The organism is Edaphobacter sp. (assembly GCF_035763405.1).
Lineage (GTDB): Bacteria > Acidobacteriota > Terriglobia > Terriglobales > Acidobacteriaceae > Edaphobacter.
This window is the reverse complement of the sequence record NZ_DASUBE010000111.1, coordinates 1-57,671: the sequence shown is the minus strand read 5'-3', so window position 1 is coordinate 57,671 and position 57,671 is coordinate 1. Positions and strand designations below refer to the sequence as shown.

General features: G+C 62.1%; 44 protein-coding genes and 1 pseudogene (1 of these 45 running past the window's edge). 28 read left to right on the top strand and 17 right to left on the bottom strand.

Annotated elements, in window-relative coordinates; all coding sequences use genetic code 11:
• Window positions 1-446 carry the final stretch of a KpsF/GutQ family sugar-phosphate isomerase gene (locus VFU66_RS11465; RefSeq protein ID WP_326446391.1) on the top strand. Its footprint begins 556 nt before the window's first position, so the window shows 446 of its 1,002 coding nt (coding positions 557-1,002); its start codon lies beyond the left edge, outside the window; the stop codon is at window positions 444-446.
• 16 nt (window positions 447-462) lie between these two features.
• On the opposite strand, the gene VFU66_RS11460 is transcribed toward VFU66_RS11465, so the two are convergent.
• Complete coding sequence (locus VFU66_RS11460) at window positions 463-1,794, bottom strand: diguanylate cyclase domain-containing protein (RefSeq protein ID WP_326446390.1); 1,332 nt, start codon at window positions 1,792-1,794, stop codon at window positions 463-465.
• A gap of 184 nt (window positions 1,795-1,978) precedes the next feature.
• Between VFU66_RS11460 and VFU66_RS11455 the strand changes: the two genes are divergently transcribed.
• Window positions 1,979-3,781 (top strand): proline--tRNA ligase, encoded by a 1,803-nt coding sequence (locus VFU66_RS11455; protein WP_326446389.1) that lies wholly within the window; start codon window positions 1,979-1,981, stop codon window positions 3,779-3,781.
• Window positions 3,782-3,802: 21 nt separating this feature from the next.
• Window positions 3,803-6,394, top strand: coding sequence for a transglycosylase domain-containing protein (locus tag VFU66_RS11450; protein WP_326446388.1), 2,592 nt, complete (start codon window positions 3,803-3,805; stop codon window positions 6,392-6,394).
• Window positions 6,395-6,402: 8 nt separating this feature from the next.
• On the opposite strand, the gene VFU66_RS11445 is transcribed toward VFU66_RS11450, so the two are convergent.
• The 6 genes from VFU66_RS11445 to VFU66_RS11420 all read right to left on the bottom strand — a co-directional run bounded on the left by VFU66_RS11445 (window position 6,403) and on the right by VFU66_RS11420 (window position 16,238).
• On the bottom strand, window positions 6,403-11,037 hold the full coding sequence (locus VFU66_RS11445; RefSeq protein ID WP_326446387.1) for an Lhr family helicase: 4,635 nt from the start codon (window positions 11,035-11,037) through the stop codon (window positions 6,403-6,405).
• A gap of 100 nt (window positions 11,038-11,137) precedes the next feature.
• A complete protein-coding gene (locus VFU66_RS11440) occupies window positions 11,138-11,965 on the bottom strand; it encodes a CheR family methyltransferase (RefSeq protein ID WP_326446386.1) in 828 nt (275 codons plus the stop codon).
• Window positions 11,955-13,163: a chemotaxis-specific protein-glutamate methyltransferase CheB gene (cheB, locus tag VFU66_RS11435; protein WP_326446385.1), complete on the bottom strand. Its 1,209-nt coding sequence runs from the start codon at window positions 13,161-13,163 to the stop codon at window positions 11,955-11,957. The genes VFU66_RS11440 and cheB overlap by 11 nt, the downstream gene beginning before the upstream one ends.
• Window positions 13,164-13,189: 26 nt before the next feature.
• Window positions 13,190-13,564 carry a response regulator gene (locus VFU66_RS11430; RefSeq protein ID WP_326446384.1) on the bottom strand — a complete coding sequence of 125 codons (375 nt, stop codon included), beginning with the start codon at window positions 13,562-13,564 and terminating at the stop codon, window positions 13,190-13,192.
• Window positions 13,561-14,079: a chemotaxis protein CheW gene (locus tag VFU66_RS11425; RefSeq protein WP_326446383.1), complete on the bottom strand. Its 519-nt coding sequence runs from the start codon at window positions 14,077-14,079 to the stop codon at window positions 13,561-13,563. The genes VFU66_RS11430 and VFU66_RS11425 overlap by 4 nt, the downstream gene beginning before the upstream one ends.
• Window positions 14,076-16,238, bottom strand: coding sequence for a chemotaxis protein CheA (locus VFU66_RS11420; protein ID WP_326446382.1), 2,163 nt, complete (start codon window positions 16,236-16,238; stop codon window positions 14,076-14,078). The genes VFU66_RS11425 and VFU66_RS11420 overlap by 4 nt, the downstream gene beginning before the upstream one ends.
• 86 nt (window positions 16,239-16,324) lie before the next feature.
• On the opposite strand from VFU66_RS11420, the gene cdd reads away from it, so the two are divergent.
• From cdd to VFU66_RS11375, 9 genes and pseudogenes are all read left to right on the top strand, one after another.
• On the top strand, window positions 16,325-16,750 hold the full coding sequence (gene cdd / locus VFU66_RS11415; RefSeq protein ID WP_326446381.1) for a cytidine deaminase: 426 nt from the start codon (window positions 16,325-16,327) through the stop codon (window positions 16,748-16,750).
• Window positions 16,747-18,129, top strand: a complete 1,383-nt coding sequence (locus VFU66_RS11410) for a thymidine phosphorylase (RefSeq protein ID WP_326446380.1) — start codon at window positions 16,747-16,749, stop codon at window positions 18,127-18,129. Before cdd ends, VFU66_RS11410 begins: the two co-directional genes overlap by 4 nt.
• A 150-nt stretch (window positions 18,130-18,279) precedes the next feature.
• Window positions 18,280-18,423, top strand: a complete 144-nt coding sequence (locus VFU66_RS11405) for a hypothetical protein (RefSeq protein ID WP_326446379.1) — start codon at window positions 18,280-18,282, stop codon at window positions 18,421-18,423.
• A gap of 129 nt (window positions 18,424-18,552) precedes the next feature.
• Window positions 18,553-19,446, top strand: a complete 894-nt coding sequence (locus VFU66_RS11400) for a CPBP family intramembrane glutamic endopeptidase (protein WP_326446378.1) — start codon at window positions 18,553-18,555, stop codon at window positions 19,444-19,446.
• A 370-nt stretch (window positions 19,447-19,816) separates the two neighbouring features.
• Window positions 19,817-20,974, top strand: a pseudogene (locus VFU66_RS11395) (NupC/NupG family nucleoside CNT transporter); the annotation flags it as partial.
• 186 nt (window positions 20,975-21,160) lie between these two features.
• Complete coding sequence (locus tag VFU66_RS11390; RefSeq protein WP_326446376.1) at window positions 21,161-21,763, top strand: hypothetical protein; 603 nt, start codon at window positions 21,161-21,163, stop codon at window positions 21,761-21,763.
• Window positions 21,756-22,058: a winged helix-turn-helix domain-containing protein gene (locus VFU66_RS11385; protein WP_326446375.1), complete on the top strand. Its 303-nt coding sequence runs from the start codon at window positions 21,756-21,758 to the stop codon at window positions 22,056-22,058. Before VFU66_RS11390 ends, VFU66_RS11385 begins: the two co-directional genes overlap by 8 nt.
• A gap of 79 nt (window positions 22,059-22,137) precedes the next feature.
• Window positions 22,138-22,287 (top strand): hypothetical protein, encoded by a 150-nt coding sequence (locus VFU66_RS11380; protein ID WP_326446374.1) that lies wholly within the window; start codon window positions 22,138-22,140, stop codon window positions 22,285-22,287.
• A gap of 11 nt (window positions 22,288-22,298) precedes the next feature.
• A complete protein-coding gene (locus VFU66_RS11375) occupies window positions 22,299-23,138 on the top strand; it encodes a purine-nucleoside phosphorylase (protein WP_326446373.1) in 840 nt (279 codons plus the stop codon).
• A gap of 146 nt (window positions 23,139-23,284) precedes the next feature.
• Here VFU66_RS11375 and VFU66_RS11370 read toward each other — a convergent pair whose 3' ends face one another.
• Window positions 23,285-24,088 carry a lysophospholipid acyltransferase family protein gene (locus VFU66_RS11370; RefSeq protein ID WP_326446372.1) on the bottom strand — a complete coding sequence of 268 codons (804 nt, stop codon included), beginning with the start codon at window positions 24,086-24,088 and terminating at the stop codon, window positions 23,285-23,287.
• Window positions 24,089-24,149: 61 nt separating this feature from the next.
• Here VFU66_RS11370 and VFU66_RS11365 point away from each other — a divergent pair, with 61 nt between their 5' ends.
• A complete protein-coding gene (locus VFU66_RS11365) occupies window positions 24,150-24,701 on the top strand; it encodes a DUF2062 domain-containing protein (RefSeq protein ID WP_326446371.1) in 552 nt (183 codons plus the stop codon).
• Between the two features lie 53 nt (window positions 24,702-24,754).
• On the opposite strand, the gene VFU66_RS11360 is transcribed toward VFU66_RS11365, so the two are convergent.
• The 4 genes from VFU66_RS11360 to VFU66_RS11345 form a co-directional block, all read right to left on the bottom strand.
• On the bottom strand, window positions 24,755-25,723 hold the full coding sequence (locus tag VFU66_RS11360) for a S1/P1 nuclease (protein WP_326446370.1): 969 nt from the start codon (window positions 25,721-25,723) through the stop codon (window positions 24,755-24,757).
• 218 nt (window positions 25,724-25,941) lie between these two features.
• Window positions 25,942-27,246 carry a nicotinate phosphoribosyltransferase gene (gene pncB, locus VFU66_RS11355; RefSeq protein ID WP_326446369.1) on the bottom strand — a complete coding sequence of 435 codons (1,305 nt, stop codon included), beginning with the start codon at window positions 27,244-27,246 and terminating at the stop codon, window positions 25,942-25,944.
• Window positions 27,247-27,422: 176 nt separating this feature from the next.
• Entirely contained in the window at window positions 27,423-28,112 is a 690-nt protein-coding gene (locus VFU66_RS11350; RefSeq protein WP_326446368.1) for an RES family NAD+ phosphorylase, read from the bottom strand.
• An 8-nt stretch (window positions 28,113-28,120) separates the two neighbouring features.
• Window positions 28,121-28,564 carry an MbcA/ParS/Xre antitoxin family protein gene (locus VFU66_RS11345; protein ID WP_326446367.1) on the bottom strand — a complete coding sequence of 148 codons (444 nt, stop codon included), beginning with the start codon at window positions 28,562-28,564 and terminating at the stop codon, window positions 28,121-28,123.
• Window positions 28,565-28,970: 406 nt separating this feature from the next.
• On the opposite strand from VFU66_RS11345, the gene VFU66_RS11340 reads away from it, so the two are divergent.
• From VFU66_RS11340 to VFU66_RS11320, 5 genes are all read left to right on the top strand, one after another.
• Entirely contained in the window at window positions 28,971-30,044 is a 1,074-nt protein-coding gene (locus VFU66_RS11340) for a 1,9-bis(guanidino)-5-aza-nonane synthase (RefSeq protein WP_326446366.1), read from the top strand.
• Between the two features lie 392 nt (window positions 30,045-30,436).
• A complete protein-coding gene (locus tag VFU66_RS11335) occupies window positions 30,437-32,131 on the top strand; it encodes an ATP-binding response regulator (protein WP_326446365.1) in 1,695 nt (564 codons plus the stop codon).
• A gap of 71 nt (window positions 32,132-32,202) precedes the next feature.
• Complete coding sequence (locus VFU66_RS11330; protein WP_326446364.1) at window positions 32,203-32,613, top strand: response regulator; 411 nt, start codon at window positions 32,203-32,205, stop codon at window positions 32,611-32,613.
• A 15-nt stretch (window positions 32,614-32,628) separates the two neighbouring features.
• Window positions 32,629-32,952, top strand: coding sequence for an Hpt domain-containing protein (locus VFU66_RS11325; protein ID WP_326446363.1), 324 nt, complete (start codon window positions 32,629-32,631; stop codon window positions 32,950-32,952).
• A 186-nt stretch (window positions 32,953-33,138) separates the two neighbouring features.
• Complete coding sequence (locus VFU66_RS11320) at window positions 33,139-34,461, top strand: Gfo/Idh/MocA family protein (RefSeq protein WP_326446362.1); 1,323 nt, start codon at window positions 33,139-33,141, stop codon at window positions 34,459-34,461.
• Between the two features lie 133 nt (window positions 34,462-34,594).
• Here the strand turns inward: VFU66_RS11320 and glyS are convergent, their stop codons facing one another.
• The 3 genes from glyS to VFU66_RS11305 all read right to left on the bottom strand — a co-directional run bounded on the left by glyS (window position 34,595) and on the right by VFU66_RS11305 (window position 38,929).
• Window positions 34,595-36,688 carry a glycine--tRNA ligase subunit beta gene (glyS, locus tag VFU66_RS11315; protein ID WP_326446361.1) on the bottom strand — a complete coding sequence of 698 codons (2,094 nt, stop codon included), beginning with the start codon at window positions 36,686-36,688 and terminating at the stop codon, window positions 34,595-34,597.
• Window positions 36,689-36,779: 91 nt separating this feature from the next.
• The gene (locus VFU66_RS11310; RefSeq protein WP_326446360.1) at window positions 36,780-37,745 is read right to left on the bottom strand and encodes a glycine--tRNA ligase subunit alpha; all 966 of its coding nucleotides are present in this window, start codon (window positions 37,743-37,745) and stop codon (window positions 36,780-36,782) included.
• Between the two features lie 104 nt (window positions 37,746-37,849).
• Window positions 37,850-38,929, bottom strand: a complete 1,080-nt coding sequence (locus tag VFU66_RS11305) for a vWA domain-containing protein (RefSeq protein WP_326446359.1) — start codon at window positions 38,927-38,929, stop codon at window positions 37,850-37,852.
• 128 nt (window positions 38,930-39,057) lie between these two features.
• Here VFU66_RS11305 and VFU66_RS11300 point away from each other — a divergent pair, with 128 nt between their 5' ends.
• From VFU66_RS11300 to VFU66_RS11290, 3 genes are read left to right on the top strand one after another with little or no spacing between them, the layout of a single operon-like run.
• Window positions 39,058-39,426 (top strand): hypothetical protein, encoded by a 369-nt coding sequence (locus VFU66_RS11300; RefSeq protein WP_326446358.1) that lies wholly within the window; start codon window positions 39,058-39,060, stop codon window positions 39,424-39,426.
• A gap of 59 nt (window positions 39,427-39,485) precedes the next feature.
• Complete coding sequence (locus tag VFU66_RS11295) at window positions 39,486-40,253, top strand: SDR family oxidoreductase (protein ID WP_326446357.1); 768 nt, start codon at window positions 39,486-39,488, stop codon at window positions 40,251-40,253.
• Window positions 40,254-40,280: 27 nt separating this feature from the next.
• Window positions 40,281-40,718, top strand: coding sequence for a universal stress protein (locus VFU66_RS11290; protein WP_326446356.1), 438 nt, complete (start codon window positions 40,281-40,283; stop codon window positions 40,716-40,718).
• A gap of 17 nt (window positions 40,719-40,735) precedes the next feature.
• Here the strand turns inward: VFU66_RS11290 and VFU66_RS11285 are convergent, their stop codons facing one another.
• Window positions 40,736-42,295: a hypothetical protein gene (locus VFU66_RS11285; RefSeq protein WP_326446355.1), complete on the bottom strand. Its 1,560-nt coding sequence runs from the start codon at window positions 42,293-42,295 to the stop codon at window positions 40,736-40,738.
• A 251-nt stretch (window positions 42,296-42,546) separates the two neighbouring features.
• Here VFU66_RS11285 and tssK point away from each other — a divergent pair, with 251 nt between their 5' ends.
• The 6 genes from tssK to VFU66_RS11255 all read left to right on the top strand — a co-directional run bounded on the left by tssK (window position 42,547) and on the right by VFU66_RS11255 (window position 55,672).
• Window positions 42,547-43,899, top strand: a complete 1,353-nt coding sequence (tssK, locus tag VFU66_RS11280; RefSeq protein ID WP_326446354.1) for a type VI secretion system baseplate subunit TssK — start codon at window positions 42,547-42,549, stop codon at window positions 43,897-43,899.
• Entirely contained in the window at window positions 43,899-44,591 is a 693-nt protein-coding gene (locus VFU66_RS11275; protein WP_326446353.1) for a DotU family type IV/VI secretion system protein, read from the top strand. Before tssK ends, VFU66_RS11275 begins: the two co-directional genes overlap by 1 nt.
• Before the next feature lie 12 nt (window positions 44,592-44,603).
• The gene (locus tag VFU66_RS11270; RefSeq protein ID WP_326446352.1) at window positions 44,604-48,044 is read left to right on the top strand and encodes an ImcF-related family protein; all 3,441 of its coding nucleotides are present in this window, start codon (window positions 44,604-44,606) and stop codon (window positions 48,042-48,044) included.
• Window positions 48,045-48,140: 96 nt separating this feature from the next.
• Window positions 48,141-48,989 (top strand): DoxX family protein, encoded by an 849-nt coding sequence (locus tag VFU66_RS11265; protein ID WP_326446351.1) that lies wholly within the window; start codon window positions 48,141-48,143, stop codon window positions 48,987-48,989.
• A 34-nt stretch (window positions 48,990-49,023) separates the two neighbouring features.
• Entirely contained in the window at window positions 49,024-49,692 is a 669-nt protein-coding gene (locus VFU66_RS11260; protein WP_326446350.1) for an HAD family hydrolase, read from the top strand.
• A gap of 139 nt (window positions 49,693-49,831) precedes the next feature.
• Window positions 49,832-55,672, top strand: coding sequence for a choice-of-anchor D domain-containing protein (locus VFU66_RS11255; protein ID WP_326446349.1), 5,841 nt, complete (start codon window positions 49,832-49,834; stop codon window positions 55,670-55,672).
• A 30-nt stretch (window positions 55,673-55,702) separates the two neighbouring features.
• Here VFU66_RS11255 and thiD read toward each other — a convergent pair whose 3' ends face one another.
• Window positions 55,703-56,503: a bifunctional hydroxymethylpyrimidine kinase/phosphomethylpyrimidine kinase gene (gene thiD, locus VFU66_RS11250; protein WP_326446348.1), complete on the bottom strand. Its 801-nt coding sequence runs from the start codon at window positions 56,501-56,503 to the stop codon at window positions 55,703-55,705.
• A 449-nt stretch (window positions 56,504-56,952) separates the two neighbouring features.
• On the opposite strand from thiD, the gene VFU66_RS11245 reads away from it, so the two are divergent.
• Window positions 56,953-57,671: carboxypeptidase-like regulatory domain-containing protein (locus tag VFU66_RS11245; RefSeq protein WP_326446347.1), on the top strand; the 719-nt coding region annotated here is incomplete at its 3' end.

Below are 57,671 nucleotides of genomic sequence, written 5' to 3'. Positions count from 1 at the left end.
GTCGTGGATGGCGGGCCGAAGACTTCGCTGACCTGCATCCCGGCGGGCGGCTCGGCAAACAGCTTGCCCGCGTCCGCGACCTCATGCACTCGGGCGACGCGCTGCCGCAGGTCTCGCCTGCCACGCCCATGCCTGAGGTTATCTACGAGATGTCGCGCAAGAAACTCGGCATGACGACGGTGCTCGACAGCGGCGGGCTGGCGGGCATGGTTTCCGACGGCGACCTTCGCCGCCTGCTCGAACGGGACGGGCCGCACGCGCTCGAACGCACGGCGGGCGAGATCATGAATCCGCACCCCATCACCATCGATGGCGCAGCCTTTGCCTCGTCGGCGCTGGCGCTGATGGAAGAGCGCAAGATCACCTCGCTGGTTGTCGTCTCACCCGAGGGACGGGCTGAGGGCGTCATCCATCTGCACGATCTCTGGACGCTTCAGCTTATATAGGCAACGAGCGGCGCCACTAAGCGGGAGGAGTCTCAACCAAGCCGGGTTCCATCTCGATTCTCGCCCTCGTCGCGCGGTGTTTGAGCCGGTACATCCGCTGGTCCGCGATCCTCAGCAGCCGCGAAGCATCCACAGCATCGTCCGGATAGATCGCAAAGCCGAGCGAGGCCGTCATCACGATAGGCCGCCCATCCAGCACGATGGGACGCTCCACCGCGCGTTGGATCATGTCCTCGAAGAAATGCACCGAGCGGCCCGGCGTCAGGTCACAGGCGACCATGGTGAACTCGTCTCCGCCCAGCCTCGCCACGCTGTCGAAGAAGTGCGAGCACTCGCGCAGATTGTTCGACATCTCGCGCAATACATGGTCCCCAGCCTGGTGCCCATTCTCGTCGTTAATCTCTTTGAAGCCGTTCAGGTCCAACAGAAAGACGGCCAGCCTTCCCTCTTCGCGCCGCGAACGCTCCATCGCTCCGGCCAGCCGCTCTGTGAACTGGCGTCGGTTGGGCAGGCCGGTCAGTTCGTCGTGCAGCGCCAGCCACTGATTGTTCCTGACCTGCTCCTCCAGCATGACCAGAATCATCCCAATCGAGATCAGCGATTTTTGCATGTTCCACACGTGCGAGGCCAGGTCGGCGTATCCGCGATGCATCACAATCCACGGATGCAACAAGAAGCACAGCGACCAGATGGTGAAGCCGGTCAGGATCGCCAGCCTGCCGGTACTGTTCCGTGGCAGCCGCTTGCGAAAGTTCAACGCCGCAATCGAGTAGACGCAGCAGATGCTCCAGTACACCGCGTGGCGGATATATCCGTGATGCACCAGCAGCCCCACGGCCAGCCAGCCCGCGGCATACAGCACCGCGTAGATCCAGCTTCGCCGCAGGTAGGCCGACGACACCACGCCGATAACCAGCCCTGCCGCAATGGCGGGAAAATACGGTCCGGCCACGCGGATGTTGAGGCCATAGGTCGTGGTCACGGCCAGCAGCGGAACTGCGTTCAGGCCGACGTACAGGAGTTGCGTCCGCCGCGAGCGTCCCTCTTCGCCTGCGCCCCAGTTGAAGATGAGACCCGCCAGCGCGTAGCAATCGAGCACGATGACGTGCAGCGCGGCTTCCGGAATCCTGCCCGGAGCATAGAACGTGTGCGCCGTCGCCTCCACCAGCGTAAAAAACAGGCCCAGCAGCCAGATGTCCGCCTGCTTGTGCGGATGCCGCCGGTGCAGCAGAAAAAGGATGACGACAAGAATCGTCAGCGCAGACAGATCGGGCAGAAAGGCATAGTTCATCAGGGCATCATGCTTCTTCGTTCCGGAGATCTCTGCGTGGGTTCGGCCTCGAAGCACGCCTCAACAGGCTTGCGATATTGCATTATCCTGCATCTTTGCAGAAACCATCCATAAAAATCCTTCGGCCTCTGGAAAGAATCCGAGGCCGGCATCGGCTCCCGGGCTTCCGGTTAGAATGAACTATCATCCCCCAAAAGCCTGCGCGAAGTACCGCAGCCGGCCGGAAAGTGTTTGTTTGCCCATGCATCGCTGGTCCCAGCTTTTTATCCCGACCCTTCGTGAAGCCCCTGCTGACGCTGAAGTTGCCAGCCACAAACTCCTGCTGCGCGCAGGCTACGTTCGCCAGCTTGGAGCGGGTATCTACAGCTATCTCTTCCTCGGCAACCGCTCCGTCAACAAGATCATCGCCATCGTGCGCGAAGAGATGGACCGCATCGGACAGGAGTTTCTGCTGCCAGCCCTGAACCCCAAAGAGGTCTGGGAGGCCAGCGGCCGCTGGACCGGCATGGGCGACAACATGTTTCGCCTGAAGGACCGCAAGGGCGCCGAGCTTTGCCTGGCCATGACCCATGAAGAGATCATGACCGACATCGCCCGCAAAGAGTTGCGCAGCTATAAACAGCTCCCGCAGATCTGGTACCAGATCCAGACCAAGTTCCGCGACGAGCCGCGCCCCAAGTCCGGCCTGCTCCGCGTGCGCCAGTTCATCATGAAGGATGCCTACTCCTTCGACATCGACGAAGCCGGGCTTGACGAGAGCTACAAGAAGCACGACCAGGCTTACCGCCGCATCTTCACCCGCTGTGGCCTGCAATTTGTTGCGGTTGAAGCCGACTCCGGCGCGATGGGCGGCTCCGCCTCGCAGGAGTTCATGGTCTACACCGACGCGGGCGAAGACCTCATCGCCTCCAGCGCCTCCGGCTACGCTGCCAACCTCGAAAAGGCCACCTCGCAACTGCCGCCCGTCACCGAGATGGAACCCACAGGCGACGGCCTGCCCGAGCTGGTCCACACCCCCGGCAAGGCCGCCATCGCCGACGTGGCCGAGTTCTTCAAAATCTCCCCGGCATCCGACATCAAGACCGTCGCCTATATGGGCCGGAACACGTCCTCCGACGACAAGACCGTCGAGGTGCCCGTCATCGCGTTTCTGCGCGGCGACCACTTCGTCAACGAGACCAAGCTCTGCGCCGTAGCGGGCGTCTCCGAACTGCGCCCCATGGTCGCCGAAGAACTCGCTCTTTACTTTGAAGGTCCAGCAGGCTACCTCGGCCCCATCGGCCTCAAAGTCCTGCCTGCGGCCAAAGGCGACCCGCGCGCCACGACGGTCATTCTCGACAAGGGACTCGAAGGACGCAAGAACATGGTCGGCGGGGCGAACAAGCTCGACTATCACTTCCGCAACATCACCCCCGGCCGCGACTTCACCTGGACCCAGGCAGCCGACATTCGCAACGTCAACGAGGGCGAGCCTTGCCCCATTAGCGGCCAGCCGCTAAAGGTCGCTAAAGCAGTTGAGATCGGCCATATCTTCAAGTTGGGCTATAAGTATTCCAGGTCCATGGGCGCAAGCGTACTGAACCGCGACGGCAAGGAAGTCACGCCCATCATGGGCAGCTATGGCATCGGCATCGAGCGCATCCTGACAGCCGCCATCGAAAGCTCAGCCGCCGCCAGCGGAGGCGCGTCCTATGCACTGCATCCGGCCATCGCCCCGTTCCATGTCGTCGTCACCATCACGAACGTCGGCGATGCCTCGCTGCTCGCTGCCGGAGAGCAGGTCGCCGCTGCTCTCGAAGCCGCCGGGCTGGACGTCCTGCTCGACGACAGGGACGAGCGCGCTGGGGTGAAGTTCAAAGACGCCGACCTCGTCGGCATCCCCTATCGAATCAATATCGGACGAGGGGTAGCTGAGGGTAAGGTTGAATTTGTTAACCGACTGGAGAACCTGACCGAAAACCTGCCCCTGAATGATGTGGCCGCACAGGTCTCCGGCAAGGTAACATCGGCGCTGCACAACTCGCTCGCGGCGGCAGCACTCTAACCGTCCAAACGAAAGAGGATTTTGGCAGTCAAGCTCAAATACGGCAGCAGCACCCGTGGTGCATCGGAAGCACCCTTCGGCTATCGCGTCCTGCGCGCGTTCCTCGTCCTGCTGCTTGGCTGCGCTGTGGCCAGCGTTGCGGTCTTCGGCTACTACTACATCCACTACAAGCATGTCGTGGACGACCGTCTGGCCTCCGGCCACCTCTTCGCCAGCGTCTCGCAGATCTATGCCGCACCCAAGCAGGTGCGCGACGGCCAGAAGCTGACCGCCGACGCCATCGCCGCCGACCTGCGCCGTGCCGGTTACAACGTCAACCCGAAGCTCGGCACCTACAACCTGACCGGCGACAGCATCTTCATCAAGCCCGGCCCCGAGAGCTATCATTCGACCGACGGCGCCACCATCAGGACCTCCAGAGGCGTCGTCACCAGCATTACGGCGGAGAACGGCGCGGCGCTCAGCGGCTACGAGCTGGAGCCGCAGCTCATCACCGCACTCTCCGAAGACGCCAACCGCACCAAGCGCCGCATGGTCAGCTACAGCGACATTCCTCCGCGCATGGTGCAGGCCGTCACCGCCATTGAAGATCGCCGCTTCTTCGAGCACTCCGGCGTCGATTACGTCCGCATCGCCAAGTGCGCCGTGCAGGATGTGCTCTCGCACCACATGAGCTGCGGCGGCTCGACCCTGACCCAGCAGCTTGCGCGCGGCTTCTTCCTCTCTCCGGAAAAGCACCTCATCCGCAAAGCCAAGGAAGTCCTCATCACCTTCCAGCTTGAGGCCCGCTTCAGCAAGCAGCAGATCTTCGAGATGTACGCCAACGAGATCAACCTGGGCCAGCGCGGCAGCTACGCCATCAACGGCTTCGGCGAGGCATCCCAGACGTACTTCGGCAAGCCCCTGCGCCAGCTCGACACGGCCCAGTGCGCTCTGCTGGCAGGGATGATCCAGAGCCCCAGCCGCCTGAACCCGTACCGTCATCCCGAGCGCGCGATGGCGCGGCGCAACCTTGTGCTGGACTCGATGGTCGAGACCGGGGCCATCACTGAGCAGGAAGCGACCGTCGCCAAGGCCGAGCCGCTGCACCTCGCACCGCCTAACATCGACGCCAGCGAGGCTCCCTACTTCGTCGATCTCGTCCACGACCAGCTTGTGCAGCGCATCGGCGACCAGGACCTCGCACATCAGAACCTGCGCATCTATACCTCACTCGACCCCGACCTGCAACGCGCCGCTACCGAGGCCGTCGAGGTGGGCATGAAGAGCATCGATGAGCTTGTCCGCAAACTGCACCGCCCGCGCAAAGGCCAGGTCGAGAAGCCGTTCAGCTATCCTCAGGTCGCTCTCATCGCGCTGGATCCGCACACCGGCCAGATCCTGGCACTCGTCGGCGGACGCAACTATGGCGCATCGCAGCTCAACCACGCCATCGCCAAACGCCCCACGGGCTCGACCTTCAAGCCGTTCGTCTATGCCGCCGCCTACAACACCAGCCTCAACGGCACCGCGCTCGGCGACACCGGCGGCGTCTTCACCGCGCTCACCCAGCTCAACGACGACTCGACCACCTTCATGTTCGGCGGCAAGCCCTACACGCCCGGCAACTTCGTCAAGGGCGAGTACCCAGGCATGGTTACGGCGGACACCGCCCTCGTTCACTCGCTGAACATCGCCACCATCTCGCTGGCTCAGATGGTTGGCTTCGGCAATGTGGCTGCGCTGGCACGCTCCGCGGGCCTCACCTCCGTCGAAGGAACACCGTCGGCAGCCATCGGGGCCTATGGTGCGACGCCGCTTGAACTGGCCGGGGCCTACACCGTCTTCGCCAACAACGGCGTTCACCTGACTCCATGGATGCTCGCCTCCGTGCGCAACTCCAACGGCGACATCGTCTCCGACTTTGCGCCGGACGCACGCCAGGTGCTCGACCCGCGCGTCGCCTTCCTCACCCAGTCGATGATGGAAGATGTGATGAACCACGGCACTGGCCTCGCCGCGCGCGCACATGGATTCACGGCCCCAGCCGCAGGCAAGACGGGAACCGAACATGACGCATGGTTCGCCGGCTACACCTCGAACCTGCTCTGCATCGTCTGGGTGGGCAACGACGATTACACCGACCTCAAAATTCAAGGAGCCGACGCGGCGGCGCCCATCTGGGCCGAGTTCATGAACCGTGCCATCAAGCTGCCGCAGTACTCCGACGTGAAATCCTTCACGCCTCCGTCCGGCATCACCGAAGCCACGATCGACAAGACCACCAACCTGCTCGCCAACTCAAGCTGCCCCGACAACACGATGACCGTCGCCTTCCTCGACGGCACTGCCCCGGTCAACACCTGCAGCCAGATGACCGAGAGCCCGCAGAACTTCATCGAAAAGATCTTCGGCATCGGCGGCCACAAGGACAACGCGCAGCCACCGGCTCAGCCACAGTCCGCGCCGCCTGCAACTCCGCACGCGCCCGCTCAGCCGCCCAATCAGGCGCTCCCCGCCGAGCCCGCTCAGCCCGTCCAGCAAAAAAAGAAGAACATCTTCCAGAAGATCTTCGGCGGCGGAGGCAACAAGAACAACCAGCAGCAGCCGCAACAGGAACCGCCTCCGCAGTAAACGCGCCCTCAGGCGTTGCCGCGCTTGCGCACGTGAAGTCCCTTTGCACCCGCCGAGAATCCTGCACCCAGTAAAAGCTTCGACACCCAGTGCTTCGCCGCCGGCGTACCGTTGACGGTCGCAATCAGCATTCCCGCGCGCACGTCTCCCTCCTCGCTCCGCTCGCGCACCTGCTTCACGAGAAATTCGGCCAGTGCGCGCGCCGCCTGCGATCGCAGCGGATCCTCCTCGGGCAGGAACATCTGCACGTTCGGACTCTCTCTGCGTAGATAGGCCACAAGAGCGCCATCGCACAGGATGACCTTTGCCCCAACGCTCCTCGTCAACGAAGCGCCCGCATCCGTTGCGGGCCATGGCAACAGTGCGCCGTAAGGGTTCGCCGGATCGGTTGCCGCCAGTTGCACCATCTCCACGCAGCCCCCGTCGCTCCGCGCACGTCCATCGGCTTTCAAAGACCGTAACAACTCCACGGCGGCAGGCAGAGCGAACTGCGTCGCTCCCAGTTCAGCGACGAAGTACCCCCGCCTTACTTTGCCGCTCTCTTCAAGCGCCTTCATTACGTCGTAGATTGCAGAAAATCCGCCGGGCAGGCCCTCAGCGTGCGCGGTCTCGCGGAACACCACGCCATAGCGCGTTAGCAACTGCTGCGCCATCGCGTGACTCCACGCGGTCGCTGACCGGCCCTCGGCGAACGCTGTCTTCTGTAGAGCCCATCTGCCCTGCGCTGCGGGCGGCGTGGTCCTCCGCGATCGAAACCCCGCCGCGCCCTGCTCATGCTTCCTCCGCGCAGTCCTGCTCGCCTCAGGACGCTCGCAGTAGGCCCGCAGCGCAGCCATGCCATCGTTCGTCACCAGGCCCTTCCAGACCAATGACCAAAGCGCATCCACCGTCTCGCCGGGATACCCGCCGCCAATACTCTCGTGCAGCTCCGCAAAGAACAACGCACCGCGCTCTCGCAAACACGCAATAATAGCGTCTTCCCGCTCACTATTCTCTGCTGCTTGATCACTCGTTCTCGCGTTCCAAAGTACAGGCAGCTTCTCCGCCAGATAAAGCGCAATCCGCCCATCACGCTCGCCAAGCGGATCGAGCCCGCACCACACTACTTCGCCGGCCGCGACCAGCATGTCAAGATCAGCGCCCTTGTATCCCGCTATGCGCGCAGGCAAAATCTCCGTCTCCAGAATGGACGCGGCGAGCGGCGCTCCCTGTAGCGTTTCAATCGCATCCAGCAGCGCATCGAGTCCGCGTCTGGGTTGTACGACTCCCTGCCAGCGCGCAACCAGTCGGGCCAGTGTCCGCTGCTCAAGCGGCTCGACCTCCTTGCGCAACAACGCCAGAGATTTTCTCCGCACCGTACGCAGCACGTCAATATCGCACCACTCCCGATGTACGCCGCCTGGCCGGAAGCCTCCTTCGACCACGCGGCTCGACTGCGCTAGCCGATGCAGCACCGCCTCCACTCGCTCCGCCCCTAGACCAAACCGCGCCGCCGCCTCATGCGACGCGAATGGTCCATGCGTTCGCGCAAACCGCCGCAACAGATCCACCAGCGCCTCCGGAGCGCGCTCCAGAAACGCCGCAGGCAGTCCAGCAGGCAACGCGATCCCAAGCCCATCACGATACCGAGCCGCATCTTCCACCGCAATCAGCCGCGCATCGCCTGCAATCCGCGCCTCCAGCACACGCCGGGCGCGCAGCAGTTTGTCCACACTCTCGGCGACCTCACCGCTTTCGCAACGAGCACACAGTTCATCGCGCGACAGATCTCCCAACCGCAGCAGCAAGTCATGCACGCCGTCTATGTTTCGTGCGCGATAGCCTTCAGCCATGCACTGCAACTGCTGCTCCGTCTCCTGAATCGCATCGGCATCCAGCAGCTCGCGCAGATCGGCATCGCCCATCAGCTCACGGAGTTGTTCCTGGTCAATCGAGAGCGCCTGTGCCCGCCTCTCCGCCAGCGGAGCGTCGCCATCATAGATATAGTTCGCCACGTAGCTGAACAACAGCGCGGACGCAAACGGCGATGGCGTCCGCGAATCCACCGTATGCACCTTGAGCACGCCACTCGTTATCGCATTAAGCGTCTCCATCAGCGCAGGCATGTCGAACACATCGCGCAAGCACTCCCTGTAAGCCTCCAGCACGATCGGAAACGAAGCATACCGGCTCGCAACGCTCAGCAGGTCATACGCGCGCTTTCGCTGCTGCCACAGCGGAGTTCGCCCATCCGCCCGTCGTCTCGGCAGCAGCAATGCGCGTGCCGCACTCTCACGGAACTTCGCCGCGAACAGCGAAGTCGCACCCAACTGCCGCATCACCAACTCCGCAGCCTCGTCCGAGCCCGGCAACAGCGGCGCTACGGCAGGTGGGTCATCCGTGTCGGGAAAGCGCAGCACAAACCCGTCCTCGCTCCACATCGTCTCCACGTCAGGGCCGCCACCCGCATGAATCTTCGCCACCGCAGCCATCGCCCACGGTGCATGAACCCTGCTGCCGAACGGTGTGAGCACGCACACGCGCCAGAAACCAAGCTCGTCTCGTACACGCTCAATCACAACGTTGCGATCATCGGGAACAACAACCGTAGCCAGCGCCTGGTCGCCGAGATACCGCAGCACATTCTCGGCCGCGCCCGGTTGGAGATCGTGCTCCGTCGTCAGCCGCGCCATGGCCGCGCCCTGCGGCATCTCACGCAGCTCGCGCACCAGCGCGCCAATTCTCTTTCCAAATTCCAGCGGACGCCCCGCCCGATCGCCGTGCCAGAACGGCATCTTTCCCGCCTCGCCCGGAGCAGGCGAAACCAGCACGCGGTCGTGCAGTATCTCCTCAATCCGCCACGAAGAGGCACCGAGCGTAAACACCTCGCCAAGCTTGCTCTCAAAGACCATCTCCTCGTCCAGTTCACCCACGCGCACCGGCTTGGCTCTCTCTCCGGCGAGAAATACCCCATACATCCCGCGATCGGGAATCGTTCCCGCATTCAGGATTGCAATGCGCTTGACCCCGCTGCGTGGCGTGATCCAGTTCCGCTCACGGTCCCATGTGATCCTCGGCCGCAACTCCGCAAACTCGTCCGACGGATACAGGCCAGAGAGCATGTCCAGCACGCCATCGAACGCGCCGCGACTAAGCGCCGCAAACGGAGCCGCGCCGCGTACCAGCGCATACAACACTTCGTAACCGATCCCCGGACCGTCGCCGCCCCATCTCGCTTCACCGGCGGGAGCAGGAGGATGCGCCACCACCGCCACCACCTGCTGCGCCAGTACGTCCAGCGGATTGCGCAAATACCGCGTCGCCTCCACATGCCCTTCGTGCATCGCGCGCGTCGCGGCCGCGCATGCAACCAGGTCCGCACGATACTTCGGAAAGATCACTCCGCTCGAAGGCGCGCCCACCTGATGCCCGGCCCGCCCAATCCGCTGCATCCCCGCGGCGACGGAAGGCGGCGCTTCAATCTGCACCACCATGTCCACCGCACCCATGTCGATGCCCAGCTCCAGCGAAGACGTGGCCACCAGCGCCCGAATCTCTCCTGCCTTCAGCAGCGACTCAATCTCCGTGCGCTGCGCGGCCGCCAGCGACCCATGATGCGCACGCGCCACCGGCGTGCCCGCAAGCTCATTCAGCGCACCGGCAAGGCGCTCCGCCGTCCGCCTCGCATTCACAAAGATGAGCGTCGATTTGTGCTCCCGCACAATCTCCAACAGTCGCGGATAAATCGACTGCCAGATCGAAGTCTGCTTCCTGCCCTGTTCGTTTTCGGTCTGCACTGAACGAAGCCGCGCCATGTCCTCGACCGGCACTTCGACTCGCAACTCCAATGCCTTTCGCGCTCCCGCATTCACGATTGCCACAGGACGGAAGTCCAGCGAGTCGTCCTCTTCCCCACTCTCCATACTTCGCTCGCCAGCATCGCCGACACGCTGACTCGTGCCCCCCAGAAACCGCGCTACCTCTTCCAGCGGCCGCTGCGTCGCAGATAATCCAATCCGCCGTAGGCGTCTCCCGGTCAGCGCCTCCAGACGCTCCAGCGACAGAGCCAGATGTGCACCACGTTTCGTCGGAGCCAACGCGTGAATCTCATCCACGATGACCGTCTCGACAGACCGCAACGACTCGCCTGCCTCCGAAGTCAGCAACAGAAACAGGCTCTCCGGCGTCGTAATCAGAATCTCGCCGGGATGCCGCCTGAATCGCGTGCGCTCCTTTGGCGGGGTATCGCCGGTGCGCACGCTGATCTCAGGCACACGCACCGCAATGCCTTCGCGCTGCGCCATCTCGGCGATCCCCATCAGCGGCGCGCGCAGGTTCTTCTCCACATCCACCGCCAGCGCCTTCAGCGGAGACACATACACCACCCGGCATCCCGCCGCCTCGCCGCTCTCTGCGCGCATCATCAGCCGATCGATGCACCACAGAAACGCAGCCAGCGTTTTGCCCGTACCCGTAGGTGCCAGAATCAGCGTAGATTCGCCGCGCGCAATCGCCGGCCAGCCCTCGGTCTGCGGGGACGTCGGCGCGCCAAGCGTTCCCCGGAACCACTTCGCCGTGACCGGATGAAACAGCGCGAGCGCAGCCTCAGCCTCGCTCGTCATGCCGCGCTTCTCCACAGAGCGTGCGCGGGTCTTTTCTCGCATATTGGACGGACCTGGTGGCATCGCTCGCCTGCGTTCTTAGCAGCATAACCGCTCGAACAGGCTTTCGATGCAACTGTGCGCGTCCGCGCCGCAAAATCCGTCAGCTCACCGGGACAGGCCGGTAGCAGTAGCAGTTCGCTGCGAACTCCACCTCGAACAGATTCGTTGAGTCCTCCGCCTGCTCCGCATTGCCCAACACCAGACATCCATCCGACGCCATCTTCCGATGCACCTCTCGGAATACCACCGTCCGGTCCTGCCTTGTGAAGTACAACAACACATTCCGCAGCATCACGAGGTCGAACTGAGGCATCACCGGCAACGGCGCGCATAGATTGACCTGACGAAACTCGCACATCGACTGGATACGTTCGTGGACGATCCATTCCTCGCCATCGCGTTCCAGGTACTTCATTAACATCCGCGCAGGCAGGCCGCGATTCACCTCAAGCCTGCGATAGCGTGCACGCCGCGCATACTCCACCACGTAGCGCGAGATGTCTGTGCCGACAATCTTCACGTCCCATCCCATCGTCGCGGGAAAATGTTCCGCCAGCAGCATCGCCATGCTGTACGCCTCCTGCCCGGTCGAACTGGCCGCGCTCCATATCCGAAGCCTTCGCTGCTCCGCGCGCTGCGCAATCAGGCGTGGAAGAATACTCTCGCGCAGCATCTCGAACGGCTTCAGGTCGCGGAAAAAGCTGGTCTCGTTGATCGTCATCGCTTCGGCGACGGCACGATGCATGTGCGCCTGTCGGTCCGTCTTCAACTGATCGACGAAGTCCTTCAGACTCCGCGCTCCTGCCATGCGCGCAATCGGCGTCAGCTTCGTGTCAAACAACCCGTTCCGCGACGGATCGATTGTGTTTGCAGATTGCGCTTTCACCAACTCGCGCAGATAGGCATAATCCAGCTCATTACATGCCATGCATCACCTCTCGATGTCCTGCCGACACATTCAATGCACACTGCAACGCGCCCGCGTTCACACTACGGCCCGCGCTCACCCGCTGACGCAATGCGTCCGCAATGGCCGTCACGGGCAGTGTTGCGTCCGCAATGCCTGCCTCCGTCACCCTGCCGGGCATCCCCCACACTGCAGAGGTCGCCTCATCCTGCGCCATCACCACGCCGCCGCGCTCATGCACAGAGCGCGCTCCGTCAAGACCATCGGAGCCCATACCCGTCATCACCAGCGCAAGCGCACCGGCCCCATACACCCGCGCAGCCGAGAAAAAAAGATAATCGACCGCGGGCATACAGTGGTTCAGCGGGGCCTGCCGATGCAAATGCACACGACTGCCTCGTGTCGTCTTCTCGCCCAGCATCGTTTTGCGCGGCGCCACTTCCATGTGCGCATCACCGGGAGCCAGCCAGATCAAGCCCGGCCGCACAACCGCACCTTCGTATGCCTCCTGCACACGCAGCGAGCAAGTCTTGTTCAGCCGCTCCGCCAGTGCGCCCGTAAAGAGCTTGGGCATGTGCTGCACAATCAGAATCGGCACAGGAAAATCTGCGGGTAGCTTCGGCAGTGTCTGCTCCAGTGCCGACGGTCCGCCAGTAGATAGTCCAATCACCACGATCTCAATCGGGACCTGTCCACATGGCACTGATGGACGAACTTTCTGCACAGCAGCACCTGGTACGTGCACAACCGTCTTCCCGCCCGCCGCACCCGCAACCTTCGCCAGCGCGGCAATCTTCGGAAGCAACTGCTGCGCCAGCGACACGAGTGCCGCGTTGACATCGCGCTGGCCGCCGGGCTTCATCACATAGTCCACCGCCCCGCGAGCCAGCGCCTCCAGCGTCGAGCGAGCACCGTGCTCAGTGTGCGCGCTGCACATAATCACCGGCAGCCCGGCATTCTCAGCACGAAGACGCTCCAGCACATCAAGCCCGTTCATACGCGGCATCTCCAGATCCAGCACCAGCACGTCCGGAGCAAGCCGCTTCACCGACTCCAGACATTCAACGCCATCCCGCGCCACGCCGCAAAGCATCATCTGCGGCAACTCGCTCGTCGCGTCGTTGCTGTGCTGCTCGAATAGCTTGTGCATGATGCCCCGCATCACGGCCGAGTCATCCGCTGCAAGCACGCGCAGCGGCCTTCCGTTCACGATTCCCATTGCCCGGCATCCTTTGTCGTATCGGTTCAAGCTGCTGCATCAAAGCCGAGCAAAAGCATCTTCTCGCGCAGGCTCTCCGGCGTGAACGGCTTCATCAAAAACTCGTCCGCCCCATTGTTCAAAGCCGTCGAGATGAACGTGTTGTCTGCCTCGGTTGTCACCATCATCACTTTCATCTGCGGGCCCAGATGAGCTTCTCTCAGCGCCTTTACGCACTCAAGCCCATTCATCACCGGCATGTTCACGTCCAGCAACATCAAATCAAACGCCTGCTGCGCGGCCAGCACCGTCAGCGCCTGGCTCCCATTCACCGCCTCTTCGCATGCCACGCCCATCCGGTCCAGCAGGTGCTTCAGATATTCGCGAACAAAACTGGAGTCATCAACAATCAGCGCCCTCATGCATCTCTCCCATTCGTACTCTGCTTGAACAACCCCGTCTCTGTTAGCCGCGACGGCCGCAGCTTCTGCGGATCGAGCTGTACCATCAAACCGGTCTGCATCTTGTAGGCTCCGTCAAACAACCACTTCGCGCGCGCCTCCAGCGTGGTCGGATTCGCCTCCAGCTTGCGTCGGTCCACCGTCACCACGCCGCCCACTTCATCCACCACCAAGCCAAAGCGCTCACCGCCTTCGCCGTCGTCCAGCACCAGCACGCAGCCGGTCTCTGCATGCTCGCCCATGCCTACCAGCGCGCGAAAGTTTACCGTTGTCAGCACCTCGCCTCGATACGGCACAACACCCGCAATCATCGCCGGGGCCAGCGGCACACGTTGCAACTCGCGCTTGCCCAGCACCTCTCGGATCTTTCGCGTATCGATCCCGAAGCTCTCGCCGCCCACGAACAGCGAGCACAGCGACACCGCATCATTCTCATCCTGAATCTGCTCCATCTCTTCCTTGCCTACAATCTTCATGCGACCTCCTGCCACGCCGCAGATCTCGCATCGAAGTCGCGGTGGATCGTCGTCAGCTTCTCTTTCACAATCGCCAACTCCATCCCGCCCATCGCATCGTCCTTGTCGAGCACCGCGCCCGCCGAAACATCGAGCACCCGCCGCACCACCATGCCCATGCGCGTTTTTGAAGCCGTGCCCACTCCACCGCAGATCAGCACGGTAGCCAACACATCGTTGCCGGGACCTTCAGTCTCAAGTTCCGCCAGCACGTTGCCTTCATCGGTCAGCGGCAGCAGCTCGCCGCGATACTGCAACAGTGCCCGTCCGCCTGCGTACTCTACCTGTGCCAGGGGTACGCTCTCGATGCGCTCCACCACGTTCAACGGCACAGCCGTCCGCTCGCGTGCGCGATCTTCAAAGATGAGGAACTGCATCTCATTCTCAGCGTGCGCCTTCACCTCACCCGTCTCCGTCTCATCGACGCGTTCCTCAACCGGCTTTACTCCTGCGCGTGCGGCAGTCGCAGCAATATCCAGAATCAACGCCAGCGTTCCATTGCCCAGCACCGTCGCGCCCGAAAACAACCCAATCTCGCGCAGCACCGCCGAGAGCGGCTTCACCACAATCTCTTCCGGGGCCAGCAGATCGTCCACCACCAACCCGTAGCGGCATCCCTCCGCCTCCAGCACGGCCAGGTAGAACCCGTGCGACTCCTCGCGCGCATTCATCTCCAACCCAAGCAGTCGCCCGAGCCAGACCATCGGTAGCAGCCGCTCCCTCAGCCGGTAGACCTCCGCCGCGCCAATCTTCTCGACCGCCGTCTCGGCTTCACGTCGAGGCACATACACCAGCTCCACCAGCGCGGTCTGTGGCAACGCGAAGCTCTGTCCGCCGCTCCGCACCACCAGCGCCGGAACAATCGCCAGCGTCAGCGGAACGCGCAGCTTCAGCGTCGTTCCCACGCCAACCTTCGACTCCAGCTCGACGCTTCCGCCCACCTTCTCTACGTTCGCGCGAACAACATCCATGCCCACGCCGCGCCCGGAGACCGTCGTCACGGCAGCCGCCGTCGAGAACCCAGGAAGAAAGATCAGTTGCAGCGCCTCGCGCTCCGACATCGACTGTGCCTGTTCCTCCGACACCAGCCCGCGCTCCATCGCCTTCTTCAGCACCTTCTCCATGCTGATGCCTGCGCCGTCGTCGGCAACCTCAATCACCACCGAGCCGCTCTCGTGAAACGCGCGCAGTCGCAGCAGCCCCTCTGCCGGCTTCCCGGCGAGCACGCGATCTGCTGGTGCCTCAATTCCGTGATCCACCGCGTTGCGCACCGCATGGGTCAGTGGGTCTTTAATCGCTTCGAGAAGACTCTTGTCGAGTCCTGTCTCCTGTCCCGAAAACTCTATCCGCACATCGCGCCCGCACGTTCGCGCCAGATCGCGCACCATCCTCGGAAACTTTCCGAAGAGATTGCCCACCGGCTGCATTCGCGCCTGCATCACCGTTTCACGCAGGTCCGCCGTCACGCTATCCAGGCGTCGCGCCAGTTCAGGAAAGTTCGCGGCCTCCATGCCACTCTGCAACATCTGGTTGCGCGTCAACACCAATTCGCCCACCAGATTCATCATCCGGTTCAGCACATCAACGTCGATGCGCAACGTCTTGTCGTTCGAGCCCGCACTCGAAGTCGCGGACGGTGCTGCCGCATGCTTCGCGACCGCGGCCTCCATGTGCGCCTCGCCAACCACACTCAACTCATGGCGCGGCGCTTCTTCCTCTACCTTCGCCGGATCCGCTCCGTTCAACTTCGTCAGTTCGGCAATCAGTTCGCTGTCGTCGTCGCCAGCCCGTGTTCCTTCGCCGCCGGTATCTTCAATCAGCTTCAAGATTGCGCGCAGCCCATCCATCAGCCGCAGCAGTCCGCTGATCAGCTCCGACGTGACGGCCAGCTTGCCTTCGCGCAACGAACCCAGCAGATGCTCGCCCGCATGCGCCAGCTTCTCTAGCCGCTCGAAGCCCAGAAAACCCGTCGTGCCTTTGATCGTGTGCACCGCGCGGAAGATCTCTCCCACCAGCGCACCCGCATCTTCAGGCCGCGACTCAAGCTCAGTCAGGCACCGTTCCATCCGGTCCAGTCCTTCCTGGCTCTCTGCAAGAAACTCTTTGGTCAGGTCATCCACATCCCTCTTATCGGGTGCGGCCACCTAACCATTAGCGGTAACGGGCTTGCCATCCCTGCCCGCGCTTCGGTAGCCTCGCTCACATCATGCTGTCCGCCGCGCAACCGCTCACACCGCAACAAATCACCGATCTTCAACAATGTGCAGCGAAAGCGGCGCACAACGCCTACGCGCCCTACAGCCACTTCCGTGTCGGCGCCGCTGTCCTGCTTTCGGACAGTACCATCGTCACCGGCTGCAATGTTGAGAACGCCTCCTACCGCCTCACCACCTGCGCCGAGCAGAACGCTATCACCTCCGCCGTTGCCCAGCACGGTCCCGCCATCCGCATCCGCGCCATCGCCATCGCCAACCTCAACTCCGCCGCCAGCCAGCCCTGCGGGGCCTGCCGTCAGACCATCCACGAATTCAGCACACCCGACACCGTCATCTATTTCCCCAACGCAGACGGCTCTTTCAGCCACGCCACCATCGCCGAACTTTTGCCCGCTGCCTTTCTACTTAACAAATGACCCAACCTATCATTCATCCCATCGACGTCATCCTCCACAAGCGCGATGGCCTCGTTCTCAACGACGCAGAGATTCAGGCCTTCATCCGCGCCATCGTCGAGCGCACAGCAGAAAACCAACTCGTCACCGATGCACAAATTGCCAGTTTCCTCATGGCCGTCTTCCAGCGCGGCCTCAACCCGCAAGAGCTAGCCACACTCACTCAGGCCATGCGCTACTCCGGCGACACGTTCGACGCAGCGCCGCTCCACACCTTCACCATCGACAAACACTCCACAGGAGGCGTCGGCGACAAGACCTCGCTCCTCATCGCTCCCACGCTCGCCGCCGCAGGTCTCGCGCACCTCACGCCCGCAGGCGTTCCCGGCATCTGCGTCCCCATGATCAGCGGTCGCTCGCTCGGCCACACCGGCGGCACGTTAGATAAGCTCGAAACCATTCCAGGCTTCAACACGCAGCTCAACCTCACGCAGCTCGCAGGCACCCTCCGCAAATGCGGCGCAGCCCTCATCGGCCAGACGCCGCGCATCGTCCCCGCCGACCGCACGCTCTACGCACTGCGCGACCACACCGGCACCGTCGAGTCGCCCTTCCTCATCACTGCCAGCATCATGAGCAAGAAACTCGCCGAAAGCCTCAACGCGCTCGTCCTCGACGTCAAAGTCGGCAGCGGCGCCTTCATGCCGACTTATGAACAATCCAAATTTCTCGCTCAGCTCATGGTGCAGACCGGCGAGTCCTCCGGCACGCGCACCGTCGCCCTGCTTACCAGCATGGATCAGCCCCTCGGCCGCTTCTCCGGCAACTGGGTCGAGGTCTGGGAGTGCATCGACATCATGCAAGGCCAGCGCCATGCAATGTCGCACGACCTCATCGAGATCTCCAACATCCTCTCCGGCTGGATGCTTCATCTCGCAGGCCGCACTACGACGCCCGAAGAAGGCGCGACGCTCGCCGACCAAATCCTCCAATCAGGCGAAGCTTATAAAGCCTGGCTGAAGATCATCGCGGCGCAGGGCGGCGACACGTCCATCTTCCAAAACCCCTCAGCGTTTCATAAGCCCAAAGCCTCGCGCATCCTGAAAGCTGAAACCTCCGGCTACCTCGCCTCCATGGACTGCAAGCAGGTCGGCTGGGCGGTCCAGCGCCTGGGGGCAGGCCGCGCCAAACCCGGCGATCCCGTCAGCGCCCACGCAGGCATCGAGATGCACGCCAAACTCGGCGACAAGCTCGAAGCAGGCCAACCGCTCGCCACCCTCTTCAGCGAAGACCCTGCACTCCTCGACGAGCCCGAACACATGCTCCGCGAGACCCTCGAAATCACCGCCGCACCGCCAGCGTTACAGCCGCTCATCCACGAGATCGTCACGAAAAATTAGAGCCGGGTGCCCCATCTTCGCGACGGTTTTATCGTCGCTAAGGTGGGCCATTTTCGCGGCAGCGAAAATCCCAACGCAGTAAAACCCACCCATGCCGCTCGGGTTCAAACGATTCCAACAGGACGGTGACGCCCCCTTCATCGACTTCAGTTGTCACTGGCGCAACCCCACCTCAGCGCCCTGTCCTCAAAAGACATCTTCCTCGACTCACTCGAACTCACCCGCAGCCGCTATCACCTCGAAGTCCTCTGCTACGTAGTCATGCCTGAGCATGTCCGCATCCTCGTTAGCTAGCCGTCTGAAGAGCCGCTTTCTAAGGCCCTGCAATCCCTGAAACTCTCCGCCTCCAAACGTGGTGTACACGATGTAGTGGTAAGGTTAATCCGCCCCCCTTGGGGATCCTTCTCTTCCGTTGAGGTGCCAATGGAGTCGAGCGTCAAGGCACGTTCTGGTCTAGGCGTCTTCTTTGCGGTTCTGATTGCAGGATCGGCGTATTTTGAGCACAGGATTCTGGTGCTCGGTGGGTCAATCCAGCATCATCTTGGCCTCATCGGCGGGCTTGTATGGTGGGTGACCGTTTCATCGATTGTGGCGAGGCTAGCACTTCGTGAGGGGATCCGCGACGTCTCCTTCCGCTGGGGTGGGACGGCTGGGACACGCGCCGTCGCGGTCGCTACCGCAATGCCTCTCTTCGTAGGATTCGCGGCCTATGGAATCGCTTGGAGCACGGGCTTGGCGAGCTTCCAAGCCCCCGTCCTTCCGGGCGCTCCTTTTGGAATGCATTTTGCGCCTGCTCACGGCGCGTCCATGAGATTCTTCCAGTCTCTCGGAATCATGTTGCTGTTCGGCGCGCTACAGGATTTCAAGTACGCCGCGGGCGAAGAGATTGGCTGGCGCGGCTACATGCTGACGCGATTAGTCGATGCCAAAATCCCCGCGCCCATCCTGATCAGCGGGCTGGTGTGGGGCCTTTGGCACGCACCGTTGATCGTGAGCGGCCAGTATGCTTCCGGACCGCACCCATTTTTGTCAGTCTGTCTCTTTATTGTCGGCATTGTGGCAGCCGGTTATGTCTTCGCGTGGCTTCGGCTTTCTTCGGGAAGCATTTGGCCCTGTATCTGGGCGCACGGAGCATGGAACGCGATCATCCAGGGTGCGTTTGACAGGTCGACCGCCGGCCCGAGCTTGTGGGTCGGTGAATCGGGCGTGCTCACGGCAAGCATGCTCGTCCTCTTTGCAGTTGTACTGTACAAATTGTGGCCAGTAACACAGTGCGCCTCAATGTCACGTTTGTTCAAACCTTTGCCTCAGCAATAGCTGGCGGGTGGGCCACCTCTGACGTTGTCACCACACTCGGGTGCCCCACCTTCGCGACGGTTTTATCGTCGCAAAGGTGGGCCATTTTCGCGGCTGCGAAAATCCCGACACTCTCCATCCCGAGAAAACGGATCGCGCCCCGCACGATTACCCACTTTAGGCGCGATAAAGCTACACCGAAGACGAAACCCTCCTCAACGAACCAGAACACATGCTCCGCGAAACCCTGCACATCTCCGCCACCGCGCCGCTCATCGGGCCCCTCATCCGCGAAGTCGTCGCCAAAAAATAAAGCCGCTATCCAGCCCGGCGGCCGCTTCCTCCAGTACACTTCCCTTTTACAACTACTTGCCTTTCGCCGGAGCGCGCCTTGGCCAGATTCACCGGAGTTCTCGGTCTCATCACCTTCATCGCAATCGCCTACGCCTTCTCCACCAACCGCCGCGCCATCCGCTGGCGCACCGTCGCCTGGGGACTCGGCCTGCAATTTGTCTTCGCGCTCATCGTGCTGAAATCTTCCATCGGCCAGCGCCTGCTTCAAATGGCCGGCAGCGGCGTCAACAAACTGCTCGAAAACTCCGTCGCAGGTTCCGAGATGGTCTTCGGCCCGCTCGGCGGCAACAACTCCGCCGTCGCCGTCTTCGCCTTCCGCGTGCTGCCGACCATCATCTTCATCTCTGCATTCTTCGCCATTCTTTATCACATCGGCTTCATGCAACTCGTCATCCGCGCCTTCGCCTGGGTCATGCAGAAGACCATGGGCATCTCCGGCGCCGAGTCTACCAACGTCGCCGCCAGCATCTTCATGGGCCAGACCGAAGCCCCGCTCACCATCCGCCCCTTCCTCAACGGAGCCACCTACTCCGAGCTGATGACCATCATGACCAGCGGCATGGCGCACGTCTCCGGCGGAATCATGGCCGCGTACATTGCCTACGGCATCCACGCATCCGACCTGCTCGCCGCCGTCATCATGACCGCGCCCGGCACCATCCTCGTCGCCAAGATGCTCGTACCCGAGACCGAAACGCCCGCGACGCAAGGCATCGTGAAGATGCCCGAATCCGAGGACCAGAAGCACGAAAACCTGCTCGACTCCATCACGCGCGGCACCATCGACGGAGGCTCGCTCGCCTTCAACGTCGCCATCATGCTCATCAGCTTCCTCGCGCTCGTCAGCCTCATCAACGGCGTCTTCGGCGGAGTCCACAACCTGCTCGCGCCGCACCATATTCCCTTCCCCACCAGCCTGAACGCCGTCCTCGGCTTCTTCTTCGCTCCCGTCGCCTGGCTCATCGGAATCCCGTGGCACGAAGCGAAGACCGTCGGCAACCTGCTCGGCACACGCACCGTCATCAACGAGCTGGTCGCCTACACCGACCTCGGCGCGCAGAAGGCTATCCTCTCGGCCCGCAGCTTCACCATCACCACGTTCGCGCTCTGCGGCTTCGCCAACCTCAGCTCCATCGGCATCCAGATCGGCGGCATCGGCGCACTCGCTCCCGAGCGCCGAGGCGACCTCGCCCGCCTCGGCTTCCGCGCCATGCTCGCCGGAACGATGGCCAACTTCATGTCCGCCAGCATCGTGTCACTGCTCATCCGCTGACTCTCACGCCTGTCCGTACAAACGAAAATAACCTCTTGACAAAGAGTACTCTACGTTATAGAGTTCTCTGTATTGGGACACGATTCCGATCCAGTAAGGAGCACCACCATGAGCGAGACCGATAACATGAATGTTCAAGAGCGCCTTTACTTCATCGAGTCGATGATCCAGGAGGGTCGCAAGTGCACCGACTATTGGGGCTGGACGTTTCTCCTCTGGGGAGTCGGCTACCTGATCGCCATCGGCTGGACCTACTTGCTGCCGCATCCGCAATATGCCTGGCCCATCGTGATGATCGCAACTGCCGTGGCCAGTGTATGGATCGCGCGATGGAAGCACAGGCATCATCCTCAGCCGAAGACTACGCAGAGCCGTGCGCTCACCGGCATCTGGAGCGCGACCGGAATCGCCATCTTCATCTTTGCCTTCTCCGGAGCACTCAGCGGCCACGGCGAACCTCATCTCTTCCTTGCCGGAATCGAGATATTCATCGGCCTCGCCAACGCCGCCAGCGCCGTCACCCTGCGCTGGCGTCCACAGTTTCTCGTGGCGCTGGTCTGGTGGGCCGCCGGAGTCGCATCGTGCATGGTCTCCGTCGAACACCTGATCCCCGTACTCATCGTAGCGACGCTGATCGGCGACATCGGATTCGGCCTCTACCTCATGCGCCGCGAGACCATCGGACGCCCACGGCAGGTGAGCCATGCCTGAGCTGCCGGAGCTTGACCCCATCATTCACGGCAAGCTGCGCCTCGCTCTCCTCTCCCTGCTCTCCTCCGTCAATGAGGCCGAGTTCAGTTGGCTGCGACAGAAGACAGGCTCCACTGACGGAAACCTCGGCGCCCATCTGCTCAAGCTCGAAGAAGCAGGATACGTTGCCGTGAAGAAAAGATTCATCGCGCGCAAACCGGTGACGCATTACCGAATGACCGAACGCGGGCGCACCGCACTCGTCGGCTACGTGCAAGCCCTGCGCCAGCTTCTCGGAGACGCGCTGGAGTCGTGACTTCGGCCGACGTTGGCTTCGAATAGCAAGCTATGACATTCTTTGTTACTCTCGCCTCAGTCTCAGGAGGCCGCCATGGATGTCTCCCTCACACCCGAACTTGAAAAAGCGGTTCTGGACTGTGGCCGGGTATGTCATCGCCTATCGTGACACGCCGAAACCTCTCACCATCATCGCAGCCCTCCACGGCTCCCGCGACATTCATTCTTTCCTCAAAGACCGCATCTAACCTCTGACGCCATGACCGACCAATACGCCAAAGCCACCGCCGCCGCCGACCACATCCGTACCCACACCCCGCTGCAGCCGGCGCTCGGCATCATCCTAGGCTCCGGCCTCGGCAACTTCGCCTCGCAGGTCGAGCAGGCCGTCACGATCCCCTACGCCGAGATTCCGCACTTCCCTCAATCCACTGTCGCGGGCCACTCAGGCAAGCTCATTCTCGGCACCATCGCAGGAGTCCCCGTAGCCGTCATGCAAGGCCGCGTCCACGCCTACGAAGGCTATTCGATGGAGCAGGTCACGTTTCCCGCGCGCGTGCTCGGCCTGCTCGGCGTGCGTAAGCTCCTCGTCACCAACGCCGCCGGAGGCATCAACCCGCGCTACGGCCAGGGAGCCATCGTCGCCATCTCCGACCACATCAACCTCACCGGAACCAACGCCGCGCTCGGTCCCAACGAGCCCCGCTTCGCCGTCGCGCCCGGAGCAGGCCAGCGGTTCTTCGACATGTCCGCCGCCTACTCCCCCGCGCTGCGCAAGCTCGCCATCGACGAAGCCGCCCGCCAGGGCTGGATGCTCAACGAAGGCGTCTACCTCGCCGTCCTCGGCCCCAGCTACGAAACGCCAGCCGAAATCCGCGCCTTCCGCACCCTCGGCGCCGACCTCGTCGGCATGTCCACCGTGCATGAGGTCATCGCCGCGCGCCACATGGGCATCGAAGTCCTCGGCCTCTCCGTCGTCACCAACATGGCCGCCGGAGTCCTCGACCAACCGATCAACCACGAAGAGGTCATGGAGATCGGCCGCCGCATCGAAGGCCAGTTCACCCACCTCCTCACCGCCCTCATCCCGCAACTGTAACGTCGCCCTTCACTCCCCCACCAGCACACGTCATCTCGACGCATCTTCATCCTGCGAAGCGGAACTTGTTGTCATTTCCGAAGGAAATCTGCGTTTCGCTTCGGGTGCACCGAACTACAGTTTCAAGGAATCCGCCTTTATCCGCGTCAATCCGTGCAATCGACGGTCGGCTTCTTCTCGCCGCCAACGCCCCGCTCTGTCAACTCCACCACCGCAACCCGCGCCTCGGCTGCAGCCAGCTTGCGATGCAGTTCATCGCCTGAAAACCGGATCGGCCCATCCGCAAACTGCATCTCTACCCTCACCCCGCGCAGCCCCAGCAACCGGAAGACATGCGGCACCAGCTTCGCACTTCCCCAGTAGCACACGTCGTGCCCCACAGAAATATCCGCGCCGTTGTCCTCCGTCAGGCGGTAGCGCACGGAGGCGGCCGTCACCGGCGCGCCGCACATCAACGCCTGCGCCAGCAGCCCGCTGTGAAACTTCATCACCGTACTCCCGTCACTGGTCGTGCCTTCGGGAAAAAACACCACCGGCAATCCTGCATCCATCGCCGCCTGCATCCCGCCTCTCGCCCGCATGGCAGACCCGCCATGCCCGCGCGCGACAAATACCGTCCCGGTCATCGTCGCCATCCACCCCACCACCGGCCACGACTCCATCTCCGCCTTCGCCACAAACACGCACGGCGCAATCGACGCAAACGCCACAATATCCAGGTACCCCAGGTGGTTCGAGATCACCGCACCGCGCGTCGGATACGCACCCTCCACGCTGACCTCAATCTCCAGCCGCCTCAGTGCGCGCGCAGCAAATCGGTGCAGCCAATCCGCCCGCGCAGCGCGCGTCTGCGGACGCTTCACCACCAGCTCCGCGCTGGCCCCGACGAACATTCCCGCCAGCACCGCGCTCCGCCACATCGACCGAAGCAGCGACCGAAGCAGACTCACCGGCTGAGGCCCTCATCTCGCATCCAACACATTCCTCGCAGAGCAGTCTATCCTGTCAGGAGTGCACACGAGCAGCCCAACCGTCATCGAGCAGCCCGCGCCAGTCCATCACAACCGGCTCTACCGCCGCGTCGTCCTGCCCATCCTCGCGCTGCTGCGCATGGGAGCGTCCCCGCGCAAACTTGCCTGGAGCATCGCGCTCGGCCTGCTCATCGGCATCAACCCCGTCCTCGGCACCACCACCGTATTCTGCCTCACGGCCGCATTTCTTCTGCGTCTCAATCTCGTCGCGTCGCAACTCGCCAACCACATCGTCTACCCGCTCGAACTTCTTCTGTTCATTCCGTTCATCCACTTCGCCAGCCGCGTCTTTCACATCGCACCCATCCCGTTCTCGGCAGCGCAGGTCTTTCACATCGCCCGTGAACACCCACTCGCACTCATCCGCCAGATCTGGCAATGGGAGTGGCACGCACTGATACTCTGGGCCGTCGTCGCGTCCATCGCCATCCCTGTCATCGCGCTGGCCCTCACTCCACTGCTCCGCAAGCTCCTCGTCCGCGTCGAGCACCACGAGTACCCCATCCTCCACCACCCACGCCACAACGCTTAAATTGCATCTCCATTCCGAACCCCGAGCGAAGCTGAAGGGAAGGAACCTGATCTTCAGTTCCCCGCCACGCTCTTCCGCGTCGTCGCGACCGCGCCGTGAAACTCCTCCACCGGGTCGGCGCTCCGCAACCATGCCGTATAAATCATGTCACGCAGCTCAATCGCTCCCGCGGCCAGCCGCTCATCGGCAAACGCCTTCCCCTCGGGAGTCCCCTCACCCGCAAACCCGCCCGCCTTCTCAAGTTGATACGTCTTCTCCACCAGCGCATTCGAGTGCCGCAGATACGCCATATAGTCTGCCCACTCATCGTCCAGCTCCTTCACCGGAGCAACCGCCACCAGCGGAGCCACATCGTCCTGCGTCACATTCGCATGGACAAACGTGCTCTCAAACAGCGAGTGGATCGTGTGCTCCGTCGTATATCCATTCGGATTCGGCCCCTTCCATCCGTTGTACTGAATCGTCGTATGCAGCGGCATCGAACCGTCGCCCACATAGTGCCCCAGCCATGCCGCATAAAACGTAATCGCCAACTCAGCCGGCTTCGTATCATCATTCGCAGCCACCAGCTTGCGATATTCGCGGAACCCGACCTTCAGCCGCTCGTACACCTCTTCCACCTGCCACGGCTGCATCCCAACTTTGTCCGGAGTCAGCGCCAGTTCAGGATGCGCTGCCTGCTTCTCGGACAGTTCGCGGATGAACACATACCGCTGCTTCGGCAGCGTCCCCACCATGTCAGCGAGTTCCAGGTCGATGAAGTGGTCTGGCGCCTGCTCCGCATTCAACTCTGCCTCGGCGCGGTTTCGCCACCTGTCCGGCTCCGGCCCCAGATACTCCATCGCATCCAGCGCGCCGCCGCTGCGCAGAAACGCAGGCACATCGTGCGGCAGATACTCCGCCGCCAACCTGTTAATCAAGTTGTGCCCATCGCTGCCCCACGCAAAACCCTGCTGGACCATCACCAATGGCAGCAAAGCCACCGCCGCCGCAAACCGCACCACACCCGTCGCTCTCATCATGCCCAGCAGTATATCGAGTGATCAAGGCTTAGGGATGAGGGATTAGGGCGTAGGGATTAGGGATCAGAAAAGCACGTGTACTGCGACCCTGCCATCTCTTGCTCGTCATTCTGAGCGAAGCGAAGAATCCCCGTATTTCGCTCGTAGCCGTACTCTCCTTCGTGCCAGAACTGATCCCTAATCCCTACGCCCTAATCCCTAAGCCCTAATCCCTGCCTTCAAACCACCACTGCCGCCCCGTCCACCGCCATCGTCCCAAACACTCGCCGATACCGCTCCACCTCGCTCGGCAGCCCCGTCGCCTTCCGCGCATTGTCGCTCAGCTTCACCGCAGGCCGTCCCTCCACAGTCATCAGCTTGCACACCAGACTAATCGGCTCGAAGTCATGCTTACCCCTCGGATGGCATCCGCGAAAATCATTCGTCACCAGCGTCCCCCACCCCGCGCTGAACCGAATCCTCCCCGCAAAGTACTCGTGCAGCCGCAGAATGTCCTCCACATCCAAACCATCCGAAGCAATCAGCCTCTTCCGCCGCGCATCGCGCCCACGCTTCAACAGCCAGGCAATATATTCGTCACCCGCCACAAACGGGTCCTTCGAGTCGCACCGCTGCCCCGTCCAGTCCGCCACCCACTCCGGCGCGCCCTCCAGAAACTGCGTCGTCCCAAACGTGTCCGGCAGCAGAATCAGCAGTTCACCGCCATAGCTCTTCTGCCAAAGCTCCAGCACGCGATACTGCGAAGCGCGCAGTTCTTCATCGCTGTTCGCCAACGCAGCCAGAGCCATCGGCAACTCGTGCGCGTTCGTGCCCATCGCCTCCAGGTCGTGCTTGTATGCCAGAAACGTATTCGACGTGCCCGCCAGCCCCTTGCCCAGCGCGCCGCGCATCGCCTCCACCACATACTCCTGCCACAAAAAACTATGCCGCCGTCTCGTGCCAAACTCCGAGATCGACAGTCCCTCCACCCCGCGCAGCCGTTCAATCTTGTCCCACAACTTCGTCTTCGCCCGCGCATACAGAACGTCCAGTTCCATCTCATTCAACGTGCTCAGCGCCGCGCGCGTCTTCATCTCGCTCACCAGCGCCAGCCCATAGATCTCCCACATCGTCACCTCGGTCCAAAGCCCGCTGAAACGCAGCACGATCTGTCCATCGCGCTCGGTGACGTCGTAATCCGAGAGCCGAAAGTCCTGCTCCAGCCACTCCAGAAACGCCGGCTCAAAGATGCTCCGCGTGCCATAAAACGTATTGCCCGCCAGCCAGATCAGCTCCGACCTGCGAAACCTGAGTCCCCGCACATGCTCCATCTGCTCCACCAGCGCAGCAGCCGGAATATGCTCCGCCAGCCGAACCGCCACCGTCCGATTCGTCACCTCCGAAGTCACATGAATCCCCGAAAAGTTCTTCCAGATAAACTGCAACATCAGCAGCTTGTAGAAGTCCGTATCCAGCAGCGACCGCACAATCGGGTCCAGCTTCCAGTTATGGTTATGCGCCCGCTCCGCAAAGTTCACATTCACAGATCACCTCACCCAACCCACATTTTGTATTTCCATTCCGTAGCACCCTTTGCATTTCCATTCCGTAGCGAAGCGGAGGAATCTGCTTTCTCTTGGACAACCGCAAACGCCCGAGTGCCCCATCCATCGCGTTTTTTGCGATGGGTGGGAACGCACACTCTCGCCCAGCCAGCTTCTCACGAACGCACTTCCCGCACCTGTCGATTCTCGAACGCCCTGCCCGCCAGCAACCGGAACTCCAGCCGCTTTCCCCGTCGCACGTGATACACCAGCGTCGGCCTGAAGCACACCACGCACGTCCCTCCCTCATGCCGCACGCTCGGGTAAACAATCCCATTCGCCTGCCGCGCCATCAACTCCGCCGCAAGCTGCTGCCCGGCCGCATAGCACTCCGGAACCGGTCCCGCCTTCAGATACCGCCGAAACCTCACCCCGCGCAGGTCATGCATCTCCGCCGCAAAGTCGGCCAGGTAGTCGTCATACGTCACAACTTCTTCTGCGGCCCAGTCAATCTCCTCCAGCTCGCGCAGCCTGTGAAACACAACCTCGCTCACCGAGGTCTCCTGCTCCACAGCGCAATACCAGGCTCCGCGCGCGCTCGAATTAAACCGCCCGCCCCCGGGCCCCGCATGAGTAAACGCCGCATTCACAATATGCGCATACCGCACGCCGAAGAGCAGCTCATGCACGCCGATCCCCGGCAGCAGCCCCTCCTCGCCCAGCAGCCGGTCATTCGTCGCGCCATCCAGCTCCATCAGGTCGTGGAGCACGGCCTCATCTTCCGTCAGCCGGGACAACACCGTCCCACTCTCCGAGTACTTCGACGGAATCAGCCGATGCGTCCCTGCGAGTTGCAGTTCAATCACCGGCGGCGTCACTGCGCACCGCGCCGCGCATCCAGCAACTGCCTCACATGCAGCATTCCCGGCTGCCCGCGCTGAATCACGTACTCCAGCGGCGACACGCCCCGAAACATCGGGTTCTTATTCGGCAGCGTCATCCACGCATCCGCCAGCGCCGGACTATAGAGAATGTTCAGGGCCTTGAATATCCCCACCAGCAGCGAAATTCGCGTCAGCGTGTCCTGATCAAGCGTCCGATGCTTCGTCTCCTTCTTCAACCCGTAGTACGAACCTGAAGAAATCCCCCCCAGCAACTGCCGCGCATCCGGGTCCTTCACGCCCCACTTCGCCATGATGCGCAGAAACCCCTTGATCGCCGCCGGGCTCAGCCGCACCCGCGTCCGCGCATCAGACAGGTCCGGAGAAACATCCAGCGCATACCCAACCACATTCGGAAGCACCAGCGCCGCAGCCATGTTGCCCTCCAATCTTGAATCATTATCTCATCATATTTGATAACCCACCACAAACCTCTGCCCTTGGCAACTGCCAGGCTTTTGCATTTCCATTCCGCAGCGGAGCAATCTGCTGTCCCTCGGCGACCTCATCCCATATCCATCCAGTCCGCCGATTTCCACACCCGAACCCTTGACACACCTGATAGTCTTAAATCAAGCAGGATCGAAGCCCGGAGCCAATCCGGGCTTTTCTCTTTGGCCCTTAAAGTGCGCAGATAGTCCAAACCTAAGTCCAATGTTTGAAGGACTTTGAGTACTTAAGTAGGGGAGGGGGTACCCATCCACTAGAGCAGTTCAAGCAGCCTGAAATTCATCCTCCGGCTCCGTCAAAGACGCGGCCAAAGTTGATATTCTTACATCTGTCATGCCAACCAAAAAAGAACTCCTCACCCGCCCCATCCAGCACATCGACCTCGCCCAGCACAACGTCGTCCCCATCGTCGAAGCGATGCAGCAGATGGCTTACTCCGCGCGTGACACCGCCCGCGCCGCCACCATCTACGACATGATGCTCAAGGACACCGACTGCGGCGTCATCCTCTGCCTCGCCGGCTCGCTCATCTCCGCCGGCCTGCAGAAGGTCATCGTCGATCTCGTCCGCAACAACATGGTCGACGCCATCGTCTCCACCGGCGCCAACATCGTCGATCAGGACTTCTTCGAGGCCCTCGGCTTCAACCACTACATCGCCGGCGACGAGTACAAGTACGGCGCAGGCGACGCCGACCTCCGCGACCTGATGATCGACCGCATCTACGACACCTTCATCGACGAGGAAGAGCTGCGCATCTGCGACGAGACGATCCACCAGATCACCAACTCGCTCGACCCGCGCCCCTACAGCTCCCGCGAGTTCATCCGCGAAATGGGCGCCTGGCTCAGCAGGAATGGCAAGACCCCCAAAGCAGGAGGCCGCGACTCCATCGTCCTCGCCGCCTATGAGAAGAACGTCCCTATCTTCTGCCCAGCCTTCTCCGACTGCTCCGCCGGCTTCGGCCTGGTCGCCCATCAGCACGCGCGCCAGGGCAAAGCGATGGTCTCGATCGACTCCGCCAAGGACTTCTACGAGATCACCCAGCTCAAGATCGCCAACCCGACCACCGGCCTGCTGATGATCGGCGGCGGCGTCCCCAAGAACTTCGCCCAGGACATCGTCGTCGCCGCCGACGTTCTCGGCGTCGAAGCCTCGATGCACAAGTACGCCATCCAGATCACCGTGGCCGACGCCCGCGACGGCGCTCTCTCCGGCTCCACGCTCAAGGAGGCCAGTTCCTGGGGCAAGGTAGACCTGACCTACGAGCAGATGGTCTACTCCGAAGCGACCCTGGCCCTGCCGCTCATCGCCGGATACGCCTTCCACAAAAAGTCCGCCGCCGCCCGCAAAGGCAAGCAGTGGGCTCAGGTGCTCGACCGAGTCCAGGAGCCAGCCGCCGTTTAGCCGCACTTCAACGCAGTGCAGACGAGCCCCGGTCATCCGGGGCTCGTGCCGTTTCTGCACCATTCGTCACCAAAAATGTTTGCATTGCAGATAACCCACTGAGGTGTTATTGCCGCTTTTGCAAATTTTCTGTCATCCTTCAGCCTGAAATAGAATCTTCGCCGCACCTATGAAAGGCCGGTCTTCAAGATGCCCATCCTTAACCAGCACGTCCGGTTTTGCTCAGGCTCGCTCGACCAGCCCTTCATGGGTCTCCAGCCCAGCACCACGCTTAGCCCTTAGGGCACAGCATTTTACACAAAATTGCCCTGAAAATTGTCCCCTGCGAATCACATTGGGTTACTATTACACGGTACTAGAGTTACCGAATTAAGGTTACTACCGGCTCGATAATGCACATCTTTTCCGTTCTTGGATTTCTCTCTCTGCTCGCGGCGCTCGGCGTTCTTCTCTTCGCGTTTCTGCGTGCTCAGCGCACCATCCGCGATCTCGCCGACCAGCTCACACAGGCGCGCGAGCAGCAGCACCAGAACAGCATCCAGTTGAACGAGCGTTCGCAGCTCGATAATCTCAAGGACGAGTTCATCTCCACCGTCTCGCACGAGCTGCGCACCCCGCTCACCAGCATTCGCGGCGCGCTCGGCCTGCTCTCCTCCGGCATCATCGGCGACGTGGACGCCAAGGCCCAGAACCTGCTCCGCATCGCCGTCACCAACACTGACCGCCTCATCCGCCTCATCAACGACATCCTCGACCTCGAGCGCATGGAGTCCGGCCGCGCGCCGCTGCAAATCCGCCGCTGCTCACTCAGCGAACTCGCCCAGCAGGCCATCGAGACCATGACCGCCATGGCCGACGCCAACACGGTCCACCTGGAACTGGTTCCGTCACCCGCGCTCTGCCAACCCGAATCGCTCTTCTTCGACGGTGACTCGGACCGCATCCTTCAGGTCCTCACCAACCTGCTCTCGAACGCCATCAAGTTCTCGCCTCCGGCCTCCACCGTCCGCGTCCACACCGACGCCACCGCCGACTCCATCCTGCTCAAGGTGGTCGATGAAGGCCGCGGCATCCCAACCGAAAAGCTCGATAGCATCTTCGACCGCTTCCAGCAGGTCGAGCCCTCGGACGCTCGCCAGAAGGGCGGCACCGGACTCGGCCTCGCCATCTGCCGCAGCATCGTGCAGCAGCACTCCGGATCCATCTGGGCGCAGCGCAACCTCAGCATCGGCACCACGCTCTACGTCATGCTGCCGCGCACCACCCGCTCCACCGACCTGGCGGTCCAGGCTCCCCTGCCCCAGGGCGAAGGCGCCATCCTCGTCTGCGACGACGACCCCGGCATCCGCACCGTCGTCGGCGAACATCTCCACCGCCAGGGCTACACCGTCATCGAAGCTAATTCCGGTGAACAGGCGCTCGTCCTCGCCGCAGAAAATAAGATCGAGGCCATCCTGCTCGATCTCTACATGCCCGGCCTCAGCGGCTGGGAGACGCTCCAGCGGCTGCGCAACAATCCGGTCACGGCCAACATTCCCGTCGTCGTTCTCAGCGTTCTGTCCTCCACTCTGCGTCCTCAGCTTACCGGCGACGCGCAGGGCTGGGTGCAGAAGCCCTTCAACGAAAACATGCTCTTTGCCGAACTGGGTCGCGTGCTCCACCACGGCGAAGGCCCGGCCTATGTGCTGCTCGTCGAGGACGATGAAGACCTGGCCAGCGTCGTTGCCGCCAGTTTCGAGAACGCAGCCGTCCACATTGACCGCGTAGCAACGCGCCAGCAGGCCATCCGCCAGTGCATCACGCGCCGTCCTGACCTGCTCATCCTTGACCTCACCCTGCCCGACGGCGATGGCTTCTCGCTGGTTGAGTGGCTCAGGCAGCAACCGCCACTCGCTACCCTGCCCATGGTCGTCTACTCTGGCCGCGAGATCTCGGACATCGAGATGGACAAGCTGCGCCTGGGTCCGACTGAGTTCCTGACCAAGGCCAAGGTGCAGCCCAAGGAAGTCGAGGAACTGGTCCTTTCGATGGTCCATCACATCCGCAGCAAATTCTCGGATCTGACGACCGCCGGACAGGTAGCCTAGAGCCAGGCTGTAGGAAATTTTCCCGCTGTACTCCCATCTAAGTGCCGTCCCATGAGAGAATAGGCACGCTCATGCGACGCATTCTAATCATCGACGACGAAGACGACATCCGCGAAGTCGCGGCACTTTCTCTGGAGGCCACCGTCGGGTGGCAGATTCTGACCGCCAGCTCCGGCGCGGCAGGCATCGAGATTGCCACCGCCGAACAACCCGACGCCATCCTGATGGACGTGATGATGCCTGAGGTGGACGGCCCGACTACCTTCCGCATCATGCAGGAGAACCCCACCATTGCACATATCCCCGTGCTGCTGCTGACCGCGAAGGTGCAGGGGGTGGACCAGCGCCGCTTTGCCGGCCTCGGCGTGAACGGCATCCTCTTCAAGCCGTTTGACCCGCTCACGCTGGCGCAACAGATCTCCGATATTCTCGGATGGAAAGAGGGCTCGCCCGACTCTCTGCCCCCGTTGCCGTCAAGTTGAGCGCGCAAACGAAACATGGACAAGAAGACCGAAGCCAAAGTCGATGACCTGATCGCGGGTCTATGGAAGAAGGGCCTTCCAGGCCTGCGCGAGAGGCTCGACGTACTCGACCGCGCCGCAGTTGAAGCCTTGACTGGCGCGATTGCTGAAGCCACCCGAGCCGAGGCGCAGTCCATCGCCCACAAGCTCGCAGGCAACCTGGGCATGTTCGGCTACCCGCAAGGCTCGGAGGTCGCCAGCAAGATGGAGCACATCTACAAAGCCCCGACGCCAGAGGGCCTGGCGTCGCTCGCCGCACTCGCCAAACAGCTTCGCAAAAGCCTAGCCCCCGACATCTAACGGGCTTTCGCGTAAGAGCAGAGCGTTCCGTATGACGGAAAAGCTCAATCCGCATCCTTCCGCATAGCGGAGAAAACAAATTATTATCTTTCTTCTTCCCTCTTCGTTTGAACCTGCAACTAACACCCGTGTATAAGGGATACCGTGATTGCTCCGGGCAGACCCCGACGCACGCAAGGAGAACCAATGATCTCTCGCCGGACATTTCTCGATGGCCTCGCCGCCACCGCAGCCACAGCCGCAGTTGCCACCAGCGCAAAAAGCTACGCCCAAATCGTCGGCGCCAACGACCGGCTGAACTTCGCCGTCATCGGCCTGAACAGCCGCGCCTACGCGCACCTCGCCTCGCTCAAGGCCAACATTAAGAATGCGCGCATCTCGCACGTTTGCGATGTTGACAAAGTCATCCTCAACCGCTTCGCCGGGCGCGCAACGACCGCCATGGGCGAAGCCCCGAAGTCTGAACAGGACTTCCGCAACGCCCTGGCCTCGCGCGACGTGGACGCCATCACCATCGCCACTCCCGACCACTGGCACACGCCCATGGCGATCGACGGTCTGCGCGCAGGCAAGCACGTCTACGTCGAGAAGCCGTGCAGCCACAATCCCGCCGAAGGCGCGCTGCTCGTCGAAGCGCAGAAGAAGTACGGCAAGAAGGTCCAGATGGGCACGCAGCGCCGCTCCTCTCCTCACTACATCGACATGGTGAAGAAGATTCAGGACGGCTCGCTCATCGGCGAGGCCTACCACGGCAAGGCGTGGTACTCGAACAGCCGCAAGTCCATGGGCATCGGCAAGGTCATCCCCGTGCCCGCGACGCTCGACTGGGACCTGTGGCAGGGCCCTGTCCCGCGCAGCGAGTACAAGGACAACATCCATCCCTACAACTGGCACTGGCTGCGCCGCTACGGCACGGGCGAGGCGCTCAACAACGGCACTCATGAGGTCGATGTCTGCCGCTGGATCCTCGGCGTCGAGTATCCGAAGCGCATCACCGCCGCCGGCGGGCGCTATAACTACAAAGACGACTGGCAGTTCTACGACACCTTCAACACCAGCTTCGACTACGGCGACAAACTCATCTCGTGGGATTGCAATAGCTGTAGCGGCATCCGGCAGTATGGACGCGACCGCGGCGTCGTCATCGAAGGCACCAAGGGCAGCATCGTCGTCGATGAAGGCGGCTATGTCACGTTTGACCTGCACGGCAGGCAGACCGCCGATGTTCGCGGAGGCAAAGTCTCCGACTCCACTGACCTGACCGGCGCAGACAATATGACCGACCTGCACTTTGCCAACTTCATCGCCGGTGTGCAGCACGGCGAGAAGCTGAACCAGCCCATCGCCTCGGGCAATGTCAGCGTCACCATCCTGCAACTCTCGAACGTTGCGTGGTTCGTCGAGCGCGAACTCAAACTCGATACCGCCAACGGCCACATCCTCAACGACGCTGAAGCCATGAAGTACTGGGGCCGCACCTACGAAAAGGGCTGGGCACCGCACATCTAAACGCACCTCATCAACACCAACAGCCCTCCATCGCGGAGGGCTGTTGTGTTTTGCGTCGTAGTTTTCTTAAACCGCACAAATGCTCGGGTGCGCATCGTTCGCAGTTTCATTGCGAAGGGTAGAGTGAACCCCCTCAACCAGGCACGATCTCCGAGAAATCCGCAATCCCCGAAAAATCTCCAAGCACGCGCTCCAGCAACGCAAGCCGATTGGCACGCACCGCCGCATCGGGAGCCATCACCATCACGGCATCAAAAAATGCGTCGACCTGAGGCCGCAGCGTGGCAATCGCTTCCAGCGCAGCCTTGTAATTCTTCTCCACGCCCAGTGCTTTCACCTTTACCGCGAGTTCAGCAGACCGCTCCGCCAAAGCCTTTTCTGTAGGCTCAGTCAATAGCGCAGCATCCACGCCTGCGCCGGGAGCAATTCCCTTCTCCTTCGCCTGCGCCAGAATGTTCTTCATTCGCTTGAATGCAGCCGACACCGCCGCAAAATCGTCTGAGCCACGCACAGCGGTGACAGCTTCGGCACGAGCCACGGCATCGCGTACATCGTCGGAACCAGCCACCAGCACAGCCTTCACCACGTCGTAAGCCTGCCCACGCGCCTCGCGCAGATAAAACTCCAGCCGCTCCACCAGAAACTCACGCACCTTCTCCGCCAGCTTTGCGTCGCCATTGGTCGCGGTCACGGCAACCTCGCGCAGAGTCAACGGCAGCGCCACCGCGCTCTCGGCCATGATCTTCACAATCCCGTTCGCCGCCCGTCGCAGTGCAAACGGGTCCTTTGACCCCGTCGGCTCCAGCCCCAGCCCAAACATCCCTGCAATCGTGTCGGCCTTGTCCGCTGCCGAAAGTACCGCGCCCTCCACCGTCCAGGGCACTGAGTCCTCCATCGAAACCGGCTTGTACTGGTCATAGATCGCGTCCGCCACGAGTGCCGACTGTCCCTGCGCTCGCGCATACAGGCCGCCTACCACGCCCTGAAGCTCCGTGAACTCCTTCACCATCTCGGTGGTCAGGTCCGTCTTCGCCAGACTCGCCGCATCGCGCGCCGCATTGGCGTCAAATGTGCCGGGAGGCATCATTCCGCTCCAGCCATGAATCAGATGGCGGACCCGCTCCGTCTTCTTCGCGTAGCTACCGAGGTCTTTCTGAAACGTCACATGCTCCAACAACTTCACGCGCTCTTTCAGCGGCGTGCGCTGATCAAACTCCCAGAAGAACTGCGCATCGTTGAAACGCGCACGCAGCACACGCTCGTTGCCATGCCGAATCACGTCCTGACCCGCAGCATCGGCCTCCGTGTTCAGCACCGTAAGGAAATGCGGAGCGAGCTTTCCGCTCCCATCCTCCACAGCGAAATATTTCTGGTGGTCGCGCATCACCGTCACCAGCACTTCTTCCGGCAGTGCGAGATACTCTTTCTCAAACCCACCCAGCAGCACCGAAGGCCACTCGGTCAACTGCGTCACGGTCTCGACCAGTTCCTCATCCTCGCGCCACCGCGCACCCGGTACCGTGCGCGTGACTGCATCGAGCGCCTTGCGAATCTTCTGCCGCCGGACTTCGACATCAGCAACCACAAATCCCTTCAGGAGCGCGGCCTCATACTCTCCAGCAGCCTTCAGCGGAATCTCCTGCTCGCCGAACAGCACGCGGTGTCCATACGTGACCACGCCTGCTTCGTATCCGCCAAAGCTCACCGGCACCACCGCCGACCCTAACAGCGCGATCATCCATCGCACCGGCCTCACAAACTTGTCAGGCTTGCCCGGAATCCAGCGCATGTTCTTCGCCCAATAAATTCCAGCAAGTTCCTTCGGCAGTTCCGCAGCAATCACTTCAGCAGCCGCGCGCCCAGTCTTCACCGCAGTCGCGGCCAGATACTCACCCTTCGGCGTCGTCACGGTCTTCAGCGCGCCAACCTCGACACCGGCCTTCTTCGCAAACGCCATGGCCGCAGGTGTCGGAGTGCCGTCCTTATACGCCACCTTCACCGAAGGCCCCACCAACTCCTCGGCCACATCCTCTTGCCGTTCAGCGACACCCTCTACCCACACAGCCAGCCGTCGTGGCGTAGCAAAGCTCCTGCTCTTCACGCCATCCGACACCAACCGCTCGCGCCCGAGCATCTTCACAACGCGATCGCACAGTTCCGCCTCGGCTCCGACAATCATCCGCGCCGGAACCTCCTCCAACCCAATCTCAAATAAGAACTCAGCCATCGTCTCTAACTCGTCCCTCGTTCAACCAAACACAAACCCCGGGTGCTCCATCCTTCGCAGTTTCACCGCAAAGGGTGGGAGAGCAAACCCTTCACACTGCCACAGGCTCCGTCTTACCTGCCGCAAGCAACGCACCCTGCTCCGCATACATCTTCGCCACGCCTACCACCAGCGTGCGAATCCGCGCCATTACTCCCACGCGCTCCGTCACCGAGATCGCCCCGCGAGCATCCAGCAGATTGAACACGTGCGAGCACTTCAGCGCCAGCTCATACGCCCCCAGCACCGGAAACCGCTTCAGCGCAAGTGCGTCCATCTTCTCCAAACCGCCGGCCTTTTCAAGCAGTGCCTTGCACTCTGCCTCGTACAGCTTAAGGTGCTCCCACAGCTTCGGCACATCGGCGTAGTCGAAGCTGTATGCCGAAAACTGCTCCTCCTCAGCCAGCCGCATCTCACCGTACGTCACCTTGCGACCCGTGTCCGGTTCGACCGCCCACACAATGTCGTAGATCGAGTCCACATCCTGCAGGAACGCAGCAATGCGCTCCATGCCATATGTAATCTCGCCCGAGATCGGATCGAGATCCATGCCGCCGCACTGCTGAAAGTAGGTGAACTGCGTAATCTCCAGCCCGTCGAGCATCACCTGCCAGCCGACTCCCCACGCGCCGCCCACCGGCCACTCCCAGTTGTCTTCTTCAAACTTGATGTCGTGCTCGCGCAGATCAATCCCAATCGCCTTCAGAGACTCCAGATACATCTCCTGAATATTGATCGGCGGCGGCTTCAGAATGACCTGCAACTGCGTATGCCGGAAGAGCCGGTTCGGGTTCTCGCCATAGCGCCCGTCGGCTGGCCTGCGCGAGGGCTGCGCATAGGCAATGCGCACTGGCTTCGGCCCCAGCACGCGCAGAAACGTGTCGGGAGACATCGTGCCCGCGCCAACCTCCACGTCATAGGGCTGCTGTAGCACGCACCCACGGTCGGCCCAGAACCGCTGCAAGGTAAACAAAAGCTCCTGAAAGGTCAGCGCCTTCTTTCCAGCTATCTCAGTCATGCATCTCTCTTCAATGTCGCGGTGATGTCTCTGATTCTAATCTGTCTCAACCCGATCAGTGCGCTGGATTCACTTAATAGGAAGTCTGCACGCAGCCCACACTGCTAGTTTTTGGGGAGAATGCGCCGCTTTCCTTGCTGCGGCGTCAACGACGGGTCCGAAGGCACCGTCGTCGGATCAGTCATCAACGCAGGGTCCGGAATCGGAACCGAGATACCTGCCGAGCGAATGAAGTCATCGCTCTTCTCAATCGTCACGGCAAGATTGTGGCTCCCCGCCGTCGAGTTATATGGCCTTGGAAACTGCACAATGTAGCGTCCGCGGACCATCGTCACAAACCGCACCAACTTTTCTGCCAGGGTGTCTGTGGTCGCTCTCACCACCAGCCCGCCGCTCAACTGACACAGCGCATCAAGGGGGTCCTCATACTGGAAGCCACCTGCAAGGTGAAGGTACGTCTGGCTCTCAATGCCAAAGACAGCCACGCCTTTGCTCTGAGCAAATTGCGTGAGCAGCTTCGATTGCACATGGCTGCCTCGATCTTCTCCATTAGTCACGACAAGGATGACCCGCCGGCCCGGAACCTGCGACATCTCCTGCACGACGAACCCCAGCGTATCCCACAGATGCCATTCATCCTTGCACTCGATCTTCGGACGCTCCTGTTTCCACTGCATTCGCTTCTTCAGCAGCGCATCGACTCCACCTTGCAACGCTGCCTTTGTCACGGTGACATCGTCCGCGGAACGCTCCAGGTCGCAGCCTAGCCCATAGATCGAAACATGGTCCTTCGGATGCAGCGAAAGCGGGGCCAGTTCGGCCATCGCAAGGTCGATGTTCTGCATCAGGTCATCCACCGGCCCGCGCAGGTCTAGAAAGATGGCGAGCGAGATCGGATCATCACCCTCCAGGCGGACATGCCTCACTTTGTATCGCGGCCCTCCATCGATGCTCACCCGGAACCTGTCGGCAGCGATTGGCGCAACAGGCTCGAGCCGCGGCCCCAGCACCAGCACCGGAATCTGAATCAGGTTTGCATAGACATGCAAGGTGTGGCTATCCTCTCCCGGACTGATATTGACCGAAAGGCCCTGTGCAGGCTCGCCCGGCGCGGTCGCAGTCTGGGCACTCGCACTCCCAACTGCTCCGGCAAGGCCCAGAACGCAGACCCCGAGAACCGCCATCGTCGTAACACGCTTCACGCTTTGCCTCGCCCCTTCCGCATCGCCCTACCCTGCGATTCTCCCGCCCACCCGGCTTTGATTCAAGTATCATCATCGCGCAGTCAAATCTTCAAACAAGGTCGTGCCCCATGAAGAGGCTTCTCTATCTGTGCGCCGCTGTCCTGTTTACGCTCAGCGCCGTTCCTGCACTCGCCGCCAACGTCACCGGCACCTGGTCGTCCGAGATGAAGACCCCCGACGGCAACAGCTTCACCCTTACCTTCACCTTCAAACAGGACGACGCCAAACTCAGCGGCACCGTCTCCGGTCCGCAAGGAGACCCCATTGCAATCTCCGACGGCACCATCAATGGAGACAAGCTCTCCTTCAAGGTCTCTGTCAACGGCACCACCATCACGCACGAAGGGACCGTCACCGGCGACGAGATCAAGCTGACCAGCAAGTCCGACAACCCCGACTTCCCCGCCCACGACCTTACGCTCAAACGCTCAAAATGACGCGGAGCCCGCGTGCTGACTGCCGCATCTTTCTCCGTTTGACCGGCATCACATCCACCATGAACACCACAGGCAACACCATCCTCATCACCGGTGGAGGCTCCGGCATCGGCCGTGCGCTCGCTGAAGCCTTCCACGCCCTCGGAAACAAAGTCATCATCGCCGGCCGCCGTCAGCAGGCGCTCGACGAGACCACTGTGGCCAATCCCGGCATGTCGTCTGTCCAACTCAATATTGAGGACCCCGCAGACATTCAGCGAGTCTCCCTGAAGCTTGCGTCTGACCACCCCGCGCTCAACACGGTCATCCACAATGCTGGCATTATGCGCCCGGAAAACCTCCTCGATCCGAAGCTCTCGGACGCCGAAGCCACCATCCTCACCAATCTGCTCGGCCCCATCCGTCTGACCGCCGCTCTGCTGCCGCAGCTTCAAAAGCAGCCGAACGCCACCATCCTCACCGTCAGCTCGGGCCTCGGCTTCATTCCGATGGCCGTTACACCGACCTACTCGGCCACCAAAGCCGCCATCCACTCCTGGAGCCAGTCACTCCGCTACCAGCTCCGCTCGACCAACATCGGTGTCATCGAGATCGCCCCACCCTACGTGCAGACCGAACTGATGGGCGCAGCTCAGGCGGTCGATCCCCGCGCCATGCCGCTCAAGGACTTCATCGCCGAAGTCATTCACATTCTTCAGGCCCAACCCAACGCCACCGAGGTCCTCGTCGAGCGCGTTAAACCTCTTCGCTTTGCCGAAGCTGCTGGGCCAGAAAAATACAGCGCCTTCTTCAACCAGTTCAACGATGCGATGAACCATCCCCACTGAGGCCTCTTATTCGCGGAGGAGCACAGCATGTTCAAGAAAATCCTTGTAGCTTACGACGAGTCTCCGGAGGCGGCCCGCGCCCTCACCTGCGCCATCGATCTTGCAGTCCAACTCAAGGCCCAGCTTCACCTTGTCACCGTCCGCGAGCCGCTGCCCGCTTATCTTGGCTACGCCGAGGCCGCCTTCCCCGGCTCCAAGCGCGCCCTCACCGACGAGCGCCAACTTTTCTATCGCAACCTGCACCACAAAGCCAAAACCCAGGCTGAAGCGCAGGGTCTCACCCTCGATGGCGACATCATCGAGGGCAACGAGGTCCAGTCCCTCACCGACTGCATCCAGAACTGGCAAGCCGACCTGCTCGTCATCGGACGCCGCCACCACCTGTCTACCTTCGCACGCTTCTCAACCAGCACCGTCTACGAGGTCGCCGAGCGCACTCGTTGCAGCATCCTGGGTGTCTTATAAAGAGAGGGGATCGGCCGCTAGTGGTGCCGCAACGCGAACACCAGCACAATCACCACAATCAACAGCAACACGCCGTTGACCACAAGAATCAGCGGCAGATACTTCTGCCACTTGCCCTGCGGAACAGTCGGAGCCGCCGGAGGCGCAGGCGGAGCGAACGGCTGCGGCATCCCGAAGCCCGCTGCTGCTGGCGGATGCGCAGCCGGAGCATGCATCGCCGGTGGAGCAAGATGCGGAGGCTTCATCGGCAGAGGCGGCATCGCAAATCCGCCCCCAGCCTGCTGTGGCGGCGCGGCGGCAGGAGCCATCGGCGGGAGCGGCGCTCCACCGCCAGCCTCGCGCATGGCTGAGCCCGAGATGATCCGCGTGTACTCTCCCGGCCCGGACTGCGGTATCGCTTGCGGCATGGGCTGAGGCATTGGCTGCGCAGTGGGAGGCGCCATTGGAGGCCCATTCACCGGAGCAGGCGGCGGATCGGAGAGCGAACGCATCAGCCGTGTAAACTCGCCTCCTCCCTGCATAGGCTGCGCAACAGGCGCGCCCGGCAACGGCGCAGGCGTGCCGAACGACGATGGTGCAGCAAGCGGCGGCGAAGACGCAATCGGCATCGGCTGCTGCGGTCCATCTCCTGAGAGTGAATTGAAGAGTTGCGTAAACCCGCCCTGATTCGAGGGTGGACTCGGCGGCTGGATCGAAGGCGCGACCGGTGGCGGCTTCAGCGGCTCGCTGAAAGACGGAAATGAAGGTGGGGCGGGAAACGGCGAAGCCTGCGGCGGCTCCGGCACTGAAGGAGCGTTCGGCGAAAGCGTCTGGAAGATCTGTGTAAAACTACCGGGTCCTGAAGACTGCCCGGAAGGTGGAGCAACCGGTGCAACAGGAACTGCCTGTGGCGCACCGCTCGGAGACAATGTCTGAAACATCTGCGTAAAGCTGCCCGGCGTGCCGGGTCCCGCAGCAGGTGCCGGCGAAGCAGCAACAGGGTTCGGGGGATTCACAGGACTGAAGACCGGTGGCGTAGCCTGTGCACGAGGTGGCTGCGCCATAGCCGGCTCTTGAGCACCTCCTGCGAGCGTTTGCATGAACTGCGTAAACTCGCCCGCCGAGCCAGCACTTGGCTTGGCCGGAGGCTGAACTGGAGACTGAGCAGCAGGCGGCTCCGGCACTGGAACCTGCGGCACAACCCGCTTCGGGGTGGGAATCTGCCTGAAGATCTGGGTAAACTCGCCGGGCTTCAACTCCGCAGCCACCGGCGGAGTCGTGGGCTTTGGCGCGGGAGACTGCGACGGCGCAGCCACCGCTCCGGTCAGCGCCTTCAACTCTTCAAGCATCCGGGTCACATCGCCCGGCTTCTGCGCGGCGTCTGCGGATAAGGGAGCCGCAGCTGGCGCAGCCGGAGCCACCGAGGGAGCCGCAGCCGTCTTCGGCTTCAGCAGCTCAGCCAACAGGTCATCGTCCGTAGCAGGGGGCCTCGATGGCGCAGCTGCAAACATGCCCGTCGCGCTACCGGCATCCGATGCCCCCTGACCGGCTCCGGCATCCGGGTTTTTCTCATCGAATGGAAATCTGGAGTCGTCCATCAGTCTCTAAAAATCTCGCCATCCAATTCTTCATCTTGAAACGCGCGGCTGCCCCGCCACCGCGTGAAGCCCAGCCTACACCGCATTTGCTTGACAGTAAAGTAGACGGAACATACCATTCGATAACGCTTTGCGGCCACTCCCGGGCCGGTTTTGCGCTGGTTATCTCCGTTCGATTCAGCAACAAAGCCGGACGGCGATTCGCCCGTGCCTCGCATAGAATTGCACTCAGCCGTTGGGGTCCGGAATCTATGAAATTTCTGTCGCGCGTGGTCTGGTCTGAGGGCATGTACCTCGGCCCGCATCACTTTCAAACCCAAAGCCGCTACTTCGAGGACTCCGTCGGCTTTCTCGTCTCCAGTCTCTGGCACGAGCCCTGGGGCCTGCTCCACGCCGAGTTCGATCCCGAGGCCATCCGCAATGGCAGCGTCGTTCTGCTCCACGCCTCCGGCGTCTTCCCCGACAGCCTCGCCTTCGAGTGCCCCGCCTCCGACCCGGCGCCGCCCACGCGCAACATCGTCGATGTCTTCCCCTCCACCGACGCCGCGCTTATGCTCTACCTCGCCGTGCCCAGCCGCAAAGACAACGGCCTCGACTGCACGCTTCCCGGCAGCTTCGGCAACACACGCTATCAGGTCATGCAGCGCCCGCTGCGCGACGAGACCAACGGCATGGACGAACGCGATGTCGATCTCGGCCAGAAAAACCTCCAGCTTCTCACCGAAATTGAACTAACACGCGACACTATCTCCATCCCTATCGCCCGCGTCCTGCGCGACGGCCACGGCTCCTTCGTCTACGACGCCGACTTCATCCCTGCCTGCCTGCGCATCAACGCCAGCGAGACGTTGATGCTCATGGCCAAGCGCCTGCTCGAAACCATCCACGAAAAAAGCACGACCATTGCACGAGGTGCGCGCCGCTCCGGCAAATTCGAGGCAGGCACCTCGGCGCTCGACGTCGCCAACTACTGGTTTCTCCACGCGCTCCACAATGCCTCGCCGGCGCTGCGCCATCTCTACGCCACCAAACACGCGCACCCCGAAGAACTCTACGAAGCACTCTCGCGTCTGGCAGGCGCGCTCTGCACGTTTGCCGTAGACTCCGATCCTGCCTCACTCCCAAGCTACGACCACCGCGACCCAGGCCCGGTCTTCCGCGCACTCGATCAGCACATTCGCCGCCATCTCGAAATCGTCGTGCCCTCGAACGTCGTCACACTCAACTTCGCTGCGCCACAGGCGTATATCTCCGAAGCCGATGTCACCGACGACCGCTGCCTCCGCCGCTCACGCTGGGTCCTCGGCATCCGCTCCTCGCTCAGCGAAGCCGAACTCATCCGCAGCGTTCCTCGGCTCGTCAAAGTCTGCTCCGCCAAGTTCGTTCCGGAACTCGTCAAGCGCGCGCTGCCCGGTCTCACGCTCACGCATCTTCCCGTGCCGCCCTCGGCCATCCGTGCCGAAGCCGACATGCAATACTTCGTCATCGAAGTCACCGGTCCATGCTGGGAGCACATCCTGCAAACCCGCCGCGTCGGCGTCTACATCCCCGGCGACATCGCCAACCCCGAGTTCGATCTCAACGTCGTCGTGGAGGCCAGCTAATGTCTCATCCGATAGACCGCACCAACAGCCTTAGCTACGCCTTTCAGGAAGTCCTCACCGCCATCCTGCGTATCCGCTTCCAGCGCCAGCAGGTCACGGACGCCGAAAGCTTCCGCGCGCAGATTCGCCGCTCGCTGCAAGCCGCCATGCAGGAGTCGCGCTCCCTCGGCTACTCCAACGAGATCGTCCAGACAGCCGTCTACGCCACCGTCGCCTTCCTCGACGAGAGTGTCCTCAACCTGCAAAACCCTGTCTTCAGCGACTGGTCGCGCCGCCCCTTGCAGGAAGAACTCTTCGGCGGCCACACAGCAGGCGAGATGTTCTTCCGCAACTTCCGCGACCTGCTCGCGCGTGACAACAACACCGAGGCCGCCGACGCACTCGAACTCCACTGCCTCTGCCTCGAACTCGGTTATCGCGGACGTTTCGCCTTCGGCGACACCGGCGAACTGCACCAACTGCTTCGTCAGGCACGCGAAAAGATCGCCCGCGTCCGAGGCAACGCGCAGTTTCTCGCCAGCACTCCGCCGCCGGAGGTCCGGCAAGTTCCGCGCACCGATACCGTGGGTCGCGCTCTGATGCTCACCGCCGCAGGCCTCGCCCTCATCACCGTCATCGCCTTTGCTGGATTTGAAATCTCGCTTGGCTCCGGCGTATCGCAAATCCAAAACACCACCGTCAACACCCGTTAGGAGCGCCTTGCCGTGGCCTACGTCCTCTCCTCCCTTGTTCTGCTGATCGGCATCTTCCTCGCCTGGTTCGTCGGCGCGATGCTGCAACTGAACGGCGTCGGCCTGCTCCTCTCGCGCGTCGTCTTCGTGCTGATCGGCATCGTCGGTGCCGTTCTCATTCTCTGGATGCACTTTCGCAACCGCCGCACCGCCTCCGCCACGCCCGCAGGCCCCACCAACACCGGCGACCTCGACACGCTACTGCGCGACGCCTCGGCCAAACTCGCCTCCGCGCAGCGCACCGGCCCCAAGTCCTTCGACTCGCTCCCGCTCCTCTACGTCCTCGGCGACGACAACTCCGGCAAGACCACCACCATCCTGAAGTCCTCGCTCGACCCCGAACTGCTCGCCGGACAAATTTATCGCGATCAACAGATCGTCCCCACCACCGTCGCCAACTTCTTCTACTCGCAGCAATGCGCGCTCGTCGAAGCAGGCGCGTCCGTGCGTAACGACCCGCGCCTCTGGGCACGCATCATCCGCCGCACGCGCCCGCGCGCCTACCGCTCGCTCTTTGGCAAAGCCGCGCCCATTCGCGCGGCCGTCGTCTGTGTCAGCGCCGAAACCTTTCTCGGCACGACCGCTTCCGAGACCGTTCTTGCCTCCGCCCGCGCCACCAACCTACAGCTCCGCGACCTCTCGCAGCAGCTCGGCATCGAAGTCCCCGTCTACGTCATCCTCACCAAGCTCGACCGCGTTCCCAACTTCAACGAGTTCGTCCGCAATCTCTCCACCGAAGAAGCCACGCAGGTCTTCGGCATCTCACTCCCGCGCGCCGCCGTCAGCTCCGGCCTCTACGCCGATCAGGCAACAAAAGACATTGGCACCGCCGCAGACAAGCTCACCTTCTCGCTCGCAGAGTTTCGCCTCGACCTGCTCCCCCGCGAATCCGACCAGACCAAGCTCCCCGGCATCTACGAGTTCCCCCGCGAACTCCGCAAGCTCCGCAACAACATCACTGCCTACCTCGTCGAGCTCAGCCGCCCCAGCCACCTCAACACCAACCCCTACCTGCGCGGCTTCTACTTCACCGGCGTCCGCGCAGCCATGGTCGATCAGATCGTCTCTGCCCCCGCCGCCGCGCCGCAGGCCGCACAAGGCAACGCAGGCGCAACGCAGATCTTCTCGCTCAAACAGCAGCAGGCAGCCGCACCGCAGGCGATTCCGCAGGTCGTCTCGCAGAAAGTCGCGCAGTGGAGCTTCCTCCCGCGCATCTTCCCGCAGGTTATCCTCGGCGACAGAAGCGCCCTTGCCAACACCGGCAAGACCGGTCGCGCCAATCTCTTCCGCCGCATCCTCTACGGCACCGCAGCGGCGCTCATCTTCATCTACCTCATCCTGCTCAGCGTCTCCTACGGCAACAACTCCGCGCTCGAAAAGCAGATCACCGACGCCGCCAATGCCCTGCCCTACACCAGCGTCCCGCAAGGCCAACTCGCATCCGAACGAAGCCTCGCCTCGCTTGACCAGCTCCGTGCCACCATTGTCCAGCTTGAGGACTACCAGACCAACGGCGCGCCCCTGATGTACCGCTGGGGCATCTATCACGGCGACCAGCTTCTCGCTGGCGCCCGCGCCACCTACTTCGACCGCTTCCGCCGCCAACTTCTCACCAACACACAGTCGAACCTCGTCGCCTACCTGAGCGCCCTGCCCGCAACGCCCGCGCCAACCGCCGACTACGACGCCGCTTATGCCCCGCTCCGTGCCTACCTCATCACCACCAGCAATCCCGAAAAGAGCACGGTCGAATTCCTCCCTCCAGTACTCATGCAGTACTGGCAAGGCTCGCTCACACCAAGCAGCGACCAGCAGAAACAACTCGCCCGCCGCCAGTTCGACTTCTACGCCAACGAACTCCACATCGCTGCACCGTACAGCATCGCGCCCGTCATGCCCACCGTCACGCACGCGCGCGCCTACCTCTCCAACTTCGGCGGCTTCGAGCGTATCTACCAGAGCATGTTAACCGCTGCAGGCAAGACAAACCCGGCCATCGACTTCAACCGCACCTACCCCCACTCCGCCGAGACCGTCATCGACTCCCACATCGTTCCCGGAGCCTTCACCAAGCCCGGCTTCGCTTTCATGCAAGACGCCATCCGGCACCCCGACCGCTACTTCACCGGCGAAGCCTGGGTCCTCGGCGACCAGGCGCCACCCTCGCTCGACCGCGCTACCTTGACCCAACAGCTCACCACACGCTACACCTCGGACTTCCTCTCGCAGTGGCACGCCTTTCTCGAAGCAGCAAACGTAGTCCGCTATCGCAACCTCCAGGACGCATCCGCCAAACTCACCACGCTTGCCGGCAATAACTCCCCGCTGCTTGCCCTCATCTTTACCGTCTCGCAAAACACGGCCGTCGCCGATCCCCAAATCGCCAACACCTTCCAGCCCGCCCAGTCGCTCGTCCCGCCTGCCAGCGTCGATCGCTTCATCGCTCCCGGCAATCAGTCCTATGTCACCGGGCTTCTCGGCCTTCAGGGCAGCGTCGCCCAGGTCGCGCAGAACCCCGCCGGAGCCAACGACCCAGCCGCCGCCACACCTATCATCACGGCCGCCACCGCCGCCCACATGGCCGCCCGCCAGACAGCCCAAGCCTTCCGCATCGACCCCACCGGCCACACTGACGCCCGCGTCCTAGCCCTCATGGAAGACCCCATCACTTCCACCGAAGCCCTCGTCCGCGGCCTCGGCCCGGCACAAGCCAATGCGGGTGGAAAGTCTTTCTGTGCAGCATTTAACCAGACATTCTCAAAGTTCCCCTTCAATCCAGCCTCGTCAGTGCAGGCATCACCCGCCGAGGTCGCCGCGCTCCTCCAACCCGGTACCGGAAGCCTCTGGCAGTTCTACAACGCCAACCTCAAAACCCTGCTCATCCCCGCCGGAGCCGAGTACGTTCCCGCGCCCAACCCACCCATGCAAGTCACGCCCGCGTTCACGCGCTTCTTCAACCATGCCGTCTCGCTCTCCAACGCCTTCTTCCCCGCCGGAGCCACCGCGCCGACGCTCAACTTCACCCTCCGCGACATCCCCACCAAAGGCATTCAGGGCGCGAACCTCACCATCGACGGCCAGCAGCTCAACGTCTCCAGCGCGAGCAAGCAATTCACCTGGAACTCCCAGACAGCGCATCAGGCCCAACTCAACGCCAGCTACGCCGGGGCCAACAACCTGCCGCTGCTCCAGATGCAGGGCACCTGGGCCGTCTTCCAGCTCTTCGACAAAGCCCGCGTCCAGCGCACTCCCAGCGGAGCGACTCTCAATTTCCCGCTCGAGGTCTCCGGCACCCCAATCGTCGTGGAGGGCACCCCGCTCGTGGTCGAGTTCGATCTCTCTGGCCCCGGAGCCGACGCGCTCATCCCCGGCAATCTGGCGAACCTGCGCTGCGTCTCCCAGGTCGCCAAATAATCGTTTTACTTCTCGAAAAATTATGAATCCGAGAAAAGAGCAGGAAATCCAACGTAGCAAAGGCCATCCTGAATTGCGCAGAAGATAGGAGTCTGAATGCTTCGCGAACAGCAACCGGCGGTATCTCTTTTCGCCATCGGCATGATCGCCATCGGCACGCTCTCCGTTCTCTGCAAAGATTTCGCCTACTCGTGGCAGCCTGTCCCCGCGTTTCACCCCGGACGCGAGGCGCTCGCCGTCATCTGCGGACTCTTCATGATCGCCGCCAGCATCGCGTTGCTCTTCCGCGCGACGATTGCGCTCGCCGCACGTGCTTTCTTCGTATATCTCATCCTCTGGCAGTGTCTGAAGATTCCCGCGCTCATCGTCGCCCCAAAGATCGAAGGAGTCTGGCTGGGATTCGGTGAAACCGGAATGCTGCTCGCTGGCGGGTGGGTCATCTTCGCGCTCTACTCCAACCTCGAAAACGCGCCCGTCTTCCGGCATATCACCGGAGCGAGCGGCATTCGCTTTGCGCAAATTCTCTTCGGACTGTGTGTTCTTCCGGTTGGACTGTCCCACATCATGTACGTCCACATCACCGCCTCGCTCGTCCCATCGTGGCTGCCGTTTCGCACCGGCTTTGCTTACCTGACCGGCGCGGGACAGATAGCTTGCGGCCTCGGAATCCTCTTCCTTGTCTTGCCGCGTGCGGCAGCGTATATCGAGACAGTCATGCTGGCCCTCTTTGCATTCCTCGTCTGGGGCCCAGACACATGGATTGCCTCCGCTCCCAAAATGGCCGGCTCACCTCCAGGCCATCGCTTTCCTGTAACGGCGTTCCTGATCACGTGGGTTATCGGCGCAGCCTCCTTGCTGATTACCACCAACATCGCGCCCAAGAGTGGAGACCTCACTCGCCGTCAACGCAACGCCGAGGCAGGCGGGCGGGTAGCCAGCATCTGAGCCAGTCCGCGCGCTCCCGTACAATGGCCTCAACATGGTTCCAGTTCAGGCAGTTCTGTTCGACTATGGGATGGTACTCTCTGGTCCTCCCGATCCAGCCGCGTGGGCGCGCATTCGCACCATCACAAGGCTCGAAGAAGAGCCTCTACAGCGCGAGTACTGGGCGCATCGGCATGACTACGATCGCGGCACGCTGACAGGCGATGCCTTCTGGCGCAAGGCTGCGGCGGGAGCGGACATCGTCCTGACGCCCGAACAGGTAGCCGATCTGCTCGATGCCGACACCGACCTGTGGGGCCAGATCAACCGCCCTATGCTCGACTGGGCGCAGCGGCTGCAACGCGCAGGCGTGCGCACAGGCATCTTGTCGAATATCGGCGACGCGATGACCGACGGCCTGCTCCGAAAACACGCATGGCTGAACAGCTTCGACCATCGCACCTGGTCGTATGCGCTGAAGCTGGCCAAGCCGGAGCCGGCAATCTATCGCGCGGCAGCGGAAGGGCTTGCTACGCCAGCGGGCAACATCCTCTTCATCGACGACCGCCCCGAAAACGTCGCGGCAGCCGAAGCCGCCGGAATGCAAGCTCTCCAATATGAAGACCACCCCGGCTTCGAACGCACGATGCACGAGCGCGGGCTCGACGACTTGCTCCACATTGGCGACAAGGCAGCGGCCTCGCGCACGACCCTGAACAAGTAACGTTACCCATTCCCATATCTGCACACTGGACTGTACCGTTTTCGTGCATTCTTAGAGATAAGGCACCACCCATCCGGCACCACCATGGATATTGAGGACAGGCTGCAAGCAGCGTTGTAACCGCAGCCAGATGACCATGATGAATCGACGCGCACTCTGCACCCTTCTTGCCGGGCTACTTGCCGGATTCGGCCTGCTTCCATCGCTGTCAGCTCAAACGATCGGACCGCAGCAGCTCATCTTCGCCGGCCTGCGCACAGTTGCGCATCAGGGCCAGTTCAACGCTGTCCGGACCAACGCGAGCGGCAATCTATATCTGCTGCTCGACCAGAAGGACGGCGTGCGGCTGCTCGAAACCGACCCCACCGCCACCACGGTGCTTGCCCAGGCGCACATCGGCGCAAAGGGCGACATCGGCGTAGCCATGGCGCTCGACCCGGCAGGCAACGTCTACGTCACTGGCACAACAACCTCCGGCTCGCTCGCTGCTACAGGCGGTGTCGCCTTTCCCAGCGTCGCCGACACATCGACTAACTCCTTCATCGGCAAGTTCGATCAGAACTTGAATCCAATCTTCGTCACGTTCTGCGGCAGCGGACGCATGGACTCCACCAGCATCGCCGCAACCACCGACGCAGTCTTCATCACCGGCAGCCTGTTCACCAACACGCTGCCGGTCACGCCCGGCGGAATCATTCAGGCTCCTGCCGCGGGCAGCTTTCAGAATGGCTTCGTGGAAAAATTCAGCGCCGACGGCTCGACGCTCGAATACGCTACCTACCTGGGTGGCCAAAACGGTAACACCGCACCCGCAGCCATCGCGGCAGACTCTTCGGACAACGCCTACATTGCGGGCTACACCACCTCGTCCGGCTACCCAACCCTCGCTGCGCTGGTGCCGCGCATCCTCGGCGCAACCTCAGGCTTCCTGACCAAACTCAACTCGACGGGCAGCGGCATTGCATTTTCGACTTTTATTCCCGGCACGGGCGTTACATCGATTGCGCTCGATCCCACCACGGGCAATCTGCTGCTCTCAGGCTCAATCGCTCTCGGGCAGTTCCCTATTGCCAATGTCGATATGCCACTGGTTAATACGACCTATCAGGCGGTGGTGCGGATGCCGCTCGACGGCAGCAGCGTACTTGCCTCGACGCTCGTTGCCGCGGGAACACAATCCGTCGTCACATCTGCGCCCTCGGGAGCGGCATGGATCACTGGGCCGCTCGCTGGCCCGCTGCTTCCGCTCGCGCCGCTCTCGGCGATGGGCTCGAGCTACGCCGTTCGCGTCAACGGACAGAATGCAATCGACCAGATGATCCGCTTCGGCGGCCTGCCGGTAAGCAATCCAAACTACGCCAGTACGCCCGTCAACCTGAGATCGCTGGCTGTCGACGCAATGGGCCAGCCCATCTTTGCTGGAGGCGTTGCGGCCACGGCAAGCTCCAGCCTGCTGGCAACCGAGACCTGGGACCTCCCGCTCGTCAATAACCCAACGGCCGTGCTGCCCTCCAGCCTGCGCGACACCGCGCTTACATCCGGCCCCTGCAACGGCAGCGCCTGCGCGGGCTATGCCGCGTATCTTGCGAAGCTCGGTCTTACCGCAACACCAAGCCTGGCGCTTTCGACCGACGACTCGCCCAACCTCACGTTGCGCAATCTCGGCTCTGTCGAAGCAACCGGAATGCAGATCACAGCCACCGGATTTACTGAAGTCAATGATTGCGGCTTCGTGCTTGCTCCCGGAGCAATGTGCAGCATCGTCCTCAACGGCTCAGGTCCCGGCACGATTACCGTGCAAGCTGGCAATGCAGCCACGAAGACCGCGATGCTTCCAGCAACAACGAACCCGGCAAAGACCATCGTCTTCTCGCCGAAAGAGCTCGACTTCGGCATCCAGACACCCAGCGGCCCGGCGCTCACCCGCATCATCACGGTCACGAATCTGGGTTCGCAGCCTCAGACCTTCGCTTCGTCGCCTGCCACCGCTGGCCTCTTCACCCAACAGTCCACCGACTGCACGCTTGCCAGTCCCACAACCAGCACGCTTGAGCCCGGCGGCACATGCCACATCACCGTCGCCTTTGCGACACAGGCATCGACCGTCGAAGGCTTCGTCCAGACCAACTGGCCCATCGGCTCAGGCAGTGTATTGTTGACCGGTTATGCAGAGCCTGCGGCGCTCAGCCTCTCGGTCCCTGAGATCGACTTCGGCGCGCAGTTCCCCAGCGGCCCGCGCCTGCCGCGCTATCTCTATCTCTCGAACAACTCCGCCACAGCAATCTCGCACTCATCCGTTAGCCTCACAGCATCCTCGCCCTTCACGGTCACCGACAACTGTCCCACGCTGCTGGAGCCTCACACCGTCTGTCAGCTCGCGCTTGCCTATAACTCGCCCGTCGCGCCTTCGGCAGACTCCGTTACCCTAACACTCGACCAGGGCCTGACAGCGCTCGTCACCGGCGAAACGCTGGCACAGTCCACTGCCAGCGGCGCGAATCCGAATCCATATCTCACCGTGTCGCCCGCGGTCGTCAACTTTCCGAATGGCGTCGTCGTCACCGGCACCTCTGGCACGACCCAAACTGTCACCATCGGCAACACCGGCTCGTCCGCATTTGCACTCGCGCTCACGCTTTCCGGCGACTTCACCGACACGACCAACTGCGGCACGACACTCGCCGCCAACTCCACCTGCAACGTCGTTCTCACCTTCGCGCCCTCGCAGCCAGGCACGCGCCAGGGACTGCTCGCCGTCACCGCGGGCTCAGGAACCAGCCCGGCCTACGTGACGCTCTCGGGGACAGGCACACCCATCCTCGATGCACCAAATGGAACGCTCGACTTCGGCGATGTCATCGTCGGTCAGCCTGCCGTCCAGTGGCACAAGATCACGCAGCCATTCAGCTCGCTCACCGCGACGACCTCCGGCAGCGACTTTAAAGTGATTCTCGTCGAAGACGTCGGGTACGGCCACGGCCAGCCGCCCTCCTCCGCATTCACCTCGACCGCGACCGGAACGTGCGTCAACTGCTGGCTCGGGGTGCAATTCAAGCCTTCAACAGCAGGTGCGCAGACGGCATCGCTCACTCTTGCGTCAGGCGGCGCAGGCAGCCCGGAACCGCTCACCCTCACCGGCGCAGGACTTCCACTCACCGGCCTCATCCTGACGCCTATCAGCAGGGACTTCGGCCCAGTTCCCGTAGCCAGCACCAGCCCCACGGTGCTCTTCACTCTCACCAACCTGACAGCAACAAGCGTCACGCTCTCGCCTGCATCCACCAGCAGCGACTTCGCACTGAACAACGCAACGACCGGCGGCGCAAGCTGCGCAGGCACGCTCGCGCCAAATACTTCGTGCATTCTGCTGGTCAACTTCACACCCACAACCACCGGGCCGCGTACCGGCCTGCTCACCGTACCAACTTCAGCCAGCACGCTGACCGCACCACTCTCCGGCTTCGGCTCGCCCTCGACCGGCCTCTCGCTCAAGCCCACGGCACTGAACTTCACGAATGTCCCCAGCACAGCTTCCATAACACAGACCATCACTCTCACCAACACCGGCGCGTCGACGCTCCAGATCGGCGTTCCCACAAACGTCAACTCCGCCTTTGCGGCGGCCAGCAACTGCGCGGCACTGGCCCCCGCTGCATCATGCGCCATCACCGTCACGTTCACACCAACCACCACGTACCAGACGGACACGCTCGAAATCCCCGCCACCAGCACAGCCGCCGGAACAACGACTTACACCGTTCCACTCACCGCCACCTACACCACCGAAGATGCCGGCCTCCAGATCATCCCCAACCAGGCCAACTACGGCCCAACCGTAACCGGCTCGCTCGGCCTGACGCGCCAGTTCACCATCAACAACCTCACCGCGAAATCGCTGACGCTTAACGTCGCGCTTCCCCGTCAGTTCGTGCTCGACGGCCCACCGTGCGCGGGACTCGCGCCGAATGCCTCGTGCAACTTCAGCGTGACCTTCCTGCCGCTGACCAACGGCGACATCACCGGCACGCTCTTCGCACAGGCCACGCCCACAGACGGCTCCAGCACCCTCAACGGCCTCGGCTACGTTGAAGGCTACGGCGACGGCTTCGGCTCGCTCTACATCGCCGGCAACCTTATCCCCAACGGCGCGACTGGCAGCACGCTCAACTTCGGCCAGGTCGCCAGCGGCCAGACCGCAACACAAGTCCTGACGCTGATCAACGCCTCCTCCGCTCCACTCACCATCCGGCGCATCACCAGCGAGTGGCCGTTTCTGGCCTCCACTACCTGCGGCACAACGCTTGCAATCAACCAGAACTGCACCATCACGCTCACCTACTCGCCGCTCAACCAGCAGACCACCGGCTCGCCTGCGTCACCGGCAACCAACGATACCGGCTCGCTCGTCATCGAAAGCGACGCGGCCTCCAGTCCCGACTTCATCGATCTCGCCGGCAGCGCCGCGCCCATCTATGTAGCCGCGCCCTCGAACACCGCTCCACTCGCCGCCTACACCGTCTCGCAAAGTTCGCTGACCTTCGACACGACACAGACCGGCAGCGCCTCCGCCGCACAGACCATCACGCTCGCAAACATCGGCACCACCGCGCTGCACATCACCAACCTTCAAACGACGCCGGACTTCACCGTCCAGAGCGGTTGCACGGTCATCGTCCCAGGTGGCAGTTGCCTCATCTCCGTCGCATTCACGCCGCAATCCGCAGGCACCAAGATCAGCGCGCTTGAGATCACATCCGACGCGGCCAATGCGCTCGACTTCGTCAGCCTGCTCGGCGCCTCGACTCCGGCGACGCTCAGCTTCTCTCCCGCCTCGCTCGATTTCGGCTCCATCCTCGTCGGCAGTACGTCCACACTGCCCATCCAGATCACCAACATCGGCTCAACCGCCGCCACCTTCAACGGCATCAATACTCTCGGCGACTACACCTCAGCAGGCTCCTGCCCCGCCATCGGCCATGCGCTTGCGCCTGCCACCAGTTGCACGCTCGAAGTTTCCTTCACACCCAAACAGACCGGCCCGCGCAATGGCAACGTTAGCGTCGCCACCACGGCCACCGCGCTTCCACTCAACGCCGTGCTCACCGGCACAGGCATCCAGTCTGAACTACAGATAGCACCCGGCGCACTCAGCTTCGGCAGCATCGCCACCGGCTCTTCAGCCAACCTGACGCTGAGGCTCACCAACAACGGCACGGCCAACGTCTCCAATCTTGCGCTCGCCGTCACGGGCGATTACGCGGTCACCGTTCCCTGCCAACTCACTCTGCTTGCTCCCGACCAAAGCTGCACCGTCACTATCACGTTCACCCCTACGGCCACCGGCGCGCGCAACGGCTCGCTCACCGTCACCAGTTCGGACAGCTCATCGCCCGCAACCATTCCGCTCACCGGCACCGGCGTTCCCAACGGCAGCTTCACCCTTGCGGTCAACGGCGCGGACTCCTCCAGCGCAAGCGAACCCTACGGCGTCCCGGCTAGCTACGGGCTTACCATAACTCCGGTGAACGGCTTCAGCGGAACAGTCGTGCTCAACTGCGCGCCCATCGCACCCGGCGTCTACGCCACCTGCTCGCTCTCGCCGTCAAGCGTCAACATCGCAGGGGCCGCGCAGAATGCCACTGCCACCATCAATACCATCACCAAAGTCAACATGAACGCACCCAGCCAGAGCGCGCACATCGACCCCACCAGCCGCGCCTTCTTCTGCCTGTTTCCCGCTGCGCTGCTCTTCTTCTGGAAGTCGCGCAAAACACGCTCCACCCTGCGCCGCACCGCCTTTGTGTGGATAGTGCTCTTCAGCGCCACCACCATTCTTCTGCTCGGCTGCGGCAGCGGAGGCGACCCCAGCCTCCGCTACACTCCGCCGGGAACGTATCAGTATCGCGTCACGGCCAGCTCTACCAACGGCATCCAGATCTCTCAGTCTGTCACACTGAACATCACCATCACCGGCCGCTAAGCAAAGCATCCGTATCAATCAGCATCGGGCTCACCGCGAACTGCGCATCTCCCAAAGATGATTCACCGGCCCGCGGCCTTTACCTATCGGCACCGCAGCCCGCAACGCCCCGGCCACATAGTCCTTCGCAGCCTGAGGAGCATCCGCATCACCGCGCACCAGTCCGCAGAGTAGCGCGCTCGAAAGAGCGCACCCCGTTCCGTGCGTCGAGCGCGTCTCCACCCGCGCACCCGCCAGCCAGCGCATCCTGCCATCAGCCGTCAGCACAAAATCGTCCGGCGTCGGCAGGTGCCCTCCGGTTGCCAGGACGTTCAACCCGCTCGCATCGTGCTGCAACAGACGCGCGGCCTCGGGCACATCGTCGCGCTCGCGCACGCTTCGACCGGACAAAAGCACAAGCTCATCCAGGTTCGGTGTCACCCAATCGACCAGCCGAAGCAGCCGCTCACGGAGTAGACCAACCCCGTTCGGCTCCAGCAGGTCTTTACCCGAGCTGGATCGCAGCACCGGATCAAGCACCACCGGAATCCCAGCTCTCTCCTGGCGGACCTGAGTCAGAAATCCGGCGACCGCCGACACATTCTCCGCCGTCGCCAGCATCCCAATCTTGATTCCATCTACCGGAACATCGTCCCACAGGCAATCGAGCGTCGCGCGCACCGTTTCGGCCGCGACCGGATGCGTAGCCCTCACTCCCAGCGTGGATTGCACGGTAAGCCCCGTGATGCACGAAACTCCAAACAGCCCGTGCGCACGAAATACCATCAGATCCGCCGTGATTCCGGCCCCGGATGAGGGGTCAAAGCCCGCAATCGTCAGAATAGTCTTCATCGCTGCCATTGATTCAGAACGTCTTCACTGCCTTTCATATTCAGAACATCTTCACTGTCCTTCATTATGACCGGCGGAACCTACGCCCAGCCTACCCCTTACAGACAGCCTTGCTTTTCCGCGTTCCGCGCAGCCTCCGGCGCGGAATTTATTTTCCTTATGCATCTTGACTTTTGCGGGCTAAAGCTGCTAATACCTATGAATCGATGTAAAAGATAAGTATGTAATAATTCTTTTTGAGCACCTGTTGGTGCGTTTACCCAGTGTTTCAGGGTGGAACAACAATGGCACAACATCTTGCAGATTACTTGCACCCCGAAAAGGCTGCATTTTGTTTAGTTCATCACATCGGCTCTAAATCACATCGGCTCTAAATAGAGCGTATCGGCAATACCCGGCAGAAGCACATAGACCGGAACTCGAACAAAGGCACACCTCACGGAGGCAACATGAAACGAATCTACGTTTTAGTTCTCTTTCTATCAATCACAGGTCTTCTCTTCTCAAACCCGCTTCTGGTCGCGCAGTCCGGCTCCGGCCGCATCCAGGGCACGGTCCGGGACTCTAGCGGCGCAGTCGTACCCGGTGCAGTTGTGGCCATCGTCGCCACGGCCACCAACACGACCACCAACCTCGTCACCAACAGCGCAGGTATCTATTCCAGCCCTGCTCTTTCCATCGGCGACTATCAGGTCAAGGTCAACGCCAAAGGTTTCTCCCCATGGGAAGGTAAGCTCACCCTCCGCGTTGCGCAATCCGCCGTGGTCGATGTCACCCTGACCGTGGGCGGCGTCAACGAGCAGGTCACGGTCGCCGGCGATGTCACACCGCTGGTCAACACCGCCAACCAGACCATCGGCAACACGCTCGACCGCCAGCGCATCGAAGACCTTCCCGAAAACGGGCGCTCCGTCTCAAACCTCGTACAGCTCACTACGCCCGGCGTAGCCAATAACCAGCGCGTCAACGGCATGAACGCCTCAGCCTTTGAGTACGTCCAGGACGGCGCGGTGCTGGCCAACCAGGACTTCGGCGGCGCCACCAACAAGATGCCCGACCCGGACTCCGTTCAGGAAGTGAAGGTCGAAACCTCGAACTCCTCGGCAAAATACAACCGCCCGGCCACGGCCATCCTCACCACCAAGGCGGGCACCAACGCATTTCACGG

Bases quoted from the DNA above. Each gene is read 5' to 3' on its own strand.
- VFU66_RS11375 (WP_326446373.1), top strand. From the start codon at position 22,299: ATGACCGACCAATACGCCAAAGCCACCGCCGCCGCCGACCACATCCGT.
- VFU66_RS11340 (WP_326446366.1), top strand. From the start codon at position 28,971: ATGCCAACCAAAAAAGAACTCCTCACCCGCCCCATCCAGCACATCGAC.
- VFU66_RS11440 (WP_326446386.1), bottom strand. From the start codon at position 11,965: ATGGCATGTAATGAGCTGGATTATGCCTATCTGCGCGAGTTGGTGAAA.
- VFU66_RS11335 (WP_326446365.1), top strand. From the start codon at position 30,437: ATGCACATCTTTTCCGTTCTTGGATTTCTCTCTCTGCTCGCGGCGCTC.
- VFU66_RS11265 (WP_326446351.1), top strand. From the start codon at position 48,141: ATGCTTCGCGAACAGCAACCGGCGGTATCTCTTTTCGCCATCGGCATG.
- VFU66_RS11455 (WP_326446389.1), top strand. From the start codon at position 1,979: ATGCATCGCTGGTCCCAGCTTTTTATCCCGACCCTTCGTGAAGCCCCT.
- VFU66_RS11295 (WP_326446357.1), top strand. From the start codon at position 39,486: ATGAACACCACAGGCAACACCATCCTCATCACCGGTGGAGGCTCCGGC.
- VFU66_RS11325 (WP_326446363.1), top strand. From the start codon at position 32,629: ATGGACAAGAAGACCGAAGCCAAAGTCGATGACCTGATCGCGGGTCTA.
- VFU66_RS11400 (WP_326446378.1), top strand. From the start codon at position 18,553: ATGGAGTCGAGCGTCAAGGCACGTTCTGGTCTAGGCGTCTTCTTTGCG.
- VFU66_RS11430 (WP_326446384.1), bottom strand. From the start codon at position 13,564: ATGAGGGCGCTGATTGTTGATGACTCCAGTTTTGTTCGCGAATATCTG.
- VFU66_RS11305 (WP_326446359.1), bottom strand. From the start codon at position 38,929: ATGGCGGTTCTCGGGGTCTGCGTTCTGGGCCTTGCCGGAGCAGTTGGG.
- cdd (WP_326446381.1), top strand. From the start codon at position 16,325: ATGCTGTCCGCCGCGCAACCGCTCACACCGCAACAAATCACCGATCTT.
- VFU66_RS11390 (WP_326446376.1), top strand. From the start codon at position 21,161: ATGAGCGAGACCGATAACATGAATGTTCAAGAGCGCCTTTACTTCATC.
- VFU66_RS11275 (WP_326446353.1), top strand. From the start codon at position 43,899: ATGTCTCATCCGATAGACCGCACCAACAGCCTTAGCTACGCCTTTCAG.
- tssK (WP_326446354.1), top strand. From the start codon at position 42,547: ATGAAATTTCTGTCGCGCGTGGTCTGGTCTGAGGGCATGTACCTCGGC.
- VFU66_RS11300 (WP_326446358.1), top strand. From the start codon at position 39,058: ATGAAGAGGCTTCTCTATCTGTGCGCCGCTGTCCTGTTTACGCTCAGC.
- thiD (WP_326446348.1), bottom strand. From the start codon at position 56,503: ATGAAGACTATTCTGACGATTGCGGGCTTTGACCCCTCATCCGGGGCC.
- VFU66_RS11330 (WP_326446364.1), top strand. From the start codon at position 32,203: ATGCGACGCATTCTAATCATCGACGACGAAGACGACATCCGCGAAGTC.
- VFU66_RS11425 (WP_326446383.1), bottom strand. From the start codon at position 14,079: ATGAAGATTGTAGGCAAGGAAGAGATGGAGCAGATTCAGGATGAGAAT.
- VFU66_RS11255 (WP_326446349.1), top strand. From the start codon at position 49,832: ATGAATCGACGCGCACTCTGCACCCTTCTTGCCGGGCTACTTGCCGGA.
- VFU66_RS11310 (WP_326446360.1), bottom strand. From the start codon at position 37,745: ATGACTGAGATAGCTGGAAAGAAGGCGCTGACCTTTCAGGAGCTTTTG.
- VFU66_RS11410 (WP_326446380.1), top strand. From the start codon at position 16,747: ATGACCCAACCTATCATTCATCCCATCGACGTCATCCTCCACAAGCGC.
- cheB (WP_326446385.1), bottom strand. From the start codon at position 13,163: ATGGGAATCGTGAACGGAAGGCCGCTGCGCGTGCTTGCAGCGGATGAC.
- glyS (WP_326446361.1), bottom strand. From the start codon at position 36,688: ATGGCTGAGTTCTTATTTGAGATTGGGTTGGAGGAGGTTCCGGCGCGG.
- VFU66_RS11445 (WP_326446387.1), bottom strand. From the start codon at position 11,037: ATGCGAGAAAAGACCCGCGCACGCTCTGTGGAGAAGCGCGGCATGACG.
- VFU66_RS11320 (WP_326446362.1), top strand. From the start codon at position 33,139: ATGATCTCTCGCCGGACATTTCTCGATGGCCTCGCCGCCACCGCAGCC.
- VFU66_RS11360 (WP_326446370.1), bottom strand. From the start codon at position 25,723: ATGATGAGAGCGACGGGTGTGGTGCGGTTTGCGGCGGCGGTGGCTTTG.
- VFU66_RS11285 (WP_326446355.1), bottom strand. From the start codon at position 42,295: ATGGACGACTCCAGATTTCCATTCGATGAGAAAAACCCGGATGCCGGA.
- VFU66_RS11260 (WP_326446350.1), top strand. From the start codon at position 49,024: ATGGTTCCAGTTCAGGCAGTTCTGTTCGACTATGGGATGGTACTCTCT.
- VFU66_RS11385 (WP_326446375.1), top strand. From the start codon at position 21,756: ATGCCTGAGCTGCCGGAGCTTGACCCCATCATTCACGGCAAGCTGCGC.
- VFU66_RS11345 (WP_326446367.1), bottom strand. From the start codon at position 28,564: ATGGCTGCGGCGCTGGTGCTTCCGAATGTGGTTGGGTATGCGCTGGAT.
- VFU66_RS11380 (WP_326446374.1), top strand. From the start codon at position 22,138: ATGTCTCCCTCACACCCGAACTTGAAAAAGCGGTTCTGGACTGTGGCC.
- VFU66_RS11290 (WP_326446356.1), top strand. From the start codon at position 40,281: ATGTTCAAGAAAATCCTTGTAGCTTACGACGAGTCTCCGGAGGCGGCC.